This is a genomic window from Variovorax sp. 10L426, from assembly GCF_056395305.1.
On sequence record NZ_JBFTJF010000005.1, the window covers coordinates 223691 to 281361 of the forward strand.

Below are 57671 nucleotides of genomic sequence, written 5' to 3' on the forward strand. Positions count from 1 at the left end.
TCCAACAATGAAGAGGGTCTCCGAATGAACCAACGTTTCCGCCCGGCGCTTGCCGCCGCTGCCGCCGCCCTGGCTTTCATTGCCGCGCCGGCCTTTGCCGGCAAGACGCTCGACGCTGTCAAGCAACGCGGCAGCGTCAAGTGCGGCGTGACCAACGGCGTCGCCGGCTTCTCCGCGCCCGACACGCAGGGCAACTGGTCCGGCCTCGATGTCGACACCTGTCGCGCGATCGCAGCGGCCGTGCTCGGCGACGGCAAGAAGGTGGAGTTCGTTCCGCTCAACTCGCAGCAGCGCTTTTCCGCGCTGCAGGCGGGCGAGATCGACATCCTCGCGCGCAACACCACATGGACGCTGACGCGCGACGCATCGCTCGGCTTCCATTTCACGACGATCACCTATTACGACGGTCAAGGCTTCCTGGTGCCCAAGAAGATCAAGGTGACGAGCACCAAGCAACTCAAGAACGCCACGATTTGTACTCAGGCCGGCACGACCAACGAGAAGAACGTCGCCGACTACTTCAAGGCGCAGAACATCCCTGTCAAGACCGTCGTGTTCGAGAGCTTCGAGGCCTCGTTCAAGGCATTTTTCTCCGGCCGTTGCCAGGCGTTCACGACCGACACCTCGGCGTTGGCCGGCCTGCGCAACAAGGAAGCGCCGAACCCCGACGACTACGTCATCCTGCCTGAACTGATCTCCAAGGAGCCGCTCGCGCCCCTGGTGCGCCGCGGTGACGACGAATGGTTCGCGATCGCCAAGTGGGTGCCCAACGCGCTGATTGAGGCCGAGGAGTTCGGCATCACGCAAGCCAACATCGACGACCTGAAGGCCAACAGCAAAGACCCGGCGCAGCAGCGGCTGCTCGGCACCAGTGACGACCTCGGCAAGTTGCTGGGTCTCGACAAGGACTGGTCCTATCGGGCCATCAAGGCCGTGGGCAACTACGGCGAAGTCTTCGAGCGCAACGTCGGTCCGAAATCCGTGCTCAAGTTGCCCCGCGGCGCCAACAACCTCTGGAACAAGGGCGGCCTGATGTACGGATTGCCGGTCCGATGAGTCGGCCGGCGGCCAGCGGGCGCCGCGCCGTCTGGTTCGCCTGGGCGGTGCAGGGCGTGCTGATCGCGGCGGTCGTGGGTGGCGCCTTCTTGCTGGTCCACCATGCGCTCGAGGTGCTCCGGGCGCGCGGCGTGCGCTCGGGATTCGACTTTCTCCTTCAGCCGGCGGGATTCGAGATCTCCGAAGGGTGGCTGGATTTCAACGCGGGCCAGCCATTCTGGCGCGCCTTTCTGGCGGGATTGATCAACACGATCCGCGCCGCGATTCCCGCTGCTGTCGTCGCGGTCGTCTTCGGCACGCTGCTAGGCATCGGCCGCCTGGCGCCGCATGTGCTGGTGCGTGGCCTGTGCGGCGCGTACGTCGAGACGATCCGCAACGTGCCACTGCTGGTGCAGTTGCTGATGCTGTACTTCGCGCTCACGCAACTGCTGCCGGACTCGACGGAACCGATCGAACTGGCGAATGGCTTCTGGCTCAGCAAGGGTGGTCTTTCGATGCCGTGGCCGGTGAGCGACGAGGGCGGCTGGTGGCCGAGCCACTTCGAATGGCCCGAGCGTGGCAGCTTCAACGTGAGCGGCGGCGCGGCGCTGAGCCCGGAATACCTCGCGGTCGTGATCGCGCTGGCCCTCTACACGGGAGCCTTTGTCGCGGAGATCGTTCGTGCCGGCATCACGTCCGTTTCACAGGGGCAGAAACTGGCGGCGCAGGCGCTCGGGCTTTCGCCTTGGCAGCAACTCCGGATCGTGGTGCTGCCGCAAGCGCTGCGTGTGATCGTGCCGGCGCTCACCAATCAGTTGCTGAGCCTGACCAAGAATTCTTCGCTCGCCGTCGCGGTGGGCTATCCGGAACTGGTTTCGATCGCCAACACTTCGATCAACTCGACGGGCCGGGCCTTCGAATGCATCGCGGTGATCATGGTGATTTACCTCGGGCTGTCGCTGCTCATTTCCGCCGCAATGAACCGCTACAACGCGCGTGTCGCACTCCGGGGATGGCGATGAGCGGCACGGTCCGATCGCCCGTCGCATGGCGCGCGGAGCTGTGGGGATCACCGCTGCGCGCGGCGTCGACGGTTGCGCTCATCTTCCTGTTCGGATGGGCGGGTTTTCACCTCATCGATTGGGCTGTGCTGCATGCCGTGTTTCGCCCGGACGCCGAAGCCTGCCGGGCCGTGCAGCACGGCGCCTGCTGGGGCGTGATCGCCGAGAAGTGGCGGCCCATCGTGTTCGGGCGCTATCCCTACGAAGACCAGTGGAGGCCGGCGGTCGCTGTCACCGTGCTTTCCGCGACGACGATGCTGAGCGCCTGGCCGCGCACCTGGCGGTGGTGGCTGCTGCCAGTGTGGCTCGTGACGCTGGCGCTATTCCTGGTGCTGATGCGCGGCGGCATTGTCGGACTGGATCCCGTGCCCACCAATCGCTGGGGCGGATTGCCCCTCACCATCGGGCTGGCCGTCGTCGGACTGGCGCTCGCATTTCCACTGGCGCTGGCTCTTGCGCTCGGGCGGCGTTCGCAGTGGCCGGCCGTGCGCACGCTTTGCGCGACCTACATCGAGCTGGTGCGCGGCGTCCCGCTGATCTCGGTGCTGTTCATGGCCTCGTTCCTGCTGCCCTTGCTCTGGCCGGCGGGGTGGCAGCCCGATGTGCTGATTCGAGTTCTTGCAGGGCTGTCGTTGTTTGTCGCCGCCTACCTTGCAGAGATCATTCGCGGCGGCCTGCAGGCGGTGCCGCGCGGACAGACCGAAGTGGCGATGGCACTGGGCTTCGGGCGCTGGCCGGTGCAGCGCGACATCGTGCTGCCGCAGGCGCTGCGCATCGTGGTTCCGGCGCTCACGAACAGCGTGGTGGGTACCTTGAAGGACACCTCGCTGGTCACCGTGGTGGGCTTGTTCGAGCTGACCGGCGCGCTGGGGCTTGCCCTCGGCGGCGATCCCACTTGGCGGCCGTTCTACCTGGAGGGCTACCTCTTCATCGCGCTGGTCTACTGGGTGCTGTGCTTCGGGTTGTCGAGGTACAGCGTGTGGCTGGAGCGGCGGCTGGCCACGGGGAGGGTTTAGTCCCCAGCCGCCAGACCACTCCTCAGGAAGCCAACGCCTCCAGCAGTTCCGTCTCGATCGCCGCTTGCGCCCGCTGGCCCTGCAATTCCGGCCCGCTGATCAGGAAGGTATCTTCCACACGCTCTCCCAAGGTCGAAACCTTGGCAAGCTGCAGATTGAGATGGTGCCGGGCCAGCACGCGTGCGACCGAATAAAGCAAGCCCGCGCGGTCGCTGGCCGAGATGCTGAGCAGCCAGCGTTGCGCCTTTTCATCAGGCAGCAGGCTGACGCGCGGCTTGATCGGAAAGCTGCGCACGCGGCGCGAGACGCGGCCCTTGCTCGGCGTGGGCAGCGGACCCGCCTCGCTGAGGGTCTTGGTCAGCCCGGCCTCGACCATGTTGATCAGGTCGCGGTAGTGCTCCGGAATGAAGGTGGTGATCACCTGGAAGGTGTCGAGCGCGAAACCGTTGCTCGTGGTGTGCACCTTGGCATCCAGGATGTTGAAGGATGCCTGGTCGAAATAGCCGCAGATGCGCATGAACAGGTCCGGCAGGTCGGGCGTATAGACCGCGACCTGCAAGCCTTCGCCAACCGGCGACAGCCGGGCCCGGACCAGCGGCGGCGTGCGCGGGTCGATGGGCACGCCCGGATGCGGGACGTGACGCGAAAGCTGCTTGGCATGCCAGGCGATCTCCGACGCGTCGTGGCGCATGAAGTAGCCGACGTCGAGCGTTCCCCACAGCGCCTTGTGCGAATCCAGGGGCTCCGCGTGCAGCGCGAGTTGCACGAGGGCCTCGCGCTTGCGCGACTCGATCTCGGCGCCCGGGTCGGGCATGCGGCCGCCCAGAGTGCGCAAGGTCAGACGATAAAGGTCCTCGAGCAGCTTGCCCTTCCACGCGTTCCAGACGCGCGGTGAAGTGCCCCGGATGTCCGCGACGGTGAGCAGGTAGAGCGCCGTCAGGTAGCGCTCGTTGCCCACGCGCTTGGCGAAGGCGCCGATCACCTCGGGGTCGCCCAGGTCCTGCTTCTGCGCGACCTGGCTCATCACCAGGTGTTCTCCGACGAGGAATTCGATGAGCTTGGCGTCCTCGCGCGAAATCTCGTGCTGGCGGCAGAAGCGCCGCACGTCGCGCGCGCCCAGTGTCGAATGGTCACCGCCGCGGCCCTTGGCGATATCGTGGAACAGCGCCGCGATGTAGAGGATCCACGGCTTGTCCCACCCGGCCGCGAGCTGTGAGCAAAACGGGTATTCGTGCGCATGCTCGGCGATGAAGAAGCGCCGGACGTTGCGGACCACCATCAGGATGTGCTGGTCGACCGTATAGACATGGAACAGGTCGTGCTGCATCTGCCCCACGATGCTGCGGAAGACGCGCAGGTAGCGGCCCAGCACCGACGTCTGGTTCATGAGCCGGAGCGCATGCGTGATGCCGCGCGGTTGCAGCAGCATGCGCATGAAGGTCGCGTGGTTCACGCGGTCGTTGCGGAACTTGCTGTCCATGACATGGCGCGCGTTGTAGAGCGCCCGCAGCGTGCGCGCCGACAGACCGTTGACGCCGATCGTCTTCTGGTAGAGCAGGAAGGTCTCGAGGATCGCGTGCGGATCCTTGAGGTAGAGATCGTCGCTCGCGACCTCGATCAGCCCCGCCTTTTCGTAGAACCGCTCGTTGATGGGCGTCGGTTCCTCGAACTGCGGCTGGAGACGGTCGGCGATGTTCAGGAGCAGGATCTGGTTGAGCTGTGTGACCGCCTTGGCCGCCCAGTAGTAGCGGCGCATGAGCGCTTCGCTGGCCATGCGCTGCGATTCGCCGACATAGCCGAAGGTCGCGGCCACGGCGGTCTGCAGGTCGAACACCAGGCGGTCTTCGCGGCGGTTGGCCGTCACGTGCAGGCGGGCGCGGATCAGGCTCAGCAGCGCCTCGTTGCGCTTGATCTGCTGAATCTCGAAAGTGGTGGCCAGGCCGTTCTTGGCGAGGTCATCCCAGCGGTTGCCGAAGCCCGCGGCCTTGGTCATCCAGAGGATCGTCTGCAGGTCGCGCAGGCCGCCTGGCGATTCCTTGCAATTGGGTTCGAGCGCGTAGGGCGTGTTTTCGAACTTCTGGTGCCGATGCCGCATTTCCTGCGACTTGGCGGTGAAGAAGGCCTGCGGGTCGATGGCCGCGAAGAAGCTCTTGCGGAACGTCGCGTAGAGCTTCTTGTCGCCGACGATCAGGCGCGATTCGAGCAGCGAGGTCTGTACGGTGACGTCCTTCGCCGCTTCGGCGAGGCATTCCGACACCGTGCGTACGCTGGAGCCGATTTCGAGGCCCGCGTCCCAGCAATGGCCGATGAAGGCTTCGAGACGGCCTGGTTCGATGTCCTCTCCGTGGCCCTCGGGCAGCAGCAGCAGCACGTCGACATCGGAAAACGGGAACAGCTCGCCCCGCCCGAACCCGCCGACCGCGACCAGCGCCAACTGGTTGCCGAAACCGGCGTCGGCCCACAGCGCGCTCAGTGTTTCGTCGGCCAGCGCGGCGAGCTGGCGCAGCACCGTGTGCACGCTGCGTGCGGGCGCGCGGGCGCTGCGGAGCTGGTCGAACAGGGCCAGCTTGTGGGTACGGTAGGCGTCACGCAACGAGGAAATGTCCACTGTGGCAGCCCTGGGAGGCCGATGCCACGTCAAGCCGCGGCGGTGGCGGTGACGAAAGCGGGCGGCGGCGGGCTGCCGGCCGAGAGCGTGAGCACCTCGTAGCCGGTCTCGGTGACAAGCACCGTGTGCTCCCACTGGGCCGAGAGCGAATGATCGCGCGTCACGATCGTCCAGCCGTCGTATTGGCCGCCCTTGGCGTCTTCCTTGATCTCGCGCTTGCCCGCGTTGATCATCGGCTCGATGGTGAAGGTCATGCCGGCCTTGAGTTCTTCGAGCGTGCCGGGCCGGCCGTAGTGCAGCACCTGCGGTTCTTCATGGAAGCCGCGGCCGATGCCGTGGCCGCAGAACTCGCGCACCACCGAAAAGCCGTTGCTTTCGGCAAAACGCTGGATCGCGAAGCCGATGTCGCCCAGGCGGGCACCCGGCTTGACCTTGACGATGCCGTGCCACATCGCGTCGTAGGTGAAGGTGCAGAGGCGTTTCGCCGCGATCGAGGCGTCGCCGACGACGAACATGCGGCTCGTGTCGCCGTGCCAGCCGTCCTTGATGACGGTGATGTCGCAGTTGACGATGTCGCCCTTCTTGAGCGCTTTGTCATTCGGGATGCCGTGGCACACGACGTGGTTGACGGAAGTGCAGATCGACTTGGGGTAGGGCACGGTGCTGGCGCCCATGTAGTTCAGGGGCGCCGGGATCGCGCCCTGGACCTGCGTGATGTAGTCGTGCGCGAGCTTGTCGATCTCGTTGGTGGTGACGCCGGGCTTGATGTGGGGGGTGATGTAGTCCAGCACTTCGGAGGCGAGGCGGCATGCCACGCGCATGCCGGCCACGCCATCGGCGTCTTTGTAGGTAATGCTCATGGCCGGAATTATCCCATTCGGAACGTTAAAATTCAGGGTTAGCGCGGATGGCCCCAGTCAGCGGCTGCCGCCTCATTCTCTTCATTCCCAACGCGGCCGACTGGCCGATCCGAACGTGACGTTGCCCGTGAAACCGCCCCTCCATTCCGTTGCTCCCGTGGTGACTTTCTTCGAGGGCGGCAGCGCGCTCAGCGAATTCCGGGCGCGGCAACTGCTGCCGCGCCTCCAGGCCGTCGATTCGCGCATCGAGGGCCTGAGCGCCCGTTTCGTCCACCTGGTCGTCACCGACGCTGCGATCGACCCGTCGGCGCGCGAGCGCTTCGCGGCGCTCCTGGGCTATGGCGAGCCCTTTGTCGCGCCTGCCAAGGCCGGCCTGAAAGTCGTCGTCACGCCCCGCCTGGGCACCGTGTCGCCCTGGGCATCCAAGGCCACGGACATCGCGCACAACTGCGGGCTCGCGCTCCGCCGTGTCGAGCGCGTCACCGAATGCCACCTGGCGCTGAAGTCGCCCCTGCTAGACAAGGCGCTGGGCAAGACCGCCACGCTCGAAGGCGACAAGCTCGCGGCGGTCGCCGATCTGCTCCACGACCGCATGACCGAATCCGTGCTGGCCCGGCTCGACCAGGCCGCCGGTCTTTTTGCCGAGTTGCCGCCGCAGCCGATGGCGCAGGTCGACGTGCAGGGCGGCGGCCGGGCCGCGCTGGTGGAGGCCAACAGGACCTTCGGCCTCGCGCTGGCGGAGGACGAGATCGACTACCTGGTCGACGCCTTCACCCGCCTGGGGCGCAACCCCAGCGACGTCGAGCTGATGATGTTCGCGCAGGCCAACAGCGAGCACTGCCGCCACAAGATCTTCAACGCCGACTTCATCATCGACGGCCAGCCGCAGCCGCAGAGCCTGTTCTCGATGATCCGCCACACCGAGCGCCAGAACCCGCAGCACACCATCGTCGCCTACGCCGACAACGCCTCGATCATGGAAGGCACACGGATCGAGCGCTTCGTTGCCGCGTCGGACACCGGCGGCTACGCCAAGCAAGATGCGCTGAGCCACGTGCTGATGAAGGTCGAGACGCACAACCACCCGACGGCGATCTCGCCGTTTCCCGGCGCTTCGACCGGCGCCGGCGGCGAAATCCGCGACGAAGGCGCCACCGGCCGCGGCTCCAAGCCCAAGGCGGGCCTGACCGGCTTCACGGTGTCGAAGCTATGGCCAAAGGACGGCAGCTACGGCAAGCCGGACCACATCGCGAGCCCGCTGCAGATCATGACCGAGGGCCCGCTCGGCGGCGCCGCGTTCAACAACGAATTCGGCCGGCCCAACCTGCTCGGCTACTTCCGCGAGTACGAACAGGCCGTGGGCAGCGATGGCGACACCGTGCAGCGCGGCTATCACAAGCCCATCATGATTGCGGGCGGCCTGGGCAGCATCGATGCCGACCAGACAAAGAAGATCCAGTTCCCGGCCGGCGCGCTCTTGATCCAGCTCGGCGGCCCCGGCATGCGCATCGGCATGGGCGGCAGCGCGGCGAGTTCGATGGCGACCGGCGCCAACGCGGCCGAGCTGGACTTCGATTCGGTGCAGCGCGGCAATCCCGAGATCGAGCGTCGGGCGCAGGAGGTCATCAACCATTGCTGGCAGCAAGGCGATGCGAACCCGATCCTCGCTATCCATGACGTCGGCGCAGGCGGCTTGAGCAACGCTTTCCCCGAGCTCACCAACGACGCCGGGCGCGGCGCGCGCTTCGACCTGCACGCCGTGCCGCTCGAAGAGTCCGGCATGGCGCCCAAGGAAATCTGGTGCAACGAGAGCCAGGAGCGCTACGTGCTGGCGATTGCGCCCGAGTCGCTCGACCGGTTCCGCGCGTTCTGCGAACGCGAGCGCTGCCCGTTTGCCGTGGTCGGCGTTGCGACCGAGGAGCGCCAGTTGCGGGTCGGCGACGAAGGCGCCGATGCGCAACCCGTCGACATGCCCATGGACGTGTTGCTCGGCAAGCCGCCCAAGATGCTGCGCGACGTCAAGACCGTCGAGCGCCGCTTCAAGCCCCTGGACCTGACGGGCGTGGATCTGCAGAAAGCAGCCATCGACGTGCTGTCTCATCCGACCGTTGCCTCCAAGCGTTTTCTCATCACCATCGGCGACCGCACGGTCGGCGGGTTGAGCCACCGCGACCAGATGGTCGGACCCTGGCAGGTGCCGGTGGCCGATTGCGCCGTGACGCTGGCTGACTACAAGGGTTTTGCCGGCGAGGCAATGAGCATGGGTGAGCGCACGCCGCTCGCGGCCATCGACGCCCCGGCCTCCGGCCGCATGGCGGTGGCCGAAGCCATCACGAACCTGCTGGCCGCGCCGATCGAGCTGTCGCGCGTCAAGCTGTCGGCCAACTGGATGGCGGCCTGCGGCGAGCCCGGCGAAGATGCCGCGCTTTACGAGACCGTCAAGGCGGTCGGCCTGGAACTGTGTCCCGCGCTAGGCATCTCGATTCCCGTCGGCAAGGATTCGCTGTCGATGCGCACTCAATGGCAGGACGGCGGCGCCCAGAAGAAGGTGACGTCGCCGGTGAGCCTGATCGTGAGCGCCTTCGCCACGCTGGCGGATGTGCGCGGCACGCTCACGCCGCAACTCGATGCGGAAGAGGCCGACAGCACGCTGGTCCTGATCGACCTCGGCCACGGCAAGCACCGCATGGCCGGCAGCATCCTCGCGCAGACGCTGGAACAGAGCGGCGACATCGTGCCCGATCTGGACGATCCGCAAGACCTGGTCAAGCTGGTCGCGGCAGTCAATACGCTGCGCGCCGAGGGCAAGATCCTCGCCATGCACGACCGCAGCGACGGCGGCCTGTTCGCCGCGGCCTGCGAAATGGCCTTTGCCGGCCATGTCGGCGTGGCGCTGAACGTCGACCTGCTGGTCACTGAAGGCGACGGCATCAGCGACAGCCGCGCCGAATACGGCGACGCCAAGAACTGGGCCGGCCAGGTCAGCGCACGCCGCGAGGAACTCACGCTCAAGGCCCTTTTCAACGAAGAGCTTGGCATGCTGCTGCAAGTGCGCACGTCGGAGCGCAACGAGGTCATGCAGACCCTGCGTGCCCACGGCCTGAGCACCCACAGCCATTTTGTCGGCAAGACCCGGCCTGATGCGTCGACCATGGACGCCGGCAAGGGCAAGATCGAAGTGTGGCGCGACGCCAAGGCCGTCTTCAGCGCCAACCTCATTGATCTGCATCAGGTCTGGGATTCCGTCAGCTGGAAGATCTGCCGCGAACGCGACAACCCGGACTGCGCCGACGCCGAACATGCCGCGGCCGGCGATTCGCAGGACCCGGGCGCGCACGTGCTGTTGGCGGACGGTGTCGCAGACAACGTTGCCGCGCCATTCCTGAAACTTGCGAAACCGAAGGTCGCCATCCTGCGCGAGCAAGGTGTCAATTCGCACGTCGAGATGGCCTACGCCTTCACCGAAGCGGGCTTCGAGGCTTTCGACGTGCACATGACCGACCTCCAGACGGGCAGGGCGGACCTGGCGGACTTCAAGGGCGTCGTGGCTTGCGGGGGCTTCAGCTATGGCGACACGCTCGGTGCCGGCATCGGCTGGGCGCGCAGCATCACCTTCAACCCGAAGCTGGCCGATCAGTTCAAGGGCTTCTTCGGGCGCACCGACACCTTCGGTCTGGGCGTCTGCAACGGCTGCCAGATGTTCGCCGAATTGGCCGACATCATTCCCGGCGCCGAAGACTGGCCGCGCTTCACGACCAACCAGAGCGAGCGTTTCGAGGCGCGCCTGTCGATGGTCGAAATTCTTGAATCGCCCAGCCTTTTCTTCGCCGGCATGGCGGGAAGCCGTCTGCCGATCGCGGTTGCGCACGGCGAGGGCTACGCCAACTTCAAGCACCGTGGCAATCCGGCCAAGGCCATCGCCGCGATGCGCTTCGTCGACAACCACGGCCAGCCGACCGAACGCTATCCGTTCAACCCCAACGGCAGCGCAGGCGGCCTCACATCGGTGACCACCGCCGACGGCCGCTTCACCGCGCTGATGCCGCACCCCGAACGGGTGTTCCGCAACATTCAGATGAGCTGGACGTCAGGCGACAAGAGCGAGTTCAGCCCCTGGCTGCGAATCTGGCGCAACGCCAGAAAGTGGGTGGGCTGAACGCCCAGAGCGCGACTACACCCTCGCGCAGGACATCACGCGACGCCAGCGCTCGCCCAATCCGCACGATTCGCGGCGGCGTTGAGATATGCTCCTATCGTGCAGCGCGCCGCCGCGATCATCGGTTCCGCGATCTTCCTGGTCATCGCTCCGGGCACGCTCGCCGTGTACGTCCCTTGGTACCTCACGCACTGGCACTTCGCGCCTCCGCTATTCCCGATCGCGCGCGTGCTCGGCGCCGCCCTGATCGTTGCCGGGTTGCCCATCTTGCTCGATTCGTTCGCTCGCTTCGCGTTGCACGGCCTCGGCACACCGGCGCCCGTAATGCCTCCCAAGCGCCTCGTCGTCACCGGGCTCTATCGCTACGTCCGCAATCCGATGTACGTCGCAGTCACGGCGTTGATCGCCGGCCAGGGCCTCCTGTTCGGGAGCGTCACGGTGCTGGAGTACGGCGCGATCGTGTGGGCCGGATTCTTCTTGTTCGTTGTCGCCTACGAAGAGCCTGCACTGGGCGAGCAGTTCGGCGACGAGTACAAGCGCTACCGGGCGAACGTGAGGCGATGGTTACCGCGCATCACCCCATGGCGCGGGTAGGTGGTAAGAACGCTGCGTGCGCGTCGTCGTCCAGCATCGCGATTCGCACGGCAATCGCGTCGCGCGCGTCACGTTCAAGGCCGGGCAAGCGGTCTCCGAGCCACCCGAAGGTGGTGAGGGCCGCTTTTTCCTTCCAGAAACACCGCGGAACCGGCTCCGCCGGGCCGCTGGTGTTGCCCCCGGCGAGGGGGTGGGCGGCTACACGAAGTGAGCCAACCTGGGGGAGAGCCAGTTACTCGACTTTTGCCTTGGCGCGCAGTTCTTCCTGGTACTTCTGCAGACGCTGCTGCTGCAGTTGCTGAATGATCTGCGGTTTGACTTCGTCGAACTTCGGCAGCTGTGCCTGGCGGATGTCGTCAACGCGGATGATGTGATAGCCGAACTGCGTCTTGACCGGTGCGGCCGTGGTCTCACCCTTGTTGAGCTTGACCATGGCTTCGGAGAACTCAGGCACGAAGCTCGACGGCGAAGCCCAATCCAGGTCGCCACCGTTGGCGCCCGATCCCGGGTCCTTGCTCTGCTTCTTGGCGATGTCCTCGAACTTGGCGCCCTTCTTGAGGTCGGCGAGGATCTTCTTGGCCTGGTCTTCGGTCTCGACCAGGATGTGACGTGCCTTGAATTCCTTGCCGCTGTTGGCTGCGGCGAACTTGTTGTATTCGGCTTGCGCGTCGGCGTCCGAAACGGTGTTGGTCTTGCGATAGTTGTCGAACAGCTGGCGGATCAGGATGGCCTGGCGCGCGAGTTCGAGCTGGTTCTTGTAGTCCTCGGTCGAGTCGAGGCCTTGCTTCTGCGCTTCCTGCATGAACACTTCGCGGGTGATCACTTCTTCGCGCAATTGTCCTTGCATTTCCGGCGTGACCGGACGGCCGGCGGCGGCCAGCTGCTGTGCCAGCACGTCCATGCGTGCCTTCGGCACCGGCTTGCCGTTGACGATGGCCGCGTTCTGCGCAAGCGCCGCGAGGGGAACCGCGCCAAGGAGCACGGCGGCCGCGAAGGCCTGCAAGATTTGTTTCTTCATAGGGGGAGCCTCGGTCCTGGAGGGAAGCGCGCGAAGGCGCGAGTGAAAAAAGCGCTGAAATGAAAAGGGGGAATTTTTGGCCGCACGGGGCGGCAGGTGTGATCAAAGCGCTTCAAAGCGTTTCGATGGCAATCGCGTGAAGACCCCGTGCGATGAAAACTTGCAGCGCATCATACACAAGCCGATGTTGCGCCACGCGGGGCTTGCCGGCGAACAACGGCGAGGCGATGCGGACGCGGAAATGAGTGCCGTAGCCATCCGCATTGGCGCCCGCATGACCGGCATGCGCGGCGCTTTCGTCGATCACTTCGAGTTGGGTCGGCTGAAGCGCGTCACGCAGACGCGCTTCGAGATCCGCAGATGTCGGAAGGCTCATGCAGCAGGCTTGTCGGACTTGAGGTAGGGCGAGATATACAAGCCCTGCGCGACCAGGAAGACGATCGGGAACACATAGCCCCAGAGCTTGAAGTTGACCCACGCCTCGGTGCTGAAATACGCGGCCACGTAGCCATTGAGCACTGCCATGAACACGCAGTAGGCGATCCAGGCCACATTCAACCGCCCCCAGATGTGCGTGGGCAGCTCGAGCTGCGCGCCGAGCAGCATCTTGAGGAAGTTCTTCTTGAAGACCCACAGCGCAATGGCCAGCGCCACCGCCATGGCACCGTAGAGCACCGTCGGCTTCCACTTGATGAAGCGGTCGTCGTGCAGTGCCAGCGTGAGCGATCCGAAAAGAAGGATCAGCACCAGCGTGGCCTTCTGCATCGGCAGCAGCTTGCGTTCGGTGAACCAGATGATCGCCATCTGGATGACCGTGCCGGCCATGAGCACGCCGGTGGCGGTGTAGATGTCGTAGAGCTTGAACGCGCCGAAGAACAGCAGGATCGGGAAGAAATCGAGGATCAGTTTCATGGTCAGGGGATCCGGGATCAGTCGGTCTCGCGCTTCTGGAAGTCCAGCGAGGCCGAGTTCATGCAATAGCGCAGGCCGGTCTCTGTCGGCCCGTCCGGAAACACGTGGCCAAGATGGGCGCCGCAATGGGCGCAGACGTTTTCGGTGCGAACCATGCCGTGCGAGCGGTCGACGATGTTGCGGATCGCGCCGGGCACCGCCTCCTGCGAGAAGCTTGGCCAGCCGCAGCCGGCGTCAAACTTGGTGGCCGACTCGAACAGCTTGGCGCCGCAGCAGATGCAATGGTAGGTGCCGTCGTCCCAGTGGGCTTCGTACTTTCCGGTGAAGGGGCGCTCGGTCGCTGCATGGCGCGTGACCTCGAAAGCGGCGGGTTCGGCGCCTTTCTCGGCAAGCACGGCTTTCCATTCGGCGTCGGTTTTCTGGATGGGTTCGGTCATGATGAGCAGCTGATTTCGATCGTGGAAGCCCAATCGGGCGGGAAACCGGCGAAAGCCTCGTGGCCGGCGTGCTCTTCAAATGGGGTTTCGAGCAGCGCGAGCAAGGTGGCAACGCCGGAATAGTCCTTCTGCTGCGCGGCTTCGATGGCTTGCTGGCCCAAGTGGTTCCGCAGCACGAACTTGGGGTTGGACTGGATCATCAGGTCGGCCGCCCGCGCTGCTGGAATGCCTTTGCGGCGTTCCGAAAACGATGCCAGCCAGCCGTCGATGCCGGCGCGGTCGATGAAGAGATCGCGCACGACGTCCGGATTGTCGCCTGCCACGAGGCCGGACAGACGCCGCCAGAAGATCGTGTAGTCGACCTTTTCCTGCGCCAGCAGTTTCAGCACGCCCTCGATGAGCGCGCGGTCGGATTCAGCCGAGTCGACGAGGCCCAGCTTGGCCCGCATGCGTGCCTCGAATTCGTTCGGGAAGACAGTCTTGTACGACTCCAGCGCGGCGATCGCGATTTCCTGGTCACCGATCAGCGGCAGCAGCGCCTGAGCGAGGCAGAACAGGTTCCAGTAGGCGACGTTGGGCTGCTGGTTGTAGGCATAGCGGCCGGACGTATCGCTGTGGTTGCAGATGTGCCGCGGATCGAAACCATCGAGGAACTGGAAGGGCCCGTAGTCGATGGTGAGCCCGAGGATGCTCATGTTGTCGGTGTTCATCACGCCGTGGCAGAAGCCGACCGCCTGCCACTGCGCGAGCAGGGCGGCTGTGCGCTCGCTCACCGCTTCGAGCAAAGCCGCGTAGGCGTTGCCGTTGAAGCGGTCGGTGGTCCGGCAGGCGGGGTAGTAGCGGTCGATCACGTAGTCCGCCAGGGCGCGCAGTTCGTCGTCGCGCTGGTTGGCGGCGAAATGCTCGAAGTGCCCGAAGCGGATGAAGCTCGGCGACAGGCGGGTGACCACGGCCGCGGTTTCGAGTTCTTCGCGGCGCACGCGGGCGTCCGAGCCGGTCACGCAAAGTGCCCGGGTCGTCGGGATGCCCAGCGCGTGCATCGCCTCGCTGCACAGGAACTCGCGGATGCTGGAGCGCAGGACGGCACGGCCATCGCCCATGCGGGAGTACGGCGTGAGCCCGCTGCCCTTCAACTGGACTTCGAGGCCGCCCGCTGTCTCGCCGAGCAGGATCGCCCGGCCGTCGCCGAGCTGGCCGGCCCAAACGCCGAATTGGTGCCCGCTGTAGACGGTGGCGATCGGCCGCGTTCCGGCGATGGGGGCGTTTCCGGTGAAAGCCGCCAACCCTTCGTCCGATTCCAGCAAGGACGGATCCAGGCCGAGCTCGCGCGCGGCCAAGAGGCTGCGACCGACCCAATAGGGCTCCGGCAGCGGGCGGGGCTGGAGTTCGGTGAAGAATTGGGAGCCCAGGCCTGAAAAGCCGGGGACCCAGCGCAGTCCGAGGTCCACGACGTCGGCTTCGTCTGCAAGCATGGTCATGGGCCGGATTGTCCCGCACCGGACGCCGACCCCAAAACGCAAGGGGAATGGTGCTACTGTGGCGCCCATGGACGGACTCATGGTGCGCACCACAGCGCAAGGCAAGGTCGAAGGCGTCGACGACACCGTCGGCAGCGGTACCTATTACTGGAAGGGCATCCCCTTCGCCCAGCCGCCGGTCGGCGCGCTGCGCTGGCGCGCACCGGTCGAGCCCGAACCCTGGACCGGCATCCGCGAGGCGCGCGAATTCGGCGAGCCCTGCCTGCAAGTCGGCCGCATTTATGGTCCGGGTACCAACAATACCTGCGACGCGACCATTGCGAGCACGCTCAATACGCCGGTCGGCAGCGAGGACTGCCTGACGCTCAACATCTGGCGTCCCGCGAGCACTGACGACAAGCTGCCGGTGATGCTGTTCATCCACGGTGGCAGCAACATCTCGGGCTATAGCGCCGACCCCCTTTACGACGGCGCGAACCTCGCCCGGAAGGCGAATGCCGTGATCGTCACCGCGAACTACCGGCTCGGCGTCTTCGGCTTTCTGAATCTTCCGCAATTGCGGCCCGGCGGATCGGAGGGCGACGACTCCGGTAATTTCGCGCTCCTGGACAACCTGGCGACGCTGCGCTACATCCAGAAGAACATCGCCGCCTTCGGTGGCGACCCCGGCAATGTCACGGTGATGGGCCAATCCGCCGGCGCCATCAACCTGCTGGCGTTGATCGCCTCGCCGCTGTCCGAGGGACTCTTCCATCGCGCCATGCCGTTGAGCGGCGGGATTTCGCTCGCCAGCAACCTGCCGCAGGGCAGCCTGCCGACGCTGATGCCCGCTTCGACCTACCTGGCGCAGGGCAATGCGCTGCTGCTGAATCTTCTCGTGGCGGACGGCAAGGCGGCCGACCTCGACGCCGCTGCGGCGTTTGCCGCCAGCCAGGCGAAGGAACAGATCGCCGAGTTTCTGCGCTCGCTGGACGGGAAAACCATCCTGAACACCGTGTTCGCCAAGGGCCTGACCGGCTCAGGGCCGATTCCGGACGGCGTGGTGTTGCCCGCCGACCCGATCGCCGCGTTCGCCGCCGGGCGCTATACGAAGATGCCGATGGTGGTCGGCGTCACGCGCGACGAGGGCAAGCTGTTCGCGGCGTTCCTGACGCTGTTCGGCGGCAAGCCCGGCATCAAGATCGACGACGCGACGCGCTTCATCATGATGCAGAACTTCGATCCGGATGCGCCGACCCCGCTGACGTCCGCCGACATCCTCGACGCGTCGTACCTGCCCGTGGAAACGCCCGACACAGGTTACGACGCAATGACGGCGCGAATCACCCAGGGCTTCATGATGCGCAGTTGCGACAACCTGCTCGACACCTTGAAGACGCAGCAGGCGAACGTCTGGCATTACCAGTTCGACTGGGCTCAGGAGCCCGCGCCGTGGAACGAGATCTACGGCGCCGCGCATGTCTTCGATCTCGGCTTCGTCTTCGGCAATTTCGGTCCGTCGCTGTTCTCCAATGTGACCAACAGCGCCGCCAACCGCCCCGGACGGCTCGCCCTGTCGGACGCCATGATGGCGAGCGTCGCCGCCTTCCTCCGCGCCGGCGATCCGAACACGCCCGAACTCGGCGCGCACTGGGCGCCGTGGCCGTCGAAGATCGTGTTCGACGCCAGCCCGGACGCCGCCCGCATCCAAACTCAATAGGCCCGCAATAGGCCCGCCCGCCGCGGGTGAACTACAACTCGCGACTGCGGGTTTGTGTCATTGTGTGCAGCGCACAACATCGGCGAATCTCGGGCGGTCAGAGGACGTTGCCTCGATTTTCAAGAAGCCCATTCAACAAGGAGCCAATAGATGCTGGGTTTGATGCAGGACCAACCATTGCTGATCTCGTCGCTGATCGAGTTCGCCGAGCGCCATCACGGCGACGCCGAGATCGTCTCGCGGCGGGTGGAGGGCGACATTCATCGGTCCACCTGGCGAGAGATCGCGTCCCGCTCGCGCCAGGTCGCCAATGCACTCGACGACGAGCAACTGCTCTTCAGCGATCGCGTCGCGACACTGGCCTGGAACGGCTATCGCCACCTCGAGCTGTACTACGGCGTGAGCGGCTCGGGTCGCGTGCTGCACACCATCAACCCGCGGCTGCACCCCGATCAGATCGCATGGATCGCCAACCACGCCGAAGACCAGATCCTGTGCTTCGACCTGACCTTCCTTCCGCTGATACAGGCTGTTCATGCCAAGTGCAAGACCATCCGGAAGTGGATCGCGCTGTGTGATGCCGACAAGCTGCCGGCCGACAGCGGCATCCCCAACCTGGTCAGCTATGAGGCCTGGATGGGCCAGCGCCCGACCGAGTACGCCTGGCCGAGCTTCGACGAAAACTCCGCGTCGAGCATGTGCTACACGAGCGGCACCACGGGCAACCCCAAGGCGGCGCTCTACAGCCATCGCTCGACCTTGCTGCATGCCTACGCCGCGGCCTTGCCGGACGTGATGATGTTGTCCGCACGCGACTCGGTCCTGCCGGTCGTACCGATGTTCCACGTCAACGCCTGGGGCATCCCGTATTCGGGGGCGCTGGTCGGCGCCAAACTGGTGTTTCCAGGCCCGGCGCTGGATGGAAAGTCGGTCTATGAACTGATCGAGGCCGAGAAAGTGAGCTTCGCCGCCGGCGTGCCGACCGTCTGGCAGATGCTGCTCGGGCACCTGCAAGCCAACGGGCTCAAGTTCTCGACGCTCAAGCGCACGGTGATCGGCGGCTCGGCCTGTCCGCCGGCGATGATCAATGCCTTCCAGCAACAGTACGGTGTCGAGGTGTTGCACGCATGGGGCATGACCGAGATGTCGCCACTCGGCACCTTGTGCACCTTGAAGAACAAGCACCTCGATATGCCGCAGGAGCAGCAGACCGCCATCCGCATGAAGCAGGGGCGGGCGATCTTCGGCGTGGACATGAAGATCATCGACGGCGACGGCAAGGATCTGCCCTGGGACGGCAAGACCTCCGGCGACCTGCTGGTCAAGGGGCCGTGGGTGGTCAAGGAATACTTCAAGGGCGAGGGCGGCAATCCGCTCGTGACCGACGAGAACGGCCGAGGCTGGTTCCCGACCGGTGACGTCGCGACCATCGACGCCGACGGCTTCCTGCAGATCACCGACCGCAGCAAGGACGTGATCAAGTCCGGTGGCGAATGGATCAGCTCGATCGACATCGAGAACATCGCGGTGGCGCATCCGTGCGTCGCGATGGCGGCCTGCATCGGCGTCGCGCACCCCAAGTGGGACGAGCGCCCGATCGTCGCGGTCGTGAAGAAGCCGGGCAGCGAAGTTTCTCGCGATGAGCTGCTCGCGTTCTACGAGGGCAAGACGGCCAAATGGCAGATTCCCGACGACGTGGTGTTCGTCGAGGCGATTCCGCTCGGCGCCACCGGCAAGATCCTGAAGACGCGCCTGCGTGAGCTGCTGCGCGACTACAAGTTGCCGGGCGTCTGACCCCGCCGTTCTACCGCCGGGTAGCACCAACAGGATGCGCCGTGTCGCATGGGTGATAGAAACAGCCCCGGCAGCGCTTTTCTTACGGGCATTCCCTGACGGGCGAGGTTCCAAACACTTGTAATCTCGTCCCGCATTCCGACAGCTTGACCCCAGGAGACTCTCAATGAAGTTCGCTCTGAAATTCGCAACTGCCGCCATCCTTGTAGCCAGCGCCACCGGCGCCTTCGCTCAAAAGGGTGAAACCGTCAAAATCGCCTGGATCGACCCGCTCTCGGGTCTGATGGCAGCGGTCGGTACCAACCAGCTGAAGACCTACCAGTTCCTGGCCGAGGAATTCAACAAGAAGAACGCCGCCGGCGTGAAGTTCGAGATCATCGGCATCGACAACAAGCTCAGCCCGCAGGAAACCACGAATGCGCTGCGCTCGGCGCAGGACCAGGGCGCGCGCTACGTCCTCCAGGGCAATGGCTCCGGCGCGGGACTGGCGATCGTCGACGCTCTGGACAAGAGCAACGCCCGCAATCCCGGCAAGGAAATGCTGTACATCAACTACGCTGCGGTCGACCCCGACATGACCAACAGCAAGTGCAGCTACTGGCACTTCCGCCTGGACGCCGACACCTCCATGAAGATGGAAGCGCTGACCACTTTCATGAAGGACCAACCGGAGATCAAGAAGGTCTACATCATCGGCCAGAACTACTCGCACGGCCAGCAGGTCTCCAAGTACGCCAAGGAGAACCTGGCGCGCAAGCGGCCTGACGTGCAGATCGTCGGCGACGACCTCCACCCGCTGGCGCAGGTGCGCGACTTCGCGCCGTACGTTGCCAAGATCAAGGCCTCGGGCGCCGATACGGTGATCACCGGCAACTGGGGTTCCGACCTGACGCTGCTGATCAAGGCGGCGAACGATGCCGGCCTCAACAACGTCAAGTTCTATGTCTACTACGGCAGCGTGAGTGGCACGCCGACTGCCATGGGCGCCGCAGCTGCGGGCAAGGTGTACCAGGTGGCCTATGGCCACGCCAACATGGGCGGCGAGATCGAGCGCCTGGGCAACGAGTTCAACAAGAAGTTCAAGGAAGACCTCTACACACAGTCGGCCTATACGGCGTTCGCGATGCTGAGCGACGCCTTTGTCAAGGCCAAGTCGACCGATCCGGTCAAGGTGGCCGCCGCACTGGAAGGCATGCGCTTCAAGAGCTTCAATGGCGACGTCGAGATGCGCAAGACTGACCACCAGTTGCAGCAAGGCCTCTATATCGCCAAGTGGGAGAAGGCGGGCGGCAAGTACCCCGTCGATGCCGAAGGAACGGGCTACACCTTCGTGCCCGTGAAGTACTACGAGCCCTACGTGGCCAGCACGCCCACCACGTGCGAAATGAAGCGGCCGAGCCCCTGATTCCCTGACGGGGAATTGACCGGTCGAGGCCCGACTTCAAAACTCGGGCCTCTTTTCTTTCCACGCGACCCCAAGGACCGATGAACGTCGAATTCTTCGTCATCTCGCTGCTCAACGGCGTCAGCTACGGCTTGCTGTTGTTCATGCTGAGCTCTGGCCTGACCCTGATCTTCAGCATGATGGGCGTGCTGAATTTCGCTCACACCAGTTTCTACATGCTGGGCGCTTATTTCGCGTACAGCATCTCGCAGGTCGTCGGCTTCTGGCCGGCGCTGGTCCTGTCGCCGCTCATCGTGTTCGCGCTCGGCGCCGCCTTCGAGCGCTACAGCCTGCGCCGCGTCCACAAGTTCGGCCACGTCCCCGAACTGCTCGTCACCTTCGGCCTGTCTTACCTGATCCTCGAATTGGTCCAGCTGGTGTGGGGCCGTTCCACCGTGCCCTATGGCTTGCCGACGCAACTGCAGGGTCCGTTGTTCACGCTCTTCGGTACGCAGTTTCCGAAGTCACGCTCGTTCATCATGCTGGTCGCGATGTTGATGCTGCTGTCGGTGTGGCTGCTGCTCACGCGTACGCGCATTGGCCTGGTGATCCAGGCGGCACTCAAGCATCCCGAAATGGTCGAGGCGCTGGGGCACAACGTGCCGCGCGTCTTCATGCTGGTCTTCGGCGGGGGCGCGGCGCTTGCCGGGCTGGCCGGAGTAATCGGCGGCAACACCTACGTGACGGAGCCGGCCATGGCGGCGTCGGTCGGATCGATCATCTTCGTCGTCGTGGTCGTCGGAGGCATGGGGTCGTTGGCCGGTGCCTTTCTCGCGTCGCTGCTGATCGGCATCCTCCAGACCTTCGCGGTCGCCATGGACCAGTCGCTCGCCGGCGGCCTGCAGATGCTCGGCGTCGCGGTGACGGACCAGACGCCGGGCTACGAGTTGCTCAAGCTCACGATTTCCCAGGTCGCGCCGATCCTGCCGTACCTGCTGCTCGTGCTCATGCTGATCTTCAGGCCCAAAGGTCTGCTCGGCACGCGGGAAGACTGACATGACGCAGCAGAACGCACAACCCATTCAAAACACTGCCGCCAGGCAGTACAACCGCTCCAAGCCCCGGAACATCTCGCGCCTGGTGATCTGGACGGTGTTCGCGGTCGCGCTGATCGTGGCGCCGCTGGTATTCACGAGCAGCCTCGCGCTGACGATGCTGTCGCAGATCGGCTATCTCATCATCATCTGCCTGAGCTACAACATGCTGCTGGGGCAGGGCGGCATGCTGAGCTTCGGGCATGCGGTGTATGTCGGCATGGGATCGTTCATCGCCATTCACGCGATGAACCTGGCGGCCAAGGGCAGCATTCCGGTGCCCTTGGTGCTGATCCCGCTGGTCGGCGGACTGGGCGGGATGGTGTTCGCCATCCTGTTCGGCTATGTCACGACCAAGAAGGCCGGCACCACCTTCGCGATGATCACGCTGGGCATTGGCGAACTCGTGGCCTCCATGGCGCTGATGTTCCCGAGCTTCTTCGGCGGCGAGGGCGGCGTGACGACCAACCGTGTCTATGGCACGCCCTTCCTCGGCCTCACCTTCGGGCCGCAGATGCAGGTCTACTACCTGATCGCGGTGTACTGCTTCATCTGCACGGCGCTGATGTATGCCTTTACCGGCACGCCGCTCGGGCGCATCCTCAACGCCGTGCGTGACAACCCCGAGCGTGTCGCCTTCATCGGCTACAACACGCAGCGGGTGCGCTACTTCGCGTTCATCATCGCGGGCTTCTTCGCCGGCATCGGCGGCGGGCTGGGAGCGATCAACTTCGAGATCGTCAACGCGGCGGACAGCCTGAGCGGCGTCCGTTCGGGCGGCTACCTGCTCTTCACCTTCCTGGGCGGCGCGACTTTCTTCTTCGGCCCGATCATCGGCGCGGTGCTGCTGGTGTTTGCCTCGGTGCTGCTGTCGGAACTGAGCAAGGCATGGCTGCTGTACCTCGGGCTTGTCTTCCTGTTCATGGTCATGTTCGCGCCGGGCGGTGTGGCGAGCCTGATCATGATGAACCTGCGGGTTGCCAAGTTCGGCAAGTTCAAGCGCTTCTGGGGGATCTATGCGGGCCTGATCGCCACGGGCGTGCTCATGGTCGCGGGCGCAGCGGCCATTGTCGAGATGATCTATCACATGCAACTCAACGCAGCGCTCGGACCCGAGTTGCCCTTCGCCGGACTGACGCTCGACACTTCCTCTGCCGCGAACTGGACGGCCGCCGCGGCGCTGTTCTTCGTCGGACTGGGTCTGTTCGAGATCGTGCGGCGACGCTTCGTGCGCACATGGGGCCACGCACAGGAAGAAATCGAAGCCGAGATCAAGCGGAGGGAAGCCGCATGACCCACGCACTTGAACTCAAATCGTTGCGCAAGAGCTTCGGCAAGACGGAGATCATCCGCGGCGTCGATCTCGCCATCGAAGCCGGCGACCGCATCGCCATCATCGGACCCAACGGCGCCGGCAAGTCGACGCTGTTCAACCTGATCAGCGGACGGCTCGCGCCAACCAGCGGCGAGGTGCTGCTCGACGGGCAGCGCATCGACGGCAAGGAGCCTTTCGAGATCAACCGTCTCGGCTTGTCGCGCAGCTTCCAGATCACCAACATCTTCCCGAAGCTCAGCGTCTTCGAGAACCTGCGCTGCGGCGTGCTGTGGAGCCTGGGCTATCGCTACAGCTTCCTGCGCTTCCTGTCGAAACTGCACGACGCCAACGAGCGCACGGAAGAATTGATCCATCAGGTTGGCCTCGACAAGAAGCGCGACGTGCTGGCGGTGAACCTGACCTATGCGGAGCAACGCGCGCTGGAGATCGGCGTGACCATCGCCGGCGGCGCCAGCGTGATCTTGCTCGACGAGCCGACCGCGGGCATGAGCAAGACCGAGACCTCGCACTTCATCGCGCTCATCAAGCAAGTCACCGTGGGCAAGACGCTGCTCACCGTCGAGCATGACATGGGCGTGGTGTTCGGCCTTGCCGACAAGATCGCGGTGGTGGTCTACGGCGAAGTCATCGCCTTCGACACGCCTGCCGCCGTGCGCGCCAATCCGCGCGTGCAGGAGGCCTATCTCGGCTCGGCCGTTGCCGATGCCCAGGGCGCTGGACACTGACCGATATGCTGAAGCTTCACGACATCCACGCCTATTACGGCAAGAGCCATGTGTTGCATGGTGTTTCGTTTGACGTCGGTCCCGGGGAAATCGTGGCGCTTCTGGGCCGCAACGGCTCCGGCCGATCGACCACGGCGAAGGCCATCATGGGCCTCGTGCATGCCGAAGGAACGCTGCGCTGGAAGGAGCAGGACATCCTTCGCCGCAAGGCCTACGAGATCGCCCACCTGGGCATCGGCTACGTGCCGGAGAACCGCGACATCTTCCCGAAGCTCACGGTGCACCAGAACCTGCTGCTGGGGCAAAAAGGCAAGGGCAAAGGCAGCCGTTGGTCCTTCGACGACATGTACGGCATGTTCCCGCGCCTCAAGGAGCGCCAGCACACCGAAGCGGGCGTGCTCTCGGGCGGCGAGCAGCAGATGCTGACGCTGTGCCGCACGCTGATGGGCGACCCCGACCTGATCATCATCGACGAGCCGACCGAAGGCCTTGCGCCGAAGATCGTCGAACTGGTGGGCGAGTACCTGCGCACACTGAAGGACAAGGGCGTGTCGGTGCTTCTCATCGAGCAGAAGCTGACCATCGCCATGCAGATTTCCGATCGCGCGCTGGTCATGGGCCACGGCAGCATCGTTTTCGACGGCACGCCTGATTCCCTTCGTGCAGACGCCGCAACTCGCAAGGAATGGCTGGAAGTTTGATACTTCCGTTCGTTGTCCCGGCAGCGACTGAATGTTGTTGCCGGGTCATCCGAAACGCCTAGAATTCCACAAAAAAAGAACACTCGTGCTTTTTAAGTGCGAAGGCCGCGGCGCCGACGGGTGCCATGGCCTTCGAACCCGTTTTTTCGATCCTCTCCCATCCCAAAGGAACGCAGCATGACGGCTGAATACAAAGTGCTCGGCGATGTCGCCGTGATCACCATGACCAACCCCCCGGTCAATGGCCTCGGTTTTTCGACACGCATCGGCATCACCGACGGTCTCGCCAAGGCGATCGACGATCCGGCCGTCAAGTCGATCGTCATCACCGGCGCGGGCAAGGCCTTCTCGGGCGGCGCCGACATCAAGGAATTCGGCACGCCGAAGGCCCTGCAGGAGCCCAACCTGCTGAGCGTGATCCTCGCGCTCGAAGCATCGACCAAGCCCATCGTTGCCGCGATCCACTCCGTGTGCATGGGCGGCGGCCTCGAACTGGCGCTGGGCTGCCACTATCGCATCGCCGCACCGGGCACCAGCGTTGCGCTGCCCGAAGTCAAGCTGGGCCTCATTCCCGGCGCCGGCGGTACGCAGCGCCTGCCGCGCGTGCTGGGCGTCGAAACCGCGCTCAACATGATCGTGAGCGGCGAGCCCGTCAAGAGCGAACTGCTCGCCACGCTGCCCGGCCAGAAGCTGTTCGACCAGCTGGCCGGTTCGGCTGAATCCCTGTTCGACGAAGCGATCGAGTTCGCCAAGTCGGTGGCCGGCAAGACCGGCGAAGCGCTGCCGCTGGTGCGCAACCTGCCATGCAAGCACCCGCAAGGCGATGCGTACTTCCAGTTCACGCGCAACATGGTCGGCGGCATGTCGAAGAACTACCCGGCGCCGCTGAAGTGCGTCGATGCCGTGCAGGCCGCGACCAAGATGAAGTTCGATGACGGCATGGCCGAAGAGCGCCGCATCTTCACCGCGCTGATGTTCACGCCCGAATCGATGGCGCTGCGCCACCTGTTCATGGCCGAGCGCGCGGCTTCACGCATTCCGGACGTACCCGAAGACACACCCCAGCGCACCATCAAGTCCGTCGGCGTCATTGGCGCCGGCACGATGGGCGGCGGCATCTCGATGAACTTCCTGAACGCGGGCATCCCGGTCAAGATCCTCGAAATGAAGCAGGAAGCGCTCGACCGCGGCGTGGCCACCATCAAGAAGAACTACGAAGCGCAGGTCAAGAAGGGCAAGCTCAAGCAGGACAAGTACGACCAGCGCATGGCGCTCCTGAGCACCACGCTCGACTACAACGATCTGAAGGACGCGGACCTCATCATCGAGGCCGTGTTCGAGGAACTGGGCGTCAAGGAAAAGGTGTTCAAGGAACTCGATCGCGTCGCCAAGGCCGGCGCGATCCTGGCGTCGAACACCTCCACGCTCGACGTCGACAAGATCGCAGCATTCACGAAGCGTCCGCAGGACGTGGTCGGCATGCACTTCTTCAGCCCGGCCAACGTGATGAAGCTGCTCGAAGTCGTTCGCGGCAAGCAGACGGCCAAGGACGTGCTCGCGACCGTCATGTCGACGGCCAAGAAGATCAAGAAGACGGCAGTGGTTTCCGGCGTGTGCGACGGCTTCATCGGCAATCGCATGATCGAGCAGTACTCGCGCCAGGCGGGCTTCCTGCTGGACGAAGGTGCGACCCCGCAGCAGGTCGACAAGGCGATCGAGAAGTTCGGCTTCGCGATGGGCCCGTTCCGCATGGGTGACCTCGCCGGCAACGACATCGGCTGGGCGATTCGCAAGCGCCGCGCCACCGAGATCGCCGACATGAAGTACAGCCGCACGGCCGACAAGCTCTGCGAACTGGGCCGCTTCGGCCAGAAGACCGGGGCAGGGTGGTACGACTACCAGGCCGGCAAGCGCGACGCCATTCCTTCGGACCTCGTCAACAAGATGATCGAGGAGCATCGCAAGGAAATCGGCATCACGCCGCGCAAGATCTCCGACGAAGAAATCGTGCAGCGTCTGGTGTATGCGCTGGTCAACGAAGGTGCGCATATCCTCGAAGACGGCATTGCCTCGAAGTCCGGCGACATCGACATGGTGTACCTCACGGGCTACGGCTTCCCGATCTGGCGCGGCGGTCCGATGCACTACGCATCGCAGGTCGGCCTCTACAACGTGGCCGAATCGATGAAGCGTTTCGCGAAGAACCCGCACGACGACGCGAACTTCTGGAAGCCCGCACCGCTGATCCAGAAGCTGGTGGCCGAAGGCAAGTCGTTCAGCTGACCGGAGGCGAGACCGCTCTATGGTGAAACGCGTGTTCCTTGGGCTGCTGCTGGTGCTCCTTGCACTGGTGGCGGCAGTGGCGGTCAATACCTGGCGTACACCGTCGCGGCAAGTTGCCGTGACGCCGGCGCCGGCGTTGCCGATCGATTTGCAGGCGGCTGCCAAGCGGCTGTCCGGTGCGATCCAGTTCCGCACGGTGTCCAGCCTCGACGATCCGGCTGGTAACGCGGCCGAATTCGACAAGCTGCACGCGTATCTCGCACAGCAATATCCGAAGGTCCATGCGACTCTCAAGAAGGAATTCGTCGGCCAGCATGCGCTGCTCTACACGTGGACCGGCTCCGACCCCACGGCGAAGCCGGTCGCGCTGATGGCGCACCAGGACATGGTGCCCATCGCGCCCGGCACCGAAAAGGCCTGGTCGGTCGAGCCTTTCAGCGGCGAGATCAAGGACGGCTTCGTCTGGGGCCGCGGTGCGCTCGACAACAAGGGCAATCTGTTCGCGCAGATGGAAGCCATCGAGATGCTCATCGGCAGCGGCTTCCAGCCACGGCAGACGATCTATCTCGTGATGGGCGACGACGAAGAGGTCAGCGGCCTGCGCGGTGCGCTACCGATCGCGGAGCTGCTCAAGTCGCGCGGCGTGCGGCTCGACTGGGTGCTCGACGAAGGCCTGCTGGTGCTGGACGGCGTGCTGCCGGGCCTGTCGAAGCCTGCGGCGCTGATCGGCCTTGCCGAAAAGGGCTACGGCACTTTCTTTCTGTCGCTCGACACGGCGCCGGGTCACTCGTCGATGCCGCCGATGCACAGCGCGATCGGCATGATGAGCGCCGCCTTGGCCAAGCTGGAGGCGACACCGATGCCCGGCGGCATCAAGGGCGTGGCCGGCCAGATGTTCGGCACGCTCGCGCCGGAGATGAGCGGCATCAACCGCGTCATGCTGTCGAACCTGTGGCTTACCGCGCCGCTCGTGGAAAGCCAGCTCGCGAAGAGCCCGAGCAGCAACGCAATGCTGCGCACCACCACCGCGCTGACCATCGTGCGCGCCGGCAACAAGGACAACGTGCTGCCCGGCCGCGCCGAAGCGGCGGTGAACTTCCGCATCCTGCCGGGCGACACCATCGACAGCGTGGAAGCGCACCTGAAACGCGCGCTCGGCAACGACGCGATCCAGGTCAAGCGCTATCCGGGCAATTCGGAGCCGTCGCCCGTCTCGCCGACCGACGGCACCGGCTACCGCTCGATCGAGCAAGCCGTGCGCCAGACCTTTCCCGACGCCGTCGTCGCGCCGGGCCTGATGACCGCCGCCACCGACTCGCGCCACTTCAGCCTCGTGAGCGATTCGGTCTACCGCTTCTCGCCGTTCCGCGTGAAGAGCGAGGACCTCGCGCGCTTCCACGGCACCAACGAGCGCATCGCGATCGCCAACTACGGCGAGGCGATCCAGTTCTATCACCAGCTGCTGCAAAACACCGCACAGCCTCAGTAAACGTCAACGTCATTCCTCTTCTTCAAAGGACCACACCATGACCAGCGCCGTCATCGTTTCCACCGCCCGCACGCCGCTCGCCAAGAGCTGGAAGGGTGCCTTCAACATGACGCACGGCGCCACGCTCGGCGGCCATGCGGTGCAGCACGCGGTGCAGCGCGCCGGCATCGATCCCGCTACGGTGGACGACGTGATCATGGGTTGCGCCACGCCCGAAGGCGCGACCGGCTCCAACATCGCGCGCCAGATCGCCCTGCGCGCCGGCTTGCCGATCACCACGTCGGGCATGACCATCAACCGCTTCTGCTCGTCGGGCCTTCAGACCATCGCAACCGCGGCGCAACGCATCATCGCGGGCGAAGGCGAGGTCTACGTGGCCGGTGGCGTGGAGAGCATCTCCTGCGTGCAGAACGAAGCCAACAAGCACATGCTGGCCGATCCATGGCTGGTCAAGCACAAGCCCGAGATCTACTGGAACATGCTGCAAACGGCCGAGCAGGTCGCCAAGCGCTACAACATCGGCCGCGATGCCATGGACGAATACGGTGCCGCCAGCCAGCAGAAGGCCACGGCCGCGCTCGAAGCCGGCCGCTTCAAGGACGAGATCGCACCGATCACCGTGCTGGCCGGCGTGGCCGATCCGGTGATGGGCCTGCGCACCAAGGAAGTCACCGTCGAGAACGACGAGGGCATCCGTGCCGGCACGACCAAGGAAGGCATCAGCGGCATCCGTCCGGCCATTCCCGGCGGCCTGATCTCGGCCGGCAATGCGAGCCAGTTCTCGGACGGCGGCGGTGCCTGCGTGATCGTCGACGAAAAGTACGCTGAGCAAAAGGGCCTGAAGCCCCTCGGCCGCTTCCTCGGCTTTGCGGTCGCCGGCTGCGAGCCCGACGAAATGGGCATCGGCCCGGTCTTCGCGATCCCGAAGGTGCTGAAGCGCCTCGGCCTCAAGGTCAGCGACATCGACCTGTGGGAACTCAACGAAGCCTTCGCCGTGCAGGTCATCTACTGCCGCGACAAACTGGGCATCCCGGCTGACCGCCTGAACGTCGACGGCGGCGCCATCGCGGTGGGTCACCCCTACGGCGTGAGCGGCCAGCGACTGACCGGCCACGCGCTGATCGAAGGCAAGCGTCGCGGCGCCAAGAAGGTCGTCGTCACGATGTGCATCGGCGGCGGCATGGGCGCGGCGGGCGTTTTCGAAATCTTGTAAAGCTCGCCCCCAGGCTCGCGCACTTCGTGTCGCTCTCCACCCCCTGCCGGGGGCAACCCCGGCGGCCCGGCGAAGCCGGTTCCGCGGGGTTTCTGGCCTGGGGCATCACACTGAGAACGTTAGAACGTTACGCAGCGATACGAACCATGAGCCTTCGTCCCACCCTCGAATTCCTCCTCTACGACTGGCTTCATGCCGAGTCGCTCAAAGAGCGCGAGCGCTTTGCCGACCATTCGCGAGAAACCTTCGACGCCGTGCTCGACACCTGCGAGCGCATCGCGCGCGAAAAGTACGCGCCTTTCAATCGCACCGTCGACACGCAGGAACCGCACTTCGACGGCGAGAAGGTCATCCTGCCGCAGGCCACGCACGACGCGCAGAAGGCCTTCGCGGAGTCCGGCATGCTCAGCGCCGCGCAGGACTACGACATCGGCGGCATGCAGTTGCCCTACACCGTGCAGGCCGCGGCCAACAGCTTCTTCGCGATGGCGTCGGTGAGCATCGGCTCCGGCATGCTGACCAGCGGCAACGCCAATCTGCTGATGGTCCACGGCACGCCGATGCAGCAGTCGGTCTTTGCGAAGAACGAGTTCTCGGGCCGCTGGTCGGGCACCATGTGCCTGTCGGAGCCGCAGGCCGGCTCCAGCCTCAGCGATGTCGCGACGCGCGCCGTTCCGGACGGCGCGGATTTCCAGGACGATCCGCTGGGACCGCGCTATCGCCTCACGGGCAACAAGATGTGGATCTCCGCCGGCGACCACGAGCTGACCGAGAACATCGTGCACATCGTGCTGGCGAAGATCCCGGACGAGAACGGCAAGCTGATTCCCGGCACGCGTGGTATTTCGCTCTTCATCGTGCCCAAGCGCATGGTCGACACCGAAGGGCAGCTGACCGGCGAACGCAATGACGTCGCACTCGCGGGCCTCAATCACAAGCTGGGTTGGCGCGGCACGACAAACACGCTGCTCAACTTCGGCGAAGGCAAGTATCCGGTCGGCGGCAAGGCCGGCGCGGTGGGCTACCTGGTGGGGCAGCCCGGCAAGGGCCTGCATTGCATGTTCCACATGATGAACGAGGCGCGGATCGGTGTCGGCACCGCGGCGACGATGCTCGGCATGGCCGGCTACCACGCCTCGCTCGACTACGCGAAGAGCCGCCCGCAGGGTCGGCCAGCCGGTCCCGCGGGCAAGGATTCGGCCAAGCCGCAGGTGCGCATCATCGAGCACTCCGACGTGCGCCGCATGCTGCTCGCTCAGAAGGCGTATTGCGAAGGCGCGCTGGCGCTGGAACTGTATTGCGCGCGCCTGGTCGACGAACAGAAGACCGGCAGTCTGGAGGCGGCCGACGACGCGCGCCTGCTGCTCGAAGTGCTGACGCCCATCGCCAAGAGCTGGCCGAGCGAATGGTGTCTCGAAGCGAATTCGCTCGCGATCCAGATTCACGGCGGCTACGGCTACACGCGCGACTTCCCGGTGGAACAGTACTGGCGCGACAACCGCCTCAACATGATCCATGAAGGCACGCACGGCATCCAGGCCGCCGACCTTCTCGGGCGCAAGGTGCTGATGGAAGACGGCCGCGGCCTCACGCTGCTGGCCGGACGCATCACCGAAACGATCGCGCGCGCCGGCAAGCTGCCTGCGCTGGCCGGCCATGCCAAGGCGCTGGGCGCGGCCTTGCAGCGCGTCGGCTCCGCGACCAAGGCGGCCTGGTCCACCGGCAATCCGCAGGAAGCGCTGGCCAACGCCGTGCCCTACATGCAGGCTTTCGGTCACGTGGTGCTGGCCTGGATCTGGCTCGACGTGGCGCAGCGCGCGCTCGAGCGCGACGCAGCCAAGGTATCCCCCGCCACGGCGGGCCGGATCGGCGCGACGGACTATTTCTTCAATTACGAATTGCCCAAGATCGGCGCCTGGCTGAATGTGGTGGAAAGCCGCGACCCGACCTGCGCAGCGCTGCCCGAGGAGGCCTTCTGATGGCCGCGACCCAGTCGCATGCCACGCTGGAGAAGTGGATATGGATCCTGATCTACGGTGGCTTGTTTCTGCTCATTCTCGGCATCGCGACCGGTCGGACGGAAGTGGCCCTCGGCTGGTCCATGGCCGTGCCCGGTGTGGTGATCGCCTTGGTCGGCGTCGTGCTGATCTACGTTCGCTCCCGTTTGAAAGACTCGAAGCAATCGAAGGAATCGCCATGATCAAACACGTCGTCATGTGGAAGCTCAGGAACGCCGGCGACGCCGCGAAGTTCAAGGCCAGGCTCGACACGTGCAAGGGCCTGGTGCCCGGCATGCGCGAGTTCGAGGTGGCCGTTCGCACCGAAGGCTTCGAAGCCAATCACGACGTCGTTCTCGTCTCGGCCTTCGACGACAAGGCGGCACTGCAGGCGTACCTGGAGCATCCGGTGCACGTCGAAGTGTCGACATTCCTGGGCAGCCTGCGCGAATCGCGCAGCGTGCTCGACTACGAAACCCAATGATTCCGGAGACACCCATGACTGCACGAAGCATCCAGAAACTTTTCGACCTCAGCGGCAAGGTGGCACTCGTCACCGGCGGCTCGCGCGGCCTCGGCCTGCAGATGGCTCATGCGCTCGGCGAAGCCGGCGCCAAGGTCATGCTGAGCTCGCGCAAGGCGGAAGACCTCGAACAGGCGGCGGCCGAACTCCAGGCCGCCGGCATCGACGCGCGCTGGATCGCCGCCGACTGCTCGAAGGAAGAAGACACCCGGCGCCTCGCGGACGAAACGCTGGAGCGCCTTGGCGCGGTGGACATCCTCGTCAACAACGCCGGCGCGAGCTGGGGCGCACCGGCCGAAGACCATCCGGTCGAGGCCTGGGACAAGGTGATGAACCTCAACGTGCGCGGCTATTTCGTGCTGGCCCAGCAGATCGCGCGCGGCTACATGATCCCGAAGAAGAGCGGACGCATCATCAACATCGCGTCGATCGCCGGCCTCAACGGCAACCCGCCCGAGATGCAGACCATCGCCTACAACACGTCGAAGAGCGCAGTGATCGGCTTCACGCACACGCTGGCGGCCGAATGGGGCAAGTACGGCATCAACGTCAACGCGATCTGCCCGGGCTTCTTCATGACCAAGATGGCATCCGGGTTGATCAAGTCGATCGGCGAGGAAAAGATGGCTGGCCACGCGCCGCTCGGCCGCCTTGGCGACGACGAAGACCTGAAGGGCATCACGCTGCTGTATGCCAGCGATGCCGGCAAGCACATCACCGGCCAGTGGCTGGCGGTGGACGGCGGAGTGAGCGTAGTGCTCGGCGCATGACATGACGTCCGCGACCGACAACATTCACCTGCGCTCCTATATCGGGCGGATTCCATTCGCGAGCCACCTGGGTATCGAGATCGCGAAGTTCGAGGGCGGCGGTTCGGAATTGCACTTCACTGCGAAGCCCGAGCACCTGAACACCTTCGACGTGACCCACGGCGGGGTCGTCATGACGATGCTCGATATCGCCCAAGCGGCCGCGGCACGCAGCGACACGCCGGAGATCGGTGTCGTCACGATCGAGATGAAGACCACCTTCATGGCGCCTTCGGTCGGCCCGCTGGTCGCACGCGGCAAGCTGCTGCATCGCACCGCGACGATGGCCTTCACCGAAGCCAAGATCTACGACGCGCAGGAACGCGTCTGCGCGCACGCGACCGGCACCTTCAAGTACGTGAAGCGCCGCCTGCCCATCGGACCCGCGAGCGCCAACGACATGCGCCCACCCTCTACAGACTGACCGGAGACTTTCATGCCCACCAACCGCCAACAGCTTCTCGACAACCGTCCCGAAGGCGAAGCCGTCGCCAGCAACTTCAAGCTCGTGAGCACGGAGACGCCCGCGCTCAAGGACAACCAGGTGCTGGTTCGTCATCACTACATGAGCCTGGACCCGTACATGCGCGGCCGCATGAATGAATCGAAGAGCTACGCGCAGCCGCAGCCGCTCGGGCAGGTCATGCAGGGCGGCACCGTGGGCGAAGTCGTCGAAAGCAAGCACCCCAAGTACGCCGTGGGCGACAAGGTCGTCGGCTTCGGCGGCTGGCAGGAATACAGCGTCGTCGATGCCTCGCAGCCCGGCGCGCTCAAGAAGGTCGACACGACGCATGTTCCGCTGTCCCACTACCTCGGCGCGGTCGGCATGCCCGGCGTGACGGCTTGGTATGGCCTCGTGAAGATCATCCAGCCGAAGGCGGGCGAGACCGTGGTCATCACCGCCGCCAGCGGTGCGGTGGGCAGCGCTTTCGGCGCACTCGCCAAGGCGCGCGGCTGCAGGGTGGTGGGCATCGCCGGCGGGCCGGACAAGTGCAAGTACGTCACCGACGAACTCGGCTTCGATGCCTGTATCGACTACCGCCAGCACCCGGACGTGAAGAGCATGAGCGCGGCGCTGAAGGAAGCCTGCCCGAACGGCATCGACGGCTACTTCGAGAACGTCGGCGGCTACATCTTCGATGCCGTGCTGTTGCGCACGAACAGCTTTGCGCGCATCGCGCTGTGCGGGATGATCGCGGGCTACGACGGGCAACCGCTGCCACTGGCCAATCCGGCGCTCTTCCTCATCAACCGCATCAAGCTCGAAGGCTTCATCGTCAGCGAGCACATGGAAGTGTGGCCTGAAGCGCTGGCCGAACTCGGCGGGCTGGTGGCGAGCGGCAAGCTCCGGCCGCGCGAGTCGATTGCCCAGGGCATCGAGTCGGCGCCCGAGGCCTTCCTCGGCCTGCTCAAGGGCCGGAATTTCGGCAAACAGCTCGTCAAATTGATCTAACCCCCAGGCTGCGCGCACTTCGTGTCGCTTCGCCAACCCCCTTTCAGGGGGCAACGCCGGCGGCCCGGCAAAGCCGGTTCCGCGGCGTTTCCCGAAAAGTCACGTGTCGGAGGTTTGCCATGAGCGACATCGAAACGCATGAAGTGTTCAACCAGCCGGCTCCGCTGACCGGCTACAACCTTTTCGACAGCAATCGGCCGCTGCGCGACGCGTTGAAGTTCAACGCGCCTGAACTCCACCTCGCGGCGCTCGGGCACCTGGGTGCGGCGATGGGATCGGTCGAGATGCAGACGCACGCGCGTCTCGCGAACATCCACACGCCGGTGCTGCACACGCACGATCGCTTCGGGCGGCGCATCGACGAGGTGGAGTTTCATCCGAGCTATCACGCGCTCATGTCGACGGCAGTGAGCGCCGGTCTGCACGGCTCGCCGTGGACGGCCTCGGGGCCATCGCCGCATGTGCATCGCGCTGCGGGCTTCATGCTCTTCACGGAGCTGGAGGCATCGATTCTTTGCCCCATCTCGATGACCTACGCCGTGACGCCCGCGCTGCGCGGCAATGGGGCCATTCATGCGGACTGGGGGCCGAAGCTCGCCAGCCTCTGGTACGACCCCACGCTCAACCCCTGGAGCGAGAAGCCCGGCCTGACCATGGGCATGGGCATGACCGAGAAACAGGGCGGCTCGGACGTGCGGGCCAACACCACGCGCGCCGTTCGCGCGGGCAGCGATGCCTGGGGGGAGCGCTACGAGATCACCGGCCACAAGTGGTTCTTTTCCGCGCCGATGTGCGACGCCTTCCTGGTGCTTGCGCAGGCCCCGGCCGGGCTGACCTGCTTCTTCCTGCCGCGCGTGCTGTCCGACGGCAGTCGCAATGCCATCCACATCCAGCGTTTGAAGGACAAGCTCGGCAACAAGGCCAATGCGAGTTCCGAGGTCGAGTTCCACGGCGCGAGCGCTTGGCTGGTCGGGGAAGAGGGGCGCGGCATTCCGCAGATTCTTGAAATGGGCACGATGACGCGGCTCGACTGCGCGCTCGGCACCAGCGGCCTGATGCGCCAGGCCCTGAGCCTCGCGCTGAATCACACGACGCAGCGGCAGGCGTTTGGCCGGCCGCTGATCGACCAGCCGCTGATGAAGAACGTGCTGGCCGATCTCGCCATCGAGAGCGAAGCCGCGACCGCACTCGCCATCCGCCTCGCGCGTGCCTTCGACCATCAGGACGACGAACACGAGCGCCTGATGGCGCGCCTGCTCACGCCGGTGGCCAAGTTCTGGATCTGCAAGCGCGGCAGCCACTTCGCGCAGGAGGCGATGGAATGCCTGGGCGGCAACGGCTACGTGGAAGAGGGCGGCGAGGGCACGATGGCCCGCGTCTACCGCGAGATGCCGCTCAATTCGATCTGGGAAGGCGCCGGCAACATCATGGCGCTCGACCTGCTGCGTGGCCTGCGCAAGGGCGATGCCGTCGCCGCGATCGTGCACGAACTGGCGCCGGCACGCGGCGTCGATGCCGCACTCGACCGCCTCGCCGACGCCTTGCCCGCACGCATCGAGGCGATGGCGACGGAGTCCGAAGCGCGCCGCCTCGCGCAGGATGTGGCGCTCGCGGTGCAGGGTGCGCTGCTCGCGCAGACCGCGCCGGGCGCCGTCGTCGGCGCGTTCTGCGCATCGCGCCTCGGCGGCGACTGGGGCCAAGCCTTCGGGACGCTTGGCACAGGCGTCGATTTCGATGCGATCATTGCGCGCGCGCAGCCCCAGTGACCCCGCAAGAAGGAAGAAGGACTTTCATGGCCGACCTGATCCTCCATCACTACGCGACCTCGCCGTTCTCCGAGAAGATCCGCCTGATCCTCGGCTACAAGAAGCTGGCCTGGAAGTCGGTGATCATCCCGCCGATCCTGCCCAAGCCCGACCTCCTGGCGCTGACCGGGGGCTACCGTCGAACGCCCGTGCTCCAGATCGGCGCCGACATCTACTGCGACACCGCGTTGATCTGCGACGTGCTCGAACATCTGGCGCCGGTGCCTTCGATCTACCCCGAGCCGGGCAAGGGTCTGTCGCGCCTTGTCGCCCAATGGGCCGACAGCACGATGTTCTGGGCTTCGATGGCCTACAGCCTCAGCGGCAAGGGCTTGGCGGACGCGTTCGCCAAGGCGCCGCCCGAGGCGGCCAAGGCCTTTGGCGAAGACCGCAAGGCCATGAGCAGCCACATGGTGCGCCTGCGCCCGGGCGATGCCGCGGCCGCCTACAAGTCTTATTTGCGGCGCCTGTCCGACATGCTGGACGACACCGACTACGTTCTGGGCGGCTTCCCGACGGTGGCGGACTTCGCCTGCTACCACCCGCTGTGGTTCACGCGCAAGCGCACGCCTTCGATGGCCGCCATCCTGCAACTGACGCCCGCGGTCGGCGACTGGATGGACCGCATGGCGGGCATCGGCCACGGCACGATGGAAACCTTCGACGCCACGCAGGCGATCGAAATCGCCGCCGCCTCGACGCCGCACACGCTGCTGTCGGACAGCACCTTCCAGGACGACCACGGCATCCCGCTCGGATCCCGCGTCACCATCGCTGCCGAAAGCTTCGGCCCCGAGCAGACCGAAGGCGAGCTGATCGCCGCCACGCGCACCCACTACACGCTGCGCCGCAGCGGAGACCGCATCGGCACCGTGCACGTTCACTTCCCGCGCATCGGCTACGTGCTGCGGCAGGTCGAGACTTCAGACTCTCAGTGAGCCGCGGAAGCCTCTGGCAGCGTAGTACGACTGCGCTCCGTTGTGATAGACGAACACCTTGCCGTAGCGTCTGTCGCAGAAGAGGGCCCCGCCGAGCGCCCGAATCTCAGACGGTGTCCTGACCCAACTGGACGTCTTCGCATCGAAGTCGCCGAGCTTCTGCAACGCTCGGTACTGTTCCTCGGAGAGCAGGTCGATGCCCATCGCTGCAGCCATTTCGGTGGCGCTGTTCGCCGGCTTGTTCTCCTTCCGCGATTCAAGCGCTTCAGCGTCGTAGCAGACGCTTCTGCGCCCTGATGGACTTTCCGGGGAACAGTCGAAGAAGATGAGGTGGCCTGTTTCCTCGTCCCGGGCAATGACGTCCGGTTCGCCACCCGTGGCCTCCATTTCGCGCAGCGACTTCAGTGCATCGGGATTGGCCTCGAGCCTCGCCTGTACTTGAGTCCATGCGATGCCGGCATGCCGGTGCATGTTCTTCTCGAAGCGGGCCTCAAGCGTTTGGAGCAATTCCTTCTGTTCTTGTGCTTTCATTTCATTTCATTTGAGCGCAACGACGATGTGCGCCTGGATTTTGCCGTCGACCGGCCCGGTGCCGAAGCGCCCGGCGAGCGCCTTGGCACAGGCCGTCGTTGCCGCAGCCAAACCTGTGGGCGATCGGGCCTCGATTTCATTGCGCAAGGGCGTTCCCTGGCAGTAGGCGACCGCCGCCATTTCCGCCGTCGCAGCGCGGCTGCGCGCTGCGACCGTCTCGATGCGCGGTTCGGGGCCGAATCCGGCAGCCGCGACATCCCGCGCAATGGCTTCCCGATCGAAATAACCGTGCGGCGTGCGCGCCATGAAGCGCGGTGGGTCCGCCGGGAAAAGCTCGGCGAGCGCGTTCGTGACCACGTCGGCGAATTCGTTTTCCTCGATGCGATCCCAGACATTGAAGAGCAGGGCGCCGCCCGGCCGGAGCACGCGCCGCGCTTCCGACAACGCGTGCACCTTGTCTGGAAAGAACATCACGCCGAACTGGCAGACGACGGCATCGAAGCCCGCGTCCTCGAACGGAAGTTGCATCGCATCCGCCTGCTGCCAGCGCACCGGCCGCTGGGTGCCGACCGCCGCGGCACGGTCCAGCATGGGCTGGTTCAGGTCCGTTGCAATCAGTTCGACCTGCGGGGGCAGTGCCTTGTCCATCGCCCGGGTGACGACCCCCGTGCCGGCGGCGATCTCGAGCACGCGAGACGGGCCCAGGGACGCAACGCGCCCCGCCAGGTCGACCGCATACGTCTCGAAGACCAACGGAACGACCTGGGTGTCGTACAACTCCGGAATCGAGCCGGCAAAGATCGTGTCGGAACCTGCGCTGGGCATGAGCTTCTCCTTCAGTCCCTCGAAGCTCCATCCTAGGCGCCGCGCATGGAATTGACCAGAAGTGCGCCGACGAGCACCTTTGCGACTGCACGGTTGCGGTTTCCGTATTTCAATAGCGCTTTCTTCCAAGACCAGAGACGAAAGGATTCGCGCAAATGATTCAGGATTTCAAGGGCACCACGGCCGTTCTCACCGGCGCTGGCTCCGGCTTCGGCCTTGAATGCGCGCGCATCGGCGCCGCGCGCGGCATGAACCTCGTGCTGGTCGACGTGCAGCAGGACGCGCTCGATCGCGCGCAGGCCGAAATGGAAGCCGCCGGCGCGCAGGTGCTGGCGCGCAAGGTCGATGTCTCGAACGCCGCGCAGATGGAGGATCTCGCCAAGGCCGTGCAGCAGCGCTTCGGCGCGCCGCACTTCGTCTTCAACAACGCGGGCGTCGGCGCCGGCGGCCTCGTGTGGGAAAACACGGTTGCCGACTGGGAATGGGTGCTCGGCGTCGACCTCTGGGGCGTGATCCATGGCGTGCGCCTGTTCACGCCGATGATGCTCGACGCGGCCGCCAAGGACCCGGCCTACCGTGGCCACATCGTCAACACGTCGAGCATGGCCGGCCTGCTGACGCCGCCCAACATGGGCATCTACAACACGGCCAAGGCGGCGGTGGTGAGCCTGACCGAGACGCTCTATCAGGACCTGAAGCTCGTGACCGACCAGGTCGGCGCCAGCCTGCTGTGCCCGTACTTCGTGCCCACCGGCATCACGCAGAGTGAGCGCAACCGCCCGAGCTCACTGCCGACGGGCCAGCTCACCAAGAGCCAGCTGATCGGCCAGGCGATGAGCAACAAGGCCGTCAGCAGCGGCAAGGTCACGGCGGCCGAAGTGGCGCAGAAGGTCTTCGAAGCGATCACCGCCAACCAGTTCTACGTGTTCAGCCACCCCAAGGCGCTGGGCAACGTGAAGAGCCGGATGGAGAACATCGTCTCGATCACCAATCCGGCCGATCCTTTCCTGGAGCGGCCGGAAATCGGCGCGAACCTGCGCGCGCAGCTGCGCGCGGGCTGAGTTTCACCTGAAGTTGAAGGGCGCATCCCAATCCTGCACGTCGACCAGTTGCCACTCCTGGTTGACGGCGTTGGGTGCGCTGAACCCGGCAATGCACTCGCGGACCAGCAAGGTGTTGCCTTGTTCGGGCAGTCCTGGAATCAGGCCATTCGCCGCATCCATGCACCGCCCGCGGCCGAAGAAGTTCTCCAGGATCGTTCGCCGCCCCATGAAGCACCGGCTTCGGGCCGGGCAGTCGACCGCGGACATGACGAGTGTCCGCAAGCGCCATAGCTGGGAAGCGTCCCCACTGCACGTCTCCTGGACGACTGTGGCGCCGGGCCGGAAGCCGTTGGTCTTCACGCATTTCCCTGAATGCCTCGCCCGCAGCATGAACCACTGATCCTGCAAGGGCCCGGCGTCGCCGGTCTGGGGTAGCCGCTGGATGCTGAACTGTTGGCTCTCGCCGCCGTAGTTCGGCGAGAGGACAACCGGCGCACCGTCATCGATGCGGCGCGCAAGGACCTCGGCCATCATCCGCGTGCCTGTATTGACCACGTAGAAGTAGGGGACGTCGTCGGCGGCAGCAGTTCGAGGAAATGCGGCGAGTGCGGACGCCACGGCCAGGATCAGCGTGGCAGCGAGTCGGGTCCTGAAAGCCATGGGGGCCTTCGAACAGCGAAGCGCATTGCAGTCGGCATGCATGACAACCTCCGTCCGCGACGTACCTGACTCGATGCCCCAACCACTGGGACACCGCCTGCCAGTCCGGACACGGCAAGACTGAACCATCCGCCTTCGTGCGTCAACACGACGCAGGCCCGGAGGCGGTTCCGGCGCGCCCGTGCCGGACCACCAGTTCGTGAAAACCCTCTTTGTCACGAATGTTTACGCATCAAGATACGAGTCTGGATTTTCCAGGACCTACCAAGGAGACACGCTATGACAGAGAAGCAAACGACCCGTCGACGCAGTCTGCTGAAAGGTGCGGCAGTCGCGGCTGGCGCCATGTCCGCGCCCATGCTGAGCATGGCCCAGACCACGACGCTGCGATTCCAGAGCACCTGGCCTGCGAAAGACATCTTCCATGAATATGCGAACGACTTCGCCAAGAAGGTCAACGACATGGCCGGCGGGCGCCTGAAGATCGAGGTGCTGCCCGCTGGTGCCGTCGTGCCGGCCTTCCAGTTGCTCGAGGCGGTGAACAAGGGCACGCTCGATGGCGGCCATGGCGTGGTCGCCTACCACTACGGCAAGAACTCGGCGCTCGCGCTGTGGGGCTCGGGCCCGGCCTACGGCATGGACCCGAACATGGTGCTGGCCTGGCACTATTACGGCGGCGGCAAGGTGCTGCTCGAGGAAATCTACAAGTCGATCAACATGGACGTGGTGTCGTACCTCTACGGTCCGATGCCGACCCAGCCGCTGGGCTGGTTCAAGAAGCCCATCGCCAAGGTCGATGACCTGAAGGGCCTCAAGTACCGCACCGTCGGGCTCGCGGTCGACATCTTCACCGAGCTCGGCGCCGCGGTGAACCCGCTGCCCGGTGGCGAGATCGTGCCCGCGCTCGACCGCGGCCTGATCGACGCGGCGGAGTTCAACAACGCCTCGAGCGACCGGGTGCTGGGCTTTCCCGATGTGGCGAAGAACTGCATGCTGCAGAGCTTCCACCAGAGCGGCGAGCAGTTCGAGATCCTGTTCAACAAGTCCAAGTACAACGCGCTACCGGCGGAGCTCCGCTCCGTCATCGACTACGCGGTGCAGGCGGCGAGCGCCGACATGAGCTGGAAGGCCGTGGCCCGCAACACGATGGACTACGGGGAGATGAAGAAGATGGGCGTGAAGTTCTACAAGACGCCCGACGCCATCCTGCGCGCCCAGCTTGCCGCCTGGGACAAGACGATCGCCAAGAAGTCGGAAGAGAACCCGCTGTTCAAGAAGGTGCTCGAATCGCAGAAGGCCTTTGCGCAACCCGCCGGCCAGTGGCAGAACGACTACATGGTCGACTTCAGGATGGCCTACAACCACTACTTCGCGACTCCGGCGAAGAAGACCTGATGCCGTCGCCGTCGCCGTAGCAGCCGCATCCGCCTTCCGGCCACGGCCGGAAGGTTTTTCCGTGCCTGTCGTACTTCGGGTTGCCCATGAAAACGCAACAAATACTGCACGCCGCCGACCGCCTGAGCACATGGACTGGCAAGACCTTTGCGTGGCTCATCGTCGCCCTGATGCTGGTGGTGTGCGCCGAGGTCTTCAAGCGCTACGTGCTCAACGCACCCACGGCGTGGATCTACGACGTGAACAACATGATGTACGGGACGCTCTTCATGATGTGCGGCGCCTACACGCTGTCGCAGGACGGGCACGTGCGCGGCGACTTCCTCTACGGCAGCATGAAGCCGCGCACGCAGGCCGCGCTGGACCTGGTGCTCTACTTCGCGTTCTTCCTCCCCGGCATCGGCGCGCTGACCTGGGCCGGCTGGAGCTACTTCCAGGACTCGCTGGCGATGCGCGAACAGACCTTCAACGCCACGCCGCTGCCGGTGTACCCGTTCAAATTCGTGATCCCGCTGGCCGGCGCCATCGTGATGCTGCAGGGTCTTGCCGAGATCCTGCGCTGCGTGGCGTGCCTGCGCACCGGCGAGTGGACGCCGCGCCTGAAGGACGCAGAGGAAATGGATGTGGTCGAGCAGCAGCTCGCCAGCAGTACCTACGTGGACGAGGAGGCGCGGCGCGATGTCATCGAACGCGCCAAGGACGTGGACGAAGCGGCGCGCCAGCGCGGGAGGGAGTCAGTATGAGCGCGGCGCGAAGCACAAGGGCACCCCAATGAACGAGGCCGCTCTCGGACTCACGATGCTGGGGCTCATCGTGGTCGTGATCATGCTGGGCTTCCCAACCGCCTTCACGCTGATGGGGCTGGGCATGCTGTTCGGCTTCGTCGCGTTCTACGATCCAGCCGTGCCCTGGTTCGACAACCATGTCTTCGATCTGATGGTGCAGCGGACCTTCGGCGCGATGACCAACGAGACGCTGCTGTCGATCCCGCTGTTCGTCCTCATGGGCTACGTGATGGAGCGCGGCGCGCTGGTGGACAAGATGTTCCACAGCGTGCAGCTCGCGTTTCGCCGCGTGCCCGGGTCGCTCGCGGTCGCGACGCTGATCATCTGCACCTTCTGGGGCATTGCCAGCGGCCTGGTGGGCGCGGTGGTGGTGCTGATGGGCGTGATCGCGATGCGGCCCATGCTCAACGCCGGCTACGACACGCGGCTCGCGGCCGGCGTCATCACCGCGGGCGGCACGCTGGGCATCCTGATCCCGCCTTCCGTGATGATCATCGTGTACGCGGCGGTGGCCGGGCAGTCGGTGGTCAAGCTCTATGCGGCGGCGATGTTCCCGGGCTTCTTCCTGGCGTTTCTCTATCTGCTCTACGTGATCGGATGGGCGCTGATCCAGCCCAAGGTGGCGCCGAAACTGCCCCCCGAAGCGCAGCGCGCACCGATCTCGCCCCAGGTGGCCCACATCGCAGCCACTTACTCGCGCCGCATGCTGCCGGCGCTCGCCGCCGCTGTGCTCATGCCGAAGCGTGCCCTGGAGGCGGCTGCGGCAGGCGTGCGGATCACCTGGTGGAAGCTGCTGGGCTTCCTGACGCAGGCGCTCGTGCCGATCCTGCTCGCGGTCGTGACGCTGGGCTCCGTCTGGTGGTACGTGACGATCTATTCGCAGAAGGACAACACGCCCCCGCCCCCGGAGGTCACGCAGGCGCAGCCGGCGCCGCAGTCGGGCACGGCATTGCCGGAGTCGTCGTCCGAGGCATTGCAGGAACCGCCGTCCGATGGCGTCCAGGAGCCGCCCGGCGCCGAAAGTACGCCCAGGGAGGGGGAGGAAGAAGGACGAGCCATGCAGGCCCTCGGCGAGCCGGTCGCGGCACCGCATGCCGAGGCGGTCCCCGAGTCCTTCTACACGGGCTTCTGGCTGACCTGCGCCTTCACCCTCGCGATGCTCGGCTGGTATTACTGGCGCCTGGACGCCGAGCAGTTCGAGATCCTGCGCATGCTGGTGTCGTCGGTCATGCCGCTCGGCATCCTGACGCTGGTGGTGCTGGGCGTGATCCTCTTCGGCATCACCACGGCCACCGAATCGGCGGCGGTCGGTGCGGCGGGCGCCTTCCTCATGGCATGGCAGGCCAGGACGCTGAATTTCCAGCGCATCAAGGAAGCCGTCTTCCTGACCGCGAAGACGACGGCGATGGTGTGCTGGTTGTTCGTCGGCTCGGCGCTCTTCTCGGCGGTGTTCGCGCTGCTCGGCGGCCAGCGGATCATCGAGGAGTGGGTGATGGGCATGAACCTCACGCCGCTGCAGTTCCTGCTTCTGTCGCAGGCGATCATCTTCGTGCTTGGCTGGCCGCTCGAATGGACCGAGATCATCGTGATCTTCATTCCGATCTTCCTGCCGCTGCTCGCGCATTTCCAGATCGACCCTCTGCTCTTCGGCGTGCTGGTGTTCGTGAACCTCCAGGCGGCCTTCCTGTCGCCGCCGGTGGCGATGTCGGCCTTCTACCTGAAGGGGGTGTCGCCGTCCCACGTGACGCTCAACCAGATCTTCGCGGGGATGATGCCGTACATGCTGATCGTCATCCTGTGCATGGTGTTCATGTACCTCTGGCCGGCCCTGACGCTGTGGCTGCCGCAGTACCTGTACGGAGGCTAGGCCTCACGCAAAAGGTTGAGCTGCTGGCTCAAGTCAACATCGTTCAAAAGAGGAGACCGCATGACCGTTCCATCCGTTCCCACCGACTTCACCGCCATGCTTGCGAACTGGGAGAGCCGGCAACCCGATGCCGTGGCCCTGAGCTTCGGCGGGTCGAGCCTGACATGGGCCGAATTGGCCCGGCGGGTGCGCCGCAACGCTGCCGCCCAGCGGGCGGCGGGGCTCAAACCCGGCGACCGGATCGCCGTTCTGGACCTCAACCATCCGTCGTGCCTCGAGCTGACGCTGGCCTGCGCGCAGGTCGGCACAGCCAACGCCGTGGTCAACTTCCGACTCGCGCCGCCTGAGATCGTCTATGTGATCAACGACGCGCGCGCCCGGATTCTCTTTGTCGGGCCGGAGTTCGCGGGGACTGTTGAAAAGCTCCGGGAGAAGCTGCCGGCCGTGGAGCGGGTGATCCGCATTGGCGGCCCCGACGACGAATACGAAGCGTGGCTGGCTGCGCATGAGCCCGATGCCGAGGTTCATTCCGCGACGCCCGATGACTGCTTCGTTCAGCTGTATACGTCGGGCACGACCGGCTTCCCGAAGGGCGCGATGCTCACCCACCGCGGGATGCTCGCGCACTCGCACAACGTCGCGATCGACCAAGGTATGGGCGCCGGCGCGCGCGTCCAGGTCGCGATGCCGCTGTTCCATGTCGGTGGTACCAGCTACGCGCTGACGGCGCTCAGCCAGGGCGCACGGATCACCATGCTGCGCATGCCGGACCCCGCGGCGGTGCTGGACATGCTGGAGCGCGAGAGGATCACGCACACGTTCCTGGTGCCCGCGCTGCTGGCCATGATGACCAAGGTCCCCGGTGCGGCCGACCGTGACTACTCGGCATTGAAGACGCTGTCCTATGGCGCCTCGCCGATGCCGCTTCCGGTGATGCGCGCTTCGCTTGAACTGTTCCCCGGTGTGATGCAACAGGTCTATGGCATGACCGAGCAATGCGGTGTCGTGACCGTCCTGGGTGCAGCGGACCACGGGGACCCGGCGGTTGCACACCGGCTCGTTTCGGCGGGCCGGCCGATCCACGGCGTCGAGATCAAGATCTGCGACCCGGTGAGTGGCGAGCCCGTTCCAACCGGTGAGCCTGGAGAGATCTGGGTCCGCAGCGAGCAGTTGATGGGTGGCTATTGGGGCAAGCCGGAGGCCACGAGAGCGGCGATCGCGGCGGATGGCTGGCTGCGCTCCGGCGACGGCGGACACATGGATGCCGACGGCTACGTCTACGTCACCGATCGCATCAAGGACATGATCATCAGCGGCGGCGAGAACATCTATCCGGCAGAGATCGAGCGGGTTCTGGCCGAGCATCCGTCCATCGAAGACGTTGCCGTGATCGGCGTGCCGGATGAACTGTGGGGCGAGGTGCCCAAGGCCGTCGTCGTCGCGGCGCCTGGGGCCACGGTCGACACGGAAGAGGTGCTGGCCTATTGCCGCGAACGCCTGGCGTCGTTCAAGTGCCCCAAGTCCTTCGACGTCGTCGATGCGCTGCCTCGCAACCCGACCGGGAAGGTCTTGAAGAAGGATCTCCGCAAGCCCTATTGGGAGGGGCGCGAGCGCCAGGTCGTCTAGGGTCGACCCGCATCTCAGTCGACCTTCGCCCCAGACGCCTTCACGACCGCGCCCATCGCATCCCAGTCAGCGCGCAGCAGTTTCTGGAATTCCTCGGCGGTCTGGCTGCGCGGCTCTACCCCGAGGCGCTTGAAACGCTCCTGGATCGCCGGCTCGGCCAGCACCTTGTTGGTCGCGGCATTCAGCCTCTCGATGTCCGCCTTCGGCGTACCTGCCGGCGCGAGCAGGCCGATCCACGAATCGAATGCGTAGCCCGGCAGGCCGCTCTCGGCCTTGCCAGTGCGCGACCGCTGTAGTTCGGAACTTGACCTCCGATGGCAGGTGGCATGCAGCGGCCCAACGAAATTGCGTCGAATGGCCGCTTCGACATATGGCGAATTGGCGTTTGGGGTCCGAAGCGGCTGTACGGATTTCTCCGAAGCAGCCAAACAATCGCTCTGCGCTCCTTGACTTGTATGCTTCGCCGAGGACGATCGGCACGAATGCCTTCTACACGAGAACACTCATACGGACCGCAGATGATGGCTCGATCAAGAAACGGCTGCCAAATGGAAGCAACAAACCAGGAATTATTCGCAAGATCATTGCCGGCCCAGGACCCCATCCTCTCCCACCTTCCCGTAGGCCTCTTCGGCTCAGCCACCGGCATCGGTGGCCTTGGCGCTGCGTGGCATCTCGCGCACCTGCAGTTCGGCATGCCCGCCTGGATCTCCGAGGCGCTCGCGGCGCTGTCGATGCTCGTGTTCGTCGCGGTGTCGATCGCCTATGCGGCCAAGGCGGCGACCGCCCCGGGGGCAGTTCGGGCCGAGTGGACACATCCGGTCGGCGGCCATCTGTTCGGGCTGGCGCCGATAGCCTTGATGCTGCTGCCCATCCCGCTCGTGCCGTGGGTGCCTCGTCTGGCGACCACGCTGTGGGCCATCGGAGCGACCGGCTGCCTGATCTTCACGAGCCTTAGACTGTTTCGTTGGATGAGTGCGCGCCAGCAGGTCGAAGCGGCATTGCCCGCGTGGATCGTCTCGGTCGCGGGCCCACTCAATCTGCCGATCGCACTGCCTGCGTTCGGCCTCGTCGACAACCTGCACGAACTGGCCCTGTTCGCCTTCGCGATCGGGATCTTCTTTTCGCTGCTGGTGTTCGTGCTGATCTTCTCGCGCCTGCTCTTCCAGACGCCGCCGCCCGATGAGGCTTTGCCTGCCCTGCTGATCCTGACTGCTCCTTTCTCAATCGGCTATTCGGCTTACCGGATCATCGTGGGAACTAACGATTCGTTTGCGCAATGCCTGTTCATGGTCGACTTGCTCCTGATCTGCGTGCTGATCGCGCTGCTCCGGCATCTACCGCGCTGCTGCCCGTTTCGGGTGTCGTGGTGGGCTGTAAGTTTTCCGCTTGCGGCTGCCACGGTTGCGGCGATGCACTTTGCGGCGGCCATGCCGAACGTCGTCAATCGAGGCGTTGCCGTGCTGCTCCTCGGCATCACGACGCTGATCGTGTTCGCGCTGATGGTCCGAACGATTCGCGGCCTTATTCGAGGCGAACTGCGGCAGCTGATCGGCGCTTGAAGTCGCGTGCCCCCATGGGCGAACGTTGCCCGGGATTGTCCAGCTGCCGCTCTAGGCCGAAGCGGATCCCTTCAATCTTGCTCGAGGCGACCAGCGGTTTGATCATGTAGAGGTGAGGCGCGAAGGCCCGGTCCTGGTCGACATCGGTGGTCAAGGGCCAAGGCTGCCAGCGGCGGCAATGATCTGCGCCGCATTGGGGAAGATGGAGAGGCTGTTCGGTCCATCGACCGCCTCGATTTGCACCCATCGGACGATGCCTGCCGCGTCGACCAGAAAGTGTCCGACGAGCTGAGTGCCGTGGCTCGCGAAGACAGCGCTGTCGAGCTCGTCTAGTTCAAACCCGTCCTCGTGGTTAAGGGCGGTGTTGGCCTCCATGGGCTGCGTCGGTCCGGACAGTTCGCCGGTGGGATTGATGCGTGCCGCGGCGAACTCCGCCATGCTTGCGCGATAGGGCCATTCGGGGTGCCTACCGTCGCCAGGAGCCAGGAACTCGAGGTGCGGCACGCCGAAGGCCTGGTGTGTGAGGCAATCCGGGTCGCACAGTAGCGTGACCGGCGTCGGCCGGTACCGGAAGTAAAGGCTGGCGCGGTCCAGCTGCGTGTTGATCACGGCGAGGGTCTCTACCCCATTGGCGCGCAAAGGCGGCTCTACGCTGGCGAGTTGCAGCACCTGACGTCGGCAGAACGGGCAATGCAGGCCCCGATAGAAGCCAATAAGGATCAAGGTCGAACGCCTGAACATCGCCACCTTATCGACTGAATCTGAGGCGAGCGCCTGCAAGGCCTGTCATGGGAAAACTGGAGAGTCGTGCCGAACTTCCGGTTCTGGCCGAAGCTGTAGTTCGCGAAAGTCGGCTATGCGGATTGCCGGGCTCGCTGCGGTCAACTCGGCGGTGGATTAGCAACTCCACGCGTCCGTCCGTGCTGAGCGAGGCCTGAAGGCCGGCTCTCATGCAGAACGGCGAGTCAAGCGAAGGGCCGCCAGCCACGAAGCTCTGGGTTGCGTCAAGCCATGCGCGCTATTCAACTCGCGGCCTGTCATGATCCGGCCCCGTTATTGCGACCTCGCGACAAACGTCCCGTAAGCAGATCGAGTTCGAGCGGTACGGGTGTCTGCGCCAACCGTGCCGTAGTCACTCGGGCAATCCGGCCAGCCGCAGCCCGTCCGCGAACTGCGCCAGGTCTTCCGGGCGATGGATCGGAAGCCAGTCTTTGAGATTGGAGACGCGCAGTGACGGATCGAGCGTGCGCAGGCGCTGCATCGCCTGCTGCGCCTTGTCCGTTCGTCCGGCGAGTGCATGGCTCGCCGCCACCAAGCCGACCGCGGCGAGGAAAGTCGGTAGATTCCCGACGGCCTTTTCGGCCCAAGCCGAAGCGGCATCGATGCGCCCTGCGAAGAAGTGCGCCAACGCCATTCCTGCCTGCATCCGGAACATCTCCGGATCCAGTGGGCTCAAGCGAACGGCACGCGCCAGATGTTCAATCGCTGCGTCTGTTTCACCGTGGAGAGCGCGCAGGAACCCGCCCAGGAACCATGCGGGCGCGAGGTTCGGGTTGAGCAGCACGGCCCTGTCGAGCAGCGCGATACCGCCATCGAGGTCGCCGGCGAGATGCCCGAGTGCATGGCCTCCTCTCGTAAGCGCGACAGCATCGTCCCGGCCGAGCTCCACAGCCCGCCTTGCCAAGCGGGTACCCTCGGCGATCTCCCTGGGCCGATCGGTCATCCAGCCATTCACCTTGCGCCAGAAATAGCACCAGGCTGCCATGCCATAGGCCGATGCAAAATCCGGATCGAGCTCGATGGCCTTGTAAAACAAGGGCAGCGCCGCCTCGATTGATTCGCGAGTTCCGCTGTGCAGCTTCGCGATGCCGCGCAGGTAATAGTCGTAGGCGTCCAGGCTTTCCGTCGGCTTGCGCTTGGCGCGCTCGATTTCCGCCTGTTCGAGCTGCGGCGCAATCGCGCCGACGACGCTTTCCGCTATCTGGTCCTGCAGTTCGAAAATGTCGTCCAGCGTGCCTTCGAAGCGCTCGGCCCAGAGATTCGTAGCGGTCGTGACGTCAATGAGCTGCCCGGTGATGCGCACCTTGCTGCCGGTCTTTCGCACACTGCCTTCCAGCACGTAGCGCACGCCAAGCTCGCGGCCAACCTCCCTCACGTCCACCGCCCGGCCCTTGTAGGTGAAGCTCGAATTGCGCGCGATGACGAACAGCCAGCGCATGCGCGACAGCGCGGCGATGATGTCCTCCACCACGCCGTCAGCGAAATATTCCTGCTCCGAATCACCGCTCAGGTTGTTGAAGGGCAAGACGGCAATGGAGGGTTTGTCCGGAAGGACGAGCGCGGACGGTGGCTCCCTCGATTCGCTGGAGGTGTCTTCGTCGACCCCTGGAACACCGGGCAGCTGAGCTTCCCCGTTCTCGCTGACCTGGACCTCGCCGACGAAGCGGAAACCCTTGCGGGCAACCGTCCGGACTAGGCGTTGCTCCTCGCCAGTGTCGCCAATAGCCCTGCGAACCGCGTTGATGTGACTGGTGATCGTCGACTCCGAGACAATTCGGCCGCTCCATACCGCCTGCAGCAGGTCGTCCTTGCTGACGACGCGGTTGCGGTTCCTGACGAGATGTAGCAACAAATCGAAGACCTGCGGCCCGATCGACACGACTTCCGCGCGACGCGAAAGATCCCGACGTTCCGGGTCGAGCACGTAGTCTTCAAACAAGAACTGCACTTGGCTTCCCCTGGCCGAACGCCTCGGCTCCATGGCGGGGCAACTGACGACTGTTTCCGTCTGAATGTACAGCAACGCTTGGACGAGCAAGCAAGCTCTTCTGAAGGGAAATTCAAGGTGAGGGCAAGGACTTCCGCGCAGCGCACAGGCAATCTCCACACATCGACGGCAACGGTTGCGGTCGAAAGAAAGCGGAGAGAAGCCATGAAGATTGTCGTCATCGGAGGCACCGGCCTCATCGGAACGAAGGTGGTGAAGAATCTACGCGAGCGCGGCCACGACGTGCTCGCAGCCTCCCCCAACACGGGCGTCAATACCATCACCCGCGAGGGTCTGCCCAAAGCGCTCGACGGCGCCGAGGTCGTCGTCGATGTGGCGAACGCACCGGTCTGGGAAGACCAGGCCGTCCTCGAATTCTTCGAGACGTCGGGCCGCAACCTGCTGGCCGCCGAAGCCGCTGCCGGCGTGCGCCACCATGTGGCCCTCTCGATCGTCGGTAGCGAACGGCTTCCCGACTGCGGCTATTTCCGGGCGAAGGTCGCGCAGGAAAGCCTCATCAAGGCGTCTGCCATCCCCTACACGATCCTGCGTGCGACGCAGTTCTTCGAGTTCGTCGGCGGCATTGCCCAGGCGGGCACCGTCGGCGAGGAGATCCGCCTGTCGCCGGCGCTGATCCAGCCGATCGCGTCGACGGACGTGGCAGCGGCGCTCGCCGAGGTCGCAGTCGCTCCGCCGGTCAGCGGCACGGTCGAAGTCGCCGGTCCGGAGGCCATGCCGCTGGACGAACTGGTCAGGCGCTTCCTGCGGCTGACGCAGGATCCGCGCAAGGTCGTGCCGGACGTCCACGCACGCTACTTCGGCGGCCTCCTCTCCGATCGGTCGCTCACGCCGGGAGAGAATCCGCGCATAGGCGCGATCCGGTTCGAGGACTGGCTGGCTGCCAAGGCTGCAGCGACCTGAGGTGGTGTCGGACCGATGACCAAGGTTCAGTCCTGTCCATTCGCCCAGGAGGTCCCCATGACCCAGCGCATCCGCGATATGCATCCGTCGCCCGATCTGTTCAAAGAACGGGGAGCCGGTATGAAGTTTCTTGCCATCGCCTGCGCGCTGCTGCTGCTGGGCGTGCTGTACACCCCATGCTCGCACGCGGCGCCTCATGCGGAGGTCAAAGAAGTGATGCTCAAGGACCTGCCCGACTTCCCGGGCAAGGAAGGCCTGGTCCTGGAAGTGCTCTATCCGCCTGGCAGCACGGATGAGGTCCATCGCCACGACGCGCATGCATTCCTCTACGTGCTGGAGGGCTCGATCGTCATGCGGCTCAAGGGGAGCGAGCCCGTGACGCTGCATGAGGGGCAAAGCTTCTACGAGGGGCCCAACGACGTGCACATCGTCGGCCGCAATGCCAGCACGACCAAGCCGGCGAAGTTTGTGGTGTTCCTCGTGAAGAACAAGGGCGCTCCGATCCTGACGCCCGTGCATTGAACCCGGTCAGACGAAACGACAAGGCGGCGTAGCGCCAAGTGAGAAGCAAGCTTCAGGAGGCAAGTCATGCCGAGGCGCCGCGTCCGTCGTTCACCAGTCTTCTCGACACCTACTGGGCGGCGGATCGCGACGGGGAAGAACGGGTCACGGATTCTGGCTCAGTTCGGCAAATGCCTGCACCGGCCGAAGGGTGCTTGGCGATGCTTCCGGAGTTCGCTACCGTTGGCTGTCCAGTCTCAAGGAGTCACTTGCATGGCCTACGTCGACGGATACGTTCTCCCCGTTCCCAAGCGCAACATCGAGCAGTACCGCGAAATGGCGACGCGCGCGGGAAAGATCTGGCGCGAGCACGGCGCCCTCGCATACCGTGAATGCATTGCCGATGACGTGAAGTCCGGCGAAGTCACGTCCTTCCCGCAGAGCGTCCAATTGAAGGACGATGAAGTCGTCGTGTTCTCCTACGTCGTCTTCGAATCGCGCGACCACCGCGACGAGGTCAACGCCTTGGTCATGAGCGACCCGCGCCTCGCCGACATGATGGACCCCAAGCGTTTGCCTTTCGACGGCAAGCGGATGTTCTGGGGCGGCTTCGAGGTGCTGGTCGACGCCTGATCAAGCCGCTTTTGCAGGGGCCGTGGCGAGTTGGGCACTCGCTACACGCTCCGTCAATGTTGTGCAAGTCTGTTGTTTTTGCTAATTCAGTTGTAAGTCTGGTGCCATTTGGTTGACACGAACCGTCTCTAGATTCGCTGGTTCTCCCGGCGAAGCGGGGCCTTCGGTTCCGTGCCGCCAATTTCGCATCCTTCTCCACGACTGAAAGACAACATTGAAAGCCATTCAAAAAATCAGATCCGGCTTGGTGTGCCCTGCTTTGACCGTGCTCGCAGCGTCGCTGCTCGCCGCATGCGGAGGCGGCAGCGGCAACGACGCCGGCTTCCTCACTGGGCAAGCGGGAGGCGGCCAGTCAGCGCCCAGCCAGTCCGGGGGCGGCAGCAGCGGGGGCAGCGGCACCACTGTCAGCGGCGTGCTCGCCGCCAGTGCGTTCAAGCCCGGCAGCGCCACCGACCCTGTGGTCATGCCCGGCTACTACGCGGGCGCAACCGTCTGCGTCGATGCCAACAACAACGGTCGCTGTGACAGCGGCGAAACCACCGCTGTCACCGATGCCAACGGCAAGTTCAGCCTTTCACTGCCGAGCGCTTCGGCACTCATCGCCGACATTGGCACCAGCGCGAAGAACACCGCGACCGGCGCCAGCGTGCCCTCGCGCGAAGTGCTTCGTGTCTCGCTCGACCAGGTCCTCGAGCAGGGCAAATCCGTCGTCGTGAGCCCGCTGTCCTCTGAAGTAGCGCGCCTGATCGAGGCCAACAACACCAGCTATGCGGTCGAGAAGCAGAATCTGGCCACGCGCCTCGGCGTGTCGGTCGATGCCGTGCTCGCCGATGCAAGCGCAGCCAGCGCGACGGTGCAGACCGCCTTGCTCAACGAAGCCAATGCGCTGAACAATCGCTTCGCCTACGCCACCACGAAACTCGACCGCGGCGACCTGTACCCCGATGCCTTGGCCAATCCCGGAGGCGATCCGCGCCTGGCCGGCATGGCGGGCGTGACCGTCGCCACCGCCAACGCGACGGACACCCGCAAGCCGATCACCTTCCTTCAGTCGCAACAGGCCGCCTTCAATGTCGAGGGAATTCCGCGCTACGACAACATCTTCATCGTGATGCTGGAGAACAAGGCCACGCTGTCGATCGTCAACTCGGCCTATGCGCCCAAGATCAACGGTTACCTGAAGGCCGGCAACCAGCTCGTGAGCTACTACGCCACGGGCAACCCGAGCGAACCCAACTACACGGCCCTGGGCGGTGCGGACGACTGGGGCATCACCGACGACAGCCAGTGGAACTGCGACGCCACCGGAGCCAATGCGGTGCAGGACCTGCCCGTGCCCGACAACACGCAGCCCGGCCTGGCCAAGTCGCCATTCACTGCCACGTGCACACAGTCGGCGGCGGTTGCCCACAACATCGTCGGCAAGCCGAACCTCTTCAATGCCATGACGAATGCCGGCCTGACCTGGCGCACGTACAGCGAATCGATGAATCCGGGCCAGGACTTCCGCACCGACAGCGTCGCCGATGCCGCGGTCACCGCGCAGGACAACGTCTACGCGCCGGGCACCATGGCCGGCAACACGGCGGCCGTGGGCAGTGCGGCACTCACGTTGCCACTGCCCGCCGGCCTCTACAAGACCAAGCACCACCCCGGCATGGCCTACCAGAACGTGCGCAGCGCGCCTGAGTGGAAGTACAGCAATCGCACGATGGGTGGCGGTCAGTGGGACGCGGCGCTGAAGAACAGCACCGACTACGCCATTCCCGCGAGCTACGACTATGACCAGTTCGGCACCGACCTGGCCAGCGGCAACGTCGGCAACCTGAACTTCCTGGTCCCCGACCAGTGCGACGACATGCACGGCATCAGCGTGAAGGGTGTTGGCGGAACCGGAACCGCGAGCGACTGCAGCAGCGTGGCGAACAACGTGCCGACCGCGACCGGCGGCGCGATCATCACGCGCGGCGACAACTACGTCGACTACACCGTCAAGCGCATCCAGGCATCGCCGCTGTGGCAGAACCCGCAAAAGCGGGTGGCCATCGTGCTGATGTTCGACGAAGGCAACGCCACCAGCGGCTTCAACTCCTGCTGCGGCTGGAACGTGTCGAACAGCAGCGTTGCCAATCCGATCAAGCAGAACGCCGACGGCACCTGGTCGGTCGATGCCACGATCAACAACTACACCAAGGGCAATCGCGGCCACGGCGAAAGCATCTTCGGCATCCTGACGAATCAGGCCGATGCGCCCAAGGGCGTGTCGGACAGCGACGCCTACAGCCACTTCTCGTTCGTGCGGACGCTGCAGGACATGTTCCAACTGGCAGACCCGGCCCTGGACGCTTCGTACATGAATCGCTCGAAGTACACGGAAGCCTTCATCGCTGCCAACATCCTGAACCTGCCGGAGTACGCGGGGAGCGCCGACACCCACTTCGATAGCGTGCGTCCGATCAATCACGCCTTCATGGCGCCGGCGGGCTACACGCAGAAACAGTCGGGCGACGTGTCGACGACAGCACAGGTGGGACCGGATGCCAACCAGGTCAATGTCTGGTCGCTGAAGCAATGATGAGTCGCCGTTCGAGCCCGCAAGGGCCGGCGGCGAAGCGCACGGGACGGCTCGCGATAGCCGTCCTGTGCGCCGTGGGCGTGGCCGTCGTGATGTACGCCTGCGGAGGAGGGAGCGGGGGAAGCAGCCAGGCATTGACCTCGCCGACCACTCCGGCCGCCACGTCTGGCGGCGTCACGTCCACGGCCCAGCCGATTGCCACGCCAGCCAGCACCAGCACCCTGAGTCTCGCGGCACAGGTGGGCCAGAAGATGTTCTTCGACAGAAGCCTCTCGGGTTCCGGTGCCATGTCGTGCGCCAGCTGCCACGACCCGGCGCATGCGCACGCCCCGGCCAATGATCTCGCGGTGCAGTTGGGTGGCGTCCACCTGGACCAGGCGGGCCTGCGCGCCGTGCCCTCGCTGCGATACAAGGATGTCACCCCCCCGTATGCGGACCTGCTCGACAATCCCGATGGCATCAGTGTGCCGGGACCGGGCGGCGGCTTCACCTGGGACGGCCGCGCCGAAACGCTGGCCGCACAAGCCCGAATTCCGCTGCTCGACCCGATCGAGATGGCCAACGCCAGCAGCGCCGAAGTGGTGAAGAAGCTCCAGGCCGCCGACTACGCGCCGCTCGTCAAGCAGGCCTTCGGAGCCACGGTGTTCGACAACGCAGATGCGGCCTTTGCGAGCGCCTTGCGGGCGCTGCAGGCCTACCAGATCGAGGACAAGAGCTTTCACCCGTACAGCAGCAAGTTCGACCTCTACGCGGGCAACAAGATCGGTGGTGCGCTCACGCCGGCTGAAACGCGCGGCCTGAAGGTCTTCACCAATCCGGCGACCGGCAACTGCGCGTCGTGCCACTACCAGGGCGCGGGGCTGAACGGCAGCTCGGCGCTGTTCACCGATTTCTCGTACGAGGCGATCAGCGTGCCGCGCAACGCCGCCATCCCCGCCAACAACGACCCGCAGTACTTCGACATGGGCGTCTGCGGCCCGCTGCGCACTGACCACGTGCCGGCCGCGCCGAATGCCGCGAACAGCTTCTGCGGCATGTTCAAGGCGCCGACCCTGCGCAACGTGGCGACGCGAAAGGCCTTCTTCCACAACGGCGTGATGCATTCGCTGGAACAGGTCATCCGCTTCTACAACACGCGTGATACGCAGCCCGAACTCTGGTACCCCACGGTGGGTGGCCAACCCAAGGCGACGAACGATCCGGGCTTCCCGACCTACGGCCTGATCACGACGCAATACACGGGAGGCCATGTGCAGAAGTACAACGACCTGCCTGCTGCTTACGCGTCCAACATCGACACGCAGTTGCCGATGGACGGCCGTGCCGCGGGTTCCGCGCCGCCGATGTCCGAGCAGGACATTGCCGACCTGATCTGCTTCCTGAACGTCCTCAGCGACGCCGACACGACACCCGCGACGCCGCCCAAACCCGGCGGCTGCGTCAATTGAAACTTCCTTCCATGAAAAACAAGACTCTTCTCGCCCCGCTCGGAGCGGCCGTGCTGGCCTTGCTGAGCGCATGCAACCATCCATCCGACGCCAACGAGCAGGCGCTGACAGCCGCCATGAACGAATATCTGGCGAAGCGCGGCGACCTGTGCCTGGGCAAGGACAGGTGGCCCGTCGACGTGCCGGCACGTGAAGTCGGTACACGTGCGCGCAACGCGGTGCAGATGCCGGTGCTCGAGCACGCGGGCCTCGTCAGCGCCGCCGCGGCGGAGGTCGAGGCCAGCGGCGAGACCCCGGCAACGACGGTCACGCGCTATGTGCTGACTGACGAAGGCAAGAAGTACTTCATCGCGCACGAAATTCCCGGCCAGGCCGCTCACTCGGATTTCTGCGCGGCTCGCCTGAGCCTCGACAAGATCGTCGGCTGGGAAGCTCGGAAGGACGTCAAGGACCCGTCCGAGGTGGTGGTCACCTATACCTACAAGGTCGATGCCGCACCCTGGACCCACGACGCCGAGGTGCAGAAAGCTTTTCCGATGGTCGACCGCGTGGTGCGTGGCGCCGGCACCATGAAGCTCCAGCAGTCCTTCAAACACACTGAGCAAGGTTGGGTTGCAGAAAGTGCCTGATTCGACGGATGCGGTGCTTCGTTTCTCGCCCGCGCTGAGCGACTGGGTGCTGCACAACCTGCGCCAGGGCTGCACGCCCGCGAGCGTGGTCGAGGCCATGCAAGCCCAGGACATGCCGGCCGAGGCCGCTGCGACCATCGTCGATGCCTTCGTGCGCGCGCTGCGTACCGGCAGCCCGCCGCCCACCGATTCGGTGACGGTGCCGGCCGCCTTCAGATACGAAGCGGCCCGTATCGCGCAGGGGACGTCGATTCGCACCTCGGACCGCGTAGTGCGCGTGGCCGCTCGCGTGGCGCAACCTGTCATGGCGGTGTTGAATGACATGTTCAGCGCGCAGGAATGCGAAGAACTGATCGCGCTGGCCAGGCCGCGCCTTGCGCCGTCGACCACGGTCGATCCGCAGTCGGGCCGCGATCGTGTGGGCGAGCAGCGCAGCAGCCTGGGGATGTTCTTCCGGCTGCAGGAAAACACCTTCATCGCGAGGCTCGATCGGCGTGTGTCCGAACTGATGAACCTGCCGGTGGAAAACGGCGAAGGCTTGCAGGTCCTCTATTACCCGGCAGGCACCCAGAGCATGCCGCACTTTGACTTCCTGGTGCCGTCGAACGCTGCCAACCAGGCCTCGCTGGAGCGCAGTGGCCAGCGCGTGAGCACGTTGGTGACTTACCTCAACGATGTGGAAGAGGGCGGCGAAACGGTGTTTCCCGAACTGGGCTGGTCCGTGTCGCCGCAGCGCGGCAGCGCCGTGTACTTCGAATACTGCAACGGCCTGGGCCAGACTGACCACGCCTCGCTGCACGCCGGGGCACCTGTGCTGCGCGGCGAGAAGTGGGTGGCGACCAAGTGGATGCGGCAGCGTCGCTTCGTGGCCGCCGGCGAGGTCGCGCGTCCCCTCGCAGGAATGTGAGCTTGCGCCTTCGACGTGTCGCAGCGCGCCTGTTCAAGCCGCCTGCACGGGCAGGGGCACCGCGACAGGACTGCGCTCCGCGAACTGGCCGTTCCAGTACGGGTAGTAGGGATAGGGCGGCGTCACGGCGCTGGCCGCATCGAGACGCGCGACCTGCTCGGTCGTGAGTTCCCAGCCGATCGCGCCGAGGTTCTGCTTCAACTGTGCTTCATCGCGCGCGCCGATGAGCACGCTGGCAACGGTCGGTCGCCGCAGCAGCCAGTTGAGCGCGATCTGCGGAATCGTCTTGCCGGTTTCTTCGGCCACGCCATCCATCGTATCGATCAAGCGATAGAGCCGTTCGTCCTCGACCGGCGGGCCGAAGGTGGCGGTGTCGTGCAATCGGCTGCTGGCGGGCAGCGGTTGGCCGCGGCGGATCTTTCCGGTCAGCCGGCCCCAGCCGAGCGGGCTCCAGACGATGGCGCCGACGCCCTGGTCGATGCCGAGCGGCATCAGTTCCCACTCGTAGTCGCGACCGATCAGCGAGTAGTAGGTCTGGTTGGCGACGTAGCGCGAGAGTCCGCGATGCTCGGATACGG

General features: G+C 65.0%; 49 protein-coding genes and 1 pseudogene (1 of these 50 cut by a window edge). 36 read left to right on the top strand and 14 right to left on the bottom strand.

Annotation, left to right across the window (positions count from 1 at the left end; genetic code table 11):
* Positions 1-24 precede the first annotated feature (24 nt).
* The 3 genes from AC1DHL_RS09575 to AC1DHL_RS09585 are packed head-to-tail and all read left to right on the top strand — an operon-like array spanning position 25 to position 3112.
* Positions 25-1056, top strand: a complete 1032-nt coding sequence (locus AC1DHL_RS09575) for an amino acid ABC transporter substrate-binding protein (RefSeq protein ID WP_478161830.1) — start codon at positions 25-27, stop codon at positions 1054-1056.
* Positions 1053-2057, top strand: a complete 1005-nt coding sequence (locus tag AC1DHL_RS09580) for an amino acid ABC transporter permease (protein ID WP_478161831.1) — start codon at positions 1053-1055, stop codon at positions 2055-2057. Before AC1DHL_RS09575 ends, AC1DHL_RS09580 begins: the two co-directional genes overlap by 4 nt.
* Entirely contained in the window at positions 2054-3112 is a 1059-nt protein-coding gene (locus AC1DHL_RS09585) for an amino acid ABC transporter permease (RefSeq protein ID WP_478161832.1), read from the top strand. Before AC1DHL_RS09580 ends, AC1DHL_RS09585 begins: the two co-directional genes overlap by 4 nt.
* A 22-nt stretch (positions 3113-3134) precedes the next feature.
* On the opposite strand, the gene AC1DHL_RS09590 is transcribed toward AC1DHL_RS09585, so the two are convergent.
* Together AC1DHL_RS09590 and map are read right to left on the bottom strand one after the other, a co-directional pair.
* The gene (locus tag AC1DHL_RS09590; protein WP_478161833.1) at positions 3135-5720 is read right to left on the bottom strand and encodes a [protein-PII] uridylyltransferase; all 2586 of its coding nucleotides are present in this window, start codon (positions 5718-5720) and stop codon (positions 3135-3137) included.
* Positions 5721-5749: 29 nt separating this feature from the next.
* Positions 5750-6580, bottom strand: a complete 831-nt coding sequence (gene map, locus AC1DHL_RS09595; RefSeq protein WP_478161834.1) for a type I methionyl aminopeptidase — start codon at positions 6578-6580, stop codon at positions 5750-5752.
* Between the two features lie 127 nt (positions 6581-6707).
* Between map and purL the strand changes: the two genes are divergently transcribed.
* Both purL and AC1DHL_RS09605 read left to right on the top strand, forming a co-directional pair.
* Complete coding sequence (gene purL, locus AC1DHL_RS09600) at positions 6708-10736, top strand: phosphoribosylformylglycinamidine synthase (protein ID WP_478161835.1); 4029 nt, start codon at positions 6708-6710, stop codon at positions 10734-10736.
* Positions 10737-10817: 81 nt separating this feature from the next.
* The gene (locus AC1DHL_RS09605) at positions 10818-11330 is read left to right on the top strand and encodes a methyltransferase family protein (protein WP_478161836.1); all 513 of its coding nucleotides are present in this window, start codon (positions 10818-10820) and stop codon (positions 11328-11330) included.
* Between the two features lie 232 nt (positions 11331-11562).
* Here AC1DHL_RS09605 and AC1DHL_RS09610 read toward each other — a convergent pair whose 3' ends face one another.
* From AC1DHL_RS09610 to AC1DHL_RS09630, 5 genes are all read right to left on the bottom strand, one after another.
* Positions 11563-12348 (bottom strand): foldase protein PrsA, encoded by a 786-nt coding sequence (locus tag AC1DHL_RS09610; RefSeq protein ID WP_478161837.1) that lies wholly within the window; start codon positions 12346-12348, stop codon positions 11563-11565.
* A gap of 112 nt (positions 12349-12460) precedes the next feature.
* Positions 12461-12724, bottom strand: coding sequence for a BolA family protein (locus tag AC1DHL_RS09615; protein WP_478161838.1), 264 nt, complete (start codon positions 12722-12724; stop codon positions 12461-12463).
* Positions 12721-13260 (bottom strand): septation protein A, encoded by a 540-nt coding sequence (locus tag AC1DHL_RS09620; RefSeq protein WP_478102616.1) that lies wholly within the window; start codon positions 13258-13260, stop codon positions 12721-12723. Before AC1DHL_RS09620 ends, AC1DHL_RS09615 begins: the two co-directional genes overlap by 4 nt.
* A 17-nt stretch (positions 13261-13277) precedes the next feature.
* Complete coding sequence (gene msrB / locus AC1DHL_RS09625) at positions 13278-13697, bottom strand: peptide-methionine (R)-S-oxide reductase MsrB (RefSeq protein WP_478161839.1); 420 nt, start codon at positions 13695-13697, stop codon at positions 13278-13280.
* Positions 13694-15175 carry a protein adenylyltransferase SelO gene (locus AC1DHL_RS09630; protein ID WP_478161840.1) on the bottom strand — a complete coding sequence of 494 codons (1482 nt, stop codon included), beginning with the start codon at positions 15173-15175 and terminating at the stop codon, positions 13694-13696. Before AC1DHL_RS09630 ends, msrB begins: the two co-directional genes overlap by 4 nt.
* 79 nt (positions 15176-15254) lie before the next feature.
* Here AC1DHL_RS09630 and AC1DHL_RS09635 point away from each other — a divergent pair, with 79 nt between their 5' ends.
* The 18 genes from AC1DHL_RS09635 to AC1DHL_RS09720 all read left to right on the top strand — a co-directional run bounded on the left by AC1DHL_RS09635 (position 15255) and on the right by AC1DHL_RS09720 (position 36418).
* Positions 15255-16874 (top strand): carboxylesterase/lipase family protein, encoded by a 1620-nt coding sequence (locus tag AC1DHL_RS09635; RefSeq protein WP_478161841.1) that lies wholly within the window; start codon positions 15255-15257, stop codon positions 16872-16874.
* 150 nt (positions 16875-17024) lie between these two features.
* Positions 17025-18668: a 3-(methylthio)propionyl-CoA ligase gene (locus tag AC1DHL_RS09640; RefSeq protein WP_478161842.1), complete on the top strand. Its 1644-nt coding sequence runs from the start codon at positions 17025-17027 to the stop codon at positions 18666-18668.
* 166 nt (positions 18669-18834) lie between these two features.
* Positions 18835-20073, top strand: coding sequence for a branched-chain amino acid ABC transporter substrate-binding protein (locus AC1DHL_RS09645; protein ID WP_478102625.1), 1239 nt, complete (start codon positions 18835-18837; stop codon positions 20071-20073).
* Between the two features lie 80 nt (positions 20074-20153).
* Positions 20154-21107, top strand: coding sequence for a branched-chain amino acid ABC transporter permease (locus AC1DHL_RS09650; RefSeq protein ID WP_478102627.1), 954 nt, complete (start codon positions 20154-20156; stop codon positions 21105-21107).
* A 1-nt stretch (position 21108) separates the two neighbouring features.
* On the top strand, positions 21109-22440 hold the full coding sequence (locus AC1DHL_RS09655; protein ID WP_478102629.1) for a branched-chain amino acid ABC transporter permease: 1332 nt from the start codon (positions 21109-21111) through the stop codon (positions 22438-22440).
* A complete protein-coding gene (locus AC1DHL_RS09660) occupies positions 22437-23207 on the top strand; it encodes an ABC transporter ATP-binding protein (RefSeq protein ID WP_478161843.1) in 771 nt (256 codons plus the stop codon). The genes AC1DHL_RS09655 and AC1DHL_RS09660 overlap by 4 nt, the downstream gene beginning before the upstream one ends.
* A gap of 5 nt (positions 23208-23212) precedes the next feature.
* Positions 23213-23908, top strand: a complete 696-nt coding sequence (locus AC1DHL_RS09665; protein WP_478161844.1) for an ABC transporter ATP-binding protein — start codon at positions 23213-23215, stop codon at positions 23906-23908.
* A 177-nt stretch (positions 23909-24085) separates the two neighbouring features.
* Positions 24086-26191, top strand: a complete 2106-nt coding sequence (locus AC1DHL_RS09670) for a 3-hydroxyacyl-CoA dehydrogenase NAD-binding domain-containing protein (RefSeq protein ID WP_478161845.1) — start codon at positions 24086-24088, stop codon at positions 26189-26191.
* A 19-nt stretch (positions 26192-26210) separates the two neighbouring features.
* The gene (locus tag AC1DHL_RS09675; RefSeq protein ID WP_478161846.1) at positions 26211-27680 is read left to right on the top strand and encodes a M20 family peptidase; all 1470 of its coding nucleotides are present in this window, start codon (positions 26211-26213) and stop codon (positions 27678-27680) included.
* A 37-nt stretch (positions 27681-27717) separates the two neighbouring features.
* A complete protein-coding gene (locus tag AC1DHL_RS09680; protein WP_478161847.1) occupies positions 27718-28893 on the top strand; it encodes an acetyl-CoA C-acyltransferase in 1176 nt (391 codons plus the stop codon).
* Between the two features lie 146 nt (positions 28894-29039).
* Entirely contained in the window at positions 29040-30872 is a 1833-nt protein-coding gene (locus AC1DHL_RS09685) for an acyl-CoA dehydrogenase (RefSeq protein WP_478161848.1), read from the top strand.
* Positions 30872-31093, top strand: coding sequence for a hypothetical protein (locus AC1DHL_RS09690; protein ID WP_478161849.1), 222 nt, complete (start codon positions 30872-30874; stop codon positions 31091-31093). The genes AC1DHL_RS09685 and AC1DHL_RS09690 overlap by 1 nt, the downstream gene beginning before the upstream one ends.
* Positions 31090-31374 (top strand): Dabb family protein, encoded by a 285-nt coding sequence (locus AC1DHL_RS09695; protein ID WP_478102644.1) that lies wholly within the window; start codon positions 31090-31092, stop codon positions 31372-31374. Before AC1DHL_RS09690 ends, AC1DHL_RS09695 begins: the two co-directional genes overlap by 4 nt.
* 14 nt (positions 31375-31388) lie before the next feature.
* The gene (locus tag AC1DHL_RS09700; RefSeq protein ID WP_478161850.1) at positions 31389-32183 is read left to right on the top strand and encodes an SDR family oxidoreductase; all 795 of its coding nucleotides are present in this window, start codon (positions 31389-31391) and stop codon (positions 32181-32183) included.
* 1 nt (position 32184) lies between these two features.
* Positions 32185-32646 (top strand): PaaI family thioesterase, encoded by a 462-nt coding sequence (locus AC1DHL_RS09705; RefSeq protein ID WP_478161851.1) that lies wholly within the window; start codon positions 32185-32187, stop codon positions 32644-32646.
* 12 nt (positions 32647-32658) lie between these two features.
* Complete coding sequence (locus AC1DHL_RS09710; protein ID WP_478161852.1) at positions 32659-33675, top strand: NADP-dependent oxidoreductase; 1017 nt, start codon at positions 32659-32661, stop codon at positions 33673-33675.
* A gap of 119 nt (positions 33676-33794) precedes the next feature.
* The gene (locus tag AC1DHL_RS09715; protein ID WP_478161853.1) at positions 33795-35441 is read left to right on the top strand and encodes an isovaleryl-CoA dehydrogenase; all 1647 of its coding nucleotides are present in this window, start codon (positions 33795-33797) and stop codon (positions 35439-35441) included.
* Positions 35442-35467: 26 nt separating this feature from the next.
* Positions 35468-36418, top strand: coding sequence for a glutathione S-transferase family protein (locus AC1DHL_RS09720; RefSeq protein WP_478161854.1), 951 nt, complete (start codon positions 35468-35470; stop codon positions 36416-36418).
* On the opposite strand, the gene AC1DHL_RS09725 is transcribed toward AC1DHL_RS09720, so the two are convergent.
* Together AC1DHL_RS09725 and AC1DHL_RS09730 are read right to left on the bottom strand one after the other, a co-directional pair.
* Positions 36404-36949, bottom strand: a complete 546-nt coding sequence (locus AC1DHL_RS09725) for a DUF4256 domain-containing protein (RefSeq protein ID WP_478102654.1) — start codon at positions 36947-36949, stop codon at positions 36404-36406. The genes AC1DHL_RS09720 and AC1DHL_RS09725 overlap by 15 nt on opposite strands.
* 6 nt (positions 36950-36955) lie before the next feature.
* Entirely contained in the window at positions 36956-37774 is an 819-nt protein-coding gene (locus AC1DHL_RS09730) for a class I SAM-dependent methyltransferase (RefSeq protein WP_478102655.1), read from the bottom strand.
* Between the two features lie 155 nt (positions 37775-37929).
* Between AC1DHL_RS09730 and AC1DHL_RS09735 the strand changes: the two genes are divergently transcribed.
* Positions 37930-38835, top strand: coding sequence for an SDR family oxidoreductase (locus tag AC1DHL_RS09735; RefSeq protein ID WP_478161855.1), 906 nt, complete (start codon positions 37930-37932; stop codon positions 38833-38835).
* A 3-nt stretch (positions 38836-38838) separates the two neighbouring features.
* Here AC1DHL_RS09735 and AC1DHL_RS09740 read toward each other — a convergent pair whose 3' ends face one another.
* A complete protein-coding gene (locus tag AC1DHL_RS09740; protein WP_478161856.1) occupies positions 38839-39477 on the bottom strand; it encodes an RICIN domain-containing protein in 639 nt (212 codons plus the stop codon).
* Between the two features lie 279 nt (positions 39478-39756).
* On the opposite strand from AC1DHL_RS09740, the gene AC1DHL_RS09745 reads away from it, so the two are divergent.
* The 4 genes from AC1DHL_RS09745 (at position 39757) to AC1DHL_RS09760 (ending at position 45150) form a co-directional block, all read left to right on the top strand.
* The gene (locus tag AC1DHL_RS09745) at positions 39757-40872 is read left to right on the top strand and encodes a TRAP transporter substrate-binding protein (RefSeq protein ID WP_478102660.1); all 1116 of its coding nucleotides are present in this window, start codon (positions 39757-39759) and stop codon (positions 40870-40872) included.
* 86 nt (positions 40873-40958) lie between these two features.
* On the top strand, positions 40959-41615 hold the full coding sequence (locus tag AC1DHL_RS09750; protein ID WP_478161857.1) for a TRAP transporter small permease subunit: 657 nt from the start codon (positions 40959-40961) through the stop codon (positions 41613-41615).
* 28 nt (positions 41616-41643) lie between these two features.
* Positions 41644-43524, top strand: coding sequence for a TRAP transporter large permease (locus tag AC1DHL_RS09755; RefSeq protein WP_478161858.1), 1881 nt, complete (start codon positions 41644-41646; stop codon positions 43522-43524).
* Positions 43525-43584: 60 nt separating this feature from the next.
* Positions 43585-45150 (top strand): long-chain-fatty-acid--CoA ligase, encoded by a 1566-nt coding sequence (locus AC1DHL_RS09760; protein WP_478161859.1) that lies wholly within the window; start codon positions 43585-43587, stop codon positions 45148-45150.
* Between the two features lie 14 nt (positions 45151-45164).
* Here AC1DHL_RS09760 and AC1DHL_RS09765 read toward each other — a convergent pair.
* A pseudogene (locus AC1DHL_RS09765) lies at positions 45165-45422 on the bottom strand (Bug family tripartite tricarboxylate transporter substrate binding protein); the annotation flags it as partial.
* Positions 45423-45698: 276 nt separating this feature from the next.
* Here AC1DHL_RS09765 and AC1DHL_RS09770 point away from each other — a divergent pair.
* Positions 45699-46712, top strand: coding sequence for an SLAC1 anion channel family protein (locus AC1DHL_RS09770; RefSeq protein WP_478161860.1), 1014 nt, complete (start codon positions 45699-45701; stop codon positions 46710-46712).
* Between the two features lie 150 nt (positions 46713-46862).
* Here the strand turns inward: AC1DHL_RS09770 and AC1DHL_RS09775 are convergent, their stop codons facing one another.
* Together AC1DHL_RS09775 and AC1DHL_RS09780 are read right to left on the bottom strand one after the other, a co-directional pair.
* The gene (locus AC1DHL_RS09775) at positions 46863-47492 is read right to left on the bottom strand and encodes a redoxin domain-containing protein (protein WP_478161861.1); all 630 of its coding nucleotides are present in this window, start codon (positions 47490-47492) and stop codon (positions 46863-46865) included.
* A 352-nt stretch (positions 47493-47844) separates the two neighbouring features.
* Positions 47845-49440 carry a winged helix-turn-helix domain-containing protein gene (locus AC1DHL_RS09780; RefSeq protein ID WP_478161862.1) on the bottom strand — a complete coding sequence of 532 codons (1596 nt, stop codon included), beginning with the start codon at positions 49438-49440 and terminating at the stop codon, positions 47845-47847.
* A 204-nt stretch (positions 49441-49644) separates the two neighbouring features.
* Here AC1DHL_RS09780 and AC1DHL_RS09785 point away from each other — a divergent pair, with 204 nt between their 5' ends.
* From AC1DHL_RS09785 to AC1DHL_RS09815, 7 genes are all read left to right on the top strand, one after another.
* On the top strand, positions 49645-50400 hold the full coding sequence (locus AC1DHL_RS09785; RefSeq protein WP_478161863.1) for an SDR family oxidoreductase: 756 nt from the start codon (positions 49645-49647) through the stop codon (positions 50398-50400).
* 120 nt (positions 50401-50520) lie between these two features.
* On the top strand, positions 50521-50922 hold the full coding sequence (locus tag AC1DHL_RS09790) for a cupin domain-containing protein (RefSeq protein WP_478161936.1): 402 nt from the start codon (positions 50521-50523) through the stop codon (positions 50920-50922).
* 252 nt (positions 50923-51174) lie between these two features.
* Positions 51175-51534: a DUF1428 domain-containing protein gene (locus tag AC1DHL_RS09795; RefSeq protein ID WP_478102673.1), complete on the top strand. Its 360-nt coding sequence runs from the start codon at positions 51175-51177 to the stop codon at positions 51532-51534.
* 265 nt (positions 51535-51799) lie between these two features.
* Positions 51800-54109: a phosphoesterase gene (locus AC1DHL_RS09800; protein ID WP_478161937.1), complete on the top strand. Its 2310-nt coding sequence runs from the start codon at positions 51800-51802 to the stop codon at positions 54107-54109.
* Positions 54106-55557: a cytochrome-c peroxidase gene (locus tag AC1DHL_RS09805; RefSeq protein WP_478102675.1), complete on the top strand. Its 1452-nt coding sequence runs from the start codon at positions 54106-54108 to the stop codon at positions 55555-55557. The genes AC1DHL_RS09800 and AC1DHL_RS09805 overlap by 4 nt, the downstream gene beginning before the upstream one ends.
* An 11-nt stretch (positions 55558-55568) precedes the next feature.
* A complete protein-coding gene (locus tag AC1DHL_RS09810; protein WP_478161864.1) occupies positions 55569-56186 on the top strand; it encodes a hypothetical protein in 618 nt (205 codons plus the stop codon).
* A complete protein-coding gene (locus tag AC1DHL_RS09815) occupies positions 56179-57093 on the top strand; it encodes a 2OG-Fe(II) oxygenase (RefSeq protein ID WP_478161865.1) in 915 nt (304 codons plus the stop codon). The genes AC1DHL_RS09810 and AC1DHL_RS09815 overlap by 8 nt, the downstream gene beginning before the upstream one ends.
* 33 nt (positions 57094-57126) lie before the next feature.
* Here the strand turns inward: AC1DHL_RS09815 and AC1DHL_RS09820 are convergent, their stop codons facing one another.
* Positions 57127-57671, bottom strand: partial view of an aldo/keto reductase gene (locus AC1DHL_RS09820; protein WP_478161866.1) — the 3' portion only. The gene runs 508 nt beyond the window's last position; the window shows 545 of its 1053 coding nt (coding positions 509-1053); its start codon lies off the right edge, out of view; the stop codon is at positions 57127-57129.

Coding starts and splice junctions, on each gene's coding strand:
- AC1DHL_RS09575 (WP_478161830.1), top strand. CDS start 25: ATGAACCAACGTTTCCGCCCGGCGCTTGCCGCCGCTGCCGCCGCCCTG.
- AC1DHL_RS09580 (WP_478161831.1), top strand. CDS start 1,053: ATGAGTCGGCCGGCGGCCAGCGGGCGCCGCGCCGTCTGGTTCGCCTGG.
- AC1DHL_RS09585 (WP_478161832.1), top strand. CDS start 2,054: ATGAGCGGCACGGTCCGATCGCCCGTCGCATGGCGCGCGGAGCTGTGG.
- map (WP_478161834.1), bottom strand. CDS start 6,580: ATGAGCATTACCTACAAAGACGCCGATGGCGTGGCCGGCATGCGCGTG.
- AC1DHL_RS09610 (WP_478161837.1), bottom strand. CDS start 12,348: ATGAAGAAACAAATCTTGCAGGCCTTCGCGGCCGCCGTGCTCCTTGGC.
- AC1DHL_RS09615 (WP_478161838.1), bottom strand. CDS start 12,724: ATGAGCCTTCCGACATCTGCGGATCTCGAAGCGCGTCTGCGTGACGCG.
- AC1DHL_RS09620 (WP_478102616.1), bottom strand. CDS start 13,260: ATGAAACTGATCCTCGATTTCTTCCCGATCCTGCTGTTCTTCGGCGCG.
- msrB (WP_478161839.1), bottom strand. CDS start 13,697: ATGACCGAACCCATCCAGAAAACCGACGCCGAATGGAAAGCCGTGCTT.
- AC1DHL_RS09630 (WP_478161840.1), bottom strand. CDS start 15,175: ATGACCATGCTTGCAGACGAAGCCGACGTCGTGGACCTCGGACTGCGC.
- AC1DHL_RS09635 (WP_478161841.1), top strand. CDS start 15,255: ATGGTGCGCACCACAGCGCAAGGCAAGGTCGAAGGCGTCGACGACACC.
- AC1DHL_RS09640 (WP_478161842.1), top strand. CDS start 17,025: ATGCTGGGTTTGATGCAGGACCAACCATTGCTGATCTCGTCGCTGATC.
- AC1DHL_RS09645 (WP_478102625.1), top strand. CDS start 18,835: ATGAAGTTCGCTCTGAAATTCGCAACTGCCGCCATCCTTGTAGCCAGC.
- AC1DHL_RS09650 (WP_478102627.1), top strand. CDS start 20,154: ATGAACGTCGAATTCTTCGTCATCTCGCTGCTCAACGGCGTCAGCTAC.
- AC1DHL_RS09655 (WP_478102629.1), top strand. CDS start 21,109: ATGACGCAGCAGAACGCACAACCCATTCAAAACACTGCCGCCAGGCAG.
- AC1DHL_RS09660 (WP_478161843.1), top strand. CDS start 22,437: ATGACCCACGCACTTGAACTCAAATCGTTGCGCAAGAGCTTCGGCAAG.
- AC1DHL_RS09665 (WP_478161844.1), top strand. CDS start 23,213: ATGCTGAAGCTTCACGACATCCACGCCTATTACGGCAAGAGCCATGTG.
- AC1DHL_RS09670 (WP_478161845.1), top strand. CDS start 24,086: ATGACGGCTGAATACAAAGTGCTCGGCGATGTCGCCGTGATCACCATG.
- AC1DHL_RS09675 (WP_478161846.1), top strand. CDS start 26,211: ATGGTGAAACGCGTGTTCCTTGGGCTGCTGCTGGTGCTCCTTGCACTG.
- AC1DHL_RS09680 (WP_478161847.1), top strand. CDS start 27,718: ATGACCAGCGCCGTCATCGTTTCCACCGCCCGCACGCCGCTCGCCAAG.
- AC1DHL_RS09685 (WP_478161848.1), top strand. CDS start 29,040: ATGAGCCTTCGTCCCACCCTCGAATTCCTCCTCTACGACTGGCTTCAT.
- AC1DHL_RS09690 (WP_478161849.1), top strand. CDS start 30,872: ATGGCCGCGACCCAGTCGCATGCCACGCTGGAGAAGTGGATATGGATC.
- AC1DHL_RS09695 (WP_478102644.1), top strand. CDS start 31,090: ATGATCAAACACGTCGTCATGTGGAAGCTCAGGAACGCCGGCGACGCC.
- AC1DHL_RS09700 (WP_478161850.1), top strand. CDS start 31,389: ATGACTGCACGAAGCATCCAGAAACTTTTCGACCTCAGCGGCAAGGTG.
- AC1DHL_RS09705 (WP_478161851.1), top strand. CDS start 32,185: ATGACGTCCGCGACCGACAACATTCACCTGCGCTCCTATATCGGGCGG.
- AC1DHL_RS09710 (WP_478161852.1), top strand. CDS start 32,659: ATGCCCACCAACCGCCAACAGCTTCTCGACAACCGTCCCGAAGGCGAA.
- AC1DHL_RS09715 (WP_478161853.1), top strand. CDS start 33,795: ATGAGCGACATCGAAACGCATGAAGTGTTCAACCAGCCGGCTCCGCTG.
- AC1DHL_RS09720 (WP_478161854.1), top strand. CDS start 35,468: ATGGCCGACCTGATCCTCCATCACTACGCGACCTCGCCGTTCTCCGAG.
- AC1DHL_RS09725 (WP_478102654.1), bottom strand. CDS start 36,949: ATGAAAGCACAAGAACAGAAGGAATTGCTCCAAACGCTTGAGGCCCGC.
- AC1DHL_RS09730 (WP_478102655.1), bottom strand. CDS start 37,774: ATGCCCAGCGCAGGTTCCGACACGATCTTTGCCGGCTCGATTCCGGAG.
- AC1DHL_RS09735 (WP_478161855.1), top strand. CDS start 37,930: ATGATTCAGGATTTCAAGGGCACCACGGCCGTTCTCACCGGCGCTGGC.
- AC1DHL_RS09740 (WP_478161856.1), bottom strand. CDS start 39,477: ATGGCTTTCAGGACCCGACTCGCTGCCACGCTGATCCTGGCCGTGGCG.
- AC1DHL_RS09745 (WP_478102660.1), top strand. CDS start 39,757: ATGACAGAGAAGCAAACGACCCGTCGACGCAGTCTGCTGAAAGGTGCG.
- AC1DHL_RS09750 (WP_478161857.1), top strand. CDS start 40,959: ATGAAAACGCAACAAATACTGCACGCCGCCGACCGCCTGAGCACATGG.
- AC1DHL_RS09755 (WP_478161858.1), top strand. CDS start 41,644: ATGAACGAGGCCGCTCTCGGACTCACGATGCTGGGGCTCATCGTGGTC.
- AC1DHL_RS09760 (WP_478161859.1), top strand. CDS start 43,585: ATGACCGTTCCATCCGTTCCCACCGACTTCACCGCCATGCTTGCGAAC.
- AC1DHL_RS09770 (WP_478161860.1), top strand. CDS start 45,699: ATGGAAGCAACAAACCAGGAATTATTCGCAAGATCATTGCCGGCCCAG.
- AC1DHL_RS09785 (WP_478161863.1), top strand. CDS start 49,645: ATGAAGATTGTCGTCATCGGAGGCACCGGCCTCATCGGAACGAAGGTG.
- AC1DHL_RS09790 (WP_478161936.1), top strand. CDS start 50,521: ATGAAGTTTCTTGCCATCGCCTGCGCGCTGCTGCTGCTGGGCGTGCTG.
- AC1DHL_RS09795 (WP_478102673.1), top strand. CDS start 51,175: ATGGCCTACGTCGACGGATACGTTCTCCCCGTTCCCAAGCGCAACATC.
- AC1DHL_RS09805 (WP_478102675.1), top strand. CDS start 54,106: ATGATGAGTCGCCGTTCGAGCCCGCAAGGGCCGGCGGCGAAGCGCACG.
- AC1DHL_RS09810 (WP_478161864.1), top strand. CDS start 55,569: ATGAAAAACAAGACTCTTCTCGCCCCGCTCGGAGCGGCCGTGCTGGCC.